The 56,711-nt window shown below is 71.4% G+C and carries 51 protein-coding genes and 1 riboswitch (1 of these 52 running past the window's edge); of the genes, 38 read left to right on the forward strand and 13 right to left on the reverse strand.

Annotated elements, in window-relative coordinates; all coding sequences use genetic code 11:
• Positions 1–320: 320 nt before the first annotated feature.
• The gene (locus ABD691_RS02850) at positions 321–1,292 is read left to right on the forward strand and encodes a DNA-processing protein DprA (RefSeq protein WP_344677754.1); all 972 of its coding nucleotides are present in this window, start codon (positions 321–323) and stop codon (positions 1,290–1,292) included.
• Complete coding sequence (locus ABD691_RS02855; RefSeq protein WP_344677755.1) at positions 1,270–2,094, forward strand: ComF family protein; 825 nt, start codon at positions 1,270–1,272, stop codon at positions 2,092–2,094. The genes ABD691_RS02850 and ABD691_RS02855 overlap by 23 nt, the downstream gene beginning before the upstream one ends.
• Here the strand turns inward: ABD691_RS02855 and ABD691_RS02860 are convergent.
• Positions 2,091–2,456 (reverse strand): winged helix-turn-helix transcriptional regulator, encoded by a 366-nt coding sequence (locus ABD691_RS02860; RefSeq protein WP_344677756.1) that lies wholly within the window; start codon positions 2,454–2,456, stop codon positions 2,091–2,093. The two genes, ABD691_RS02855 and ABD691_RS02860, sit on opposite strands and share 4 nt — an antisense overlap.
• An 86-nt stretch (positions 2,457–2,542) precedes the next feature.
• Between ABD691_RS02860 and ABD691_RS02865 the strand changes: the two genes are divergently transcribed.
• A complete protein-coding gene (locus ABD691_RS02865; protein WP_344677757.1) occupies positions 2,543–3,400 on the forward strand; it encodes an NAD(P)-dependent oxidoreductase in 858 nt (285 codons plus the stop codon).
• Between the two features lie 99 nt (positions 3,401–3,499).
• Here the strand turns inward: ABD691_RS02865 and ABD691_RS02870 are convergent, their stop codons facing one another.
• Together ABD691_RS02870 and ABD691_RS02875 are read right to left on the reverse strand one after the other, a co-directional pair.
• On the reverse strand, positions 3,500–4,645 hold the full coding sequence (locus ABD691_RS02870; RefSeq protein WP_344677758.1) for a DUF6777 domain-containing protein: 1,146 nt from the start codon (positions 4,643–4,645) through the stop codon (positions 3,500–3,502).
• A gap of 291 nt (positions 4,646–4,936) precedes the next feature.
• Positions 4,937–7,231 (reverse strand): FdhF/YdeP family oxidoreductase, encoded by a 2,295-nt coding sequence (locus ABD691_RS02875; RefSeq protein ID WP_344677759.1) that lies wholly within the window; start codon positions 7,229–7,231, stop codon positions 4,937–4,939.
• A 121-nt stretch (positions 7,232–7,352) separates the two neighbouring features.
• On the opposite strand from ABD691_RS02875, the gene ABD691_RS02880 reads away from it, so the two are divergent.
• The 3 genes from ABD691_RS02880 to ABD691_RS02890 all read left to right on the forward strand — a co-directional run bounded on the left by ABD691_RS02880 (position 7,353) and on the right by ABD691_RS02890 (position 11,960).
• Positions 7,353–9,986 (forward strand): valine--tRNA ligase, encoded by a 2,634-nt coding sequence (locus tag ABD691_RS02880; protein ID WP_344677760.1) that lies wholly within the window; start codon positions 7,353–7,355, stop codon positions 9,984–9,986.
• Positions 9,987–10,137: 151 nt separating this feature from the next.
• Positions 10,138–11,505, forward strand: a complete 1,368-nt coding sequence (folC, locus tag ABD691_RS02885) for a bifunctional tetrahydrofolate synthase/dihydrofolate synthase (RefSeq protein WP_344677761.1) — start codon at positions 10,138–10,140, stop codon at positions 11,503–11,505.
• Positions 11,502–11,960 carry a DUF4233 domain-containing protein gene (locus tag ABD691_RS02890; RefSeq protein ID WP_344677762.1) on the forward strand — a complete coding sequence of 153 codons (459 nt, stop codon included), beginning with the start codon at positions 11,502–11,504 and terminating at the stop codon, positions 11,958–11,960. The genes folC and ABD691_RS02890 overlap by 4 nt, the downstream gene beginning before the upstream one ends.
• A gap of 81 nt (positions 11,961–12,041) precedes the next feature.
• Here ABD691_RS02890 and ABD691_RS02895 read toward each other — a convergent pair whose 3' ends face one another.
• Positions 12,042–13,142, reverse strand: a complete 1,101-nt coding sequence (locus ABD691_RS02895; protein ID WP_344677763.1) for a zinc-binding dehydrogenase — start codon at positions 13,140–13,142, stop codon at positions 12,042–12,044.
• A 157-nt stretch (positions 13,143–13,299) separates the two neighbouring features.
• Between ABD691_RS02895 and ABD691_RS02900 the strand changes: the two genes are divergently transcribed.
• The 4 genes from ABD691_RS02900 to ABD691_RS02915 all read left to right on the forward strand — a co-directional run bounded on the left by ABD691_RS02900 (position 13,300) and on the right by ABD691_RS02915 (position 17,921).
• Positions 13,300–14,814 (forward strand): alkaline phosphatase D family protein, encoded by a 1,515-nt coding sequence (locus tag ABD691_RS02900; protein ID WP_344677764.1) that lies wholly within the window; start codon positions 13,300–13,302, stop codon positions 14,812–14,814.
• Between the two features lie 133 nt (positions 14,815–14,947).
• On the forward strand, positions 14,948–15,358 hold the full coding sequence (ndk, locus tag ABD691_RS02905; protein WP_344677765.1) for a nucleoside-diphosphate kinase: 411 nt from the start codon (positions 14,948–14,950) through the stop codon (positions 15,356–15,358).
• Positions 15,359–15,363: 5 nt separating this feature from the next.
• Positions 15,364–15,894, forward strand: a complete 531-nt coding sequence (locus tag ABD691_RS02910; protein WP_344677766.1) for a GNAT family N-acetyltransferase — start codon at positions 15,364–15,366, stop codon at positions 15,892–15,894.
• A gap of 71 nt (positions 15,895–15,965) precedes the next feature.
• Positions 15,966–17,921, forward strand: coding sequence for a TIGR03960 family B12-binding radical SAM protein (locus ABD691_RS02915; RefSeq protein WP_344677767.1), 1,956 nt, complete (start codon positions 15,966–15,968; stop codon positions 17,919–17,921).
• Between the two features lie 25 nt (positions 17,922–17,946).
• Here the strand turns inward: ABD691_RS02915 and ABD691_RS02920 are convergent, their stop codons facing one another.
• Positions 17,947–19,269: a S8 family peptidase gene (locus ABD691_RS02920; RefSeq protein WP_344677768.1), complete on the reverse strand. Its 1,323-nt coding sequence runs from the start codon at positions 19,267–19,269 to the stop codon at positions 17,947–17,949.
• A gap of 313 nt (positions 19,270–19,582) precedes the next feature.
• On the opposite strand from ABD691_RS02920, the gene ABD691_RS02925 reads away from it, so the two are divergent.
• The 4 genes from ABD691_RS02925 to ABD691_RS02940 all read left to right on the forward strand — a co-directional run bounded on the left by ABD691_RS02925 (position 19,583) and on the right by ABD691_RS02940 (position 25,506).
• On the forward strand, positions 19,583–20,377 hold the full coding sequence (locus tag ABD691_RS02925; protein ID WP_344677769.1) for a TIGR03936 family radical SAM-associated protein: 795 nt from the start codon (positions 19,583–19,585) through the stop codon (positions 20,375–20,377).
• A 171-nt stretch (positions 20,378–20,548) separates the two neighbouring features.
• A complete protein-coding gene (locus ABD691_RS02930) occupies positions 20,549–23,722 on the forward strand; it encodes a translation initiation factor IF-2 N-terminal domain-containing protein (RefSeq protein ID WP_344677770.1) in 3,174 nt (1,057 codons plus the stop codon).
• 62 nt (positions 23,723–23,784) lie between these two features.
• On the forward strand, positions 23,785–24,678 hold the full coding sequence (locus ABD691_RS02935; protein WP_344677771.1) for a hypothetical protein: 894 nt from the start codon (positions 23,785–23,787) through the stop codon (positions 24,676–24,678).
• Between the two features lie 60 nt (positions 24,679–24,738).
• Positions 24,739–25,506, forward strand: coding sequence for an alpha/beta fold hydrolase (locus tag ABD691_RS02940; protein WP_344677772.1), 768 nt, complete (start codon positions 24,739–24,741; stop codon positions 25,504–25,506).
• On the opposite strand, the gene ABD691_RS02945 is transcribed toward ABD691_RS02940, so the two are convergent.
• Positions 25,493–26,209 carry a helix-turn-helix domain-containing protein gene (locus ABD691_RS02945; RefSeq protein ID WP_344677773.1) on the reverse strand — a complete coding sequence of 239 codons (717 nt, stop codon included), beginning with the start codon at positions 26,207–26,209 and terminating at the stop codon, positions 25,493–25,495. The genes ABD691_RS02940 and ABD691_RS02945 overlap by 14 nt on opposite strands.
• 58 nt (positions 26,210–26,267) lie before the next feature.
• Between ABD691_RS02945 and ABD691_RS02950 the strand changes: the two genes are divergently transcribed.
• Genes ABD691_RS02950 through ABD691_RS02960 form a run of 3 tightly spaced genes read left to right on the forward strand, consistent with a single transcriptional unit; the run spans position 26,268 to position 28,932 of the window.
• Positions 26,268–26,858 carry a TetR/AcrR family transcriptional regulator gene (locus tag ABD691_RS02950; protein ID WP_344677774.1) on the forward strand — a complete coding sequence of 197 codons (591 nt, stop codon included), beginning with the start codon at positions 26,268–26,270 and terminating at the stop codon, positions 26,856–26,858.
• The gene (locus ABD691_RS02955) at positions 26,855–28,339 is read left to right on the forward strand and encodes a carboxylesterase/lipase family protein (RefSeq protein ID WP_344677775.1); all 1,485 of its coding nucleotides are present in this window, start codon (positions 26,855–26,857) and stop codon (positions 28,337–28,339) included. The genes ABD691_RS02950 and ABD691_RS02955 overlap by 4 nt, the downstream gene beginning before the upstream one ends.
• On the forward strand, positions 28,336–28,932 hold the full coding sequence (locus tag ABD691_RS02960; protein WP_344677776.1) for a VC0807 family protein: 597 nt from the start codon (positions 28,336–28,338) through the stop codon (positions 28,930–28,932). Before ABD691_RS02955 ends, ABD691_RS02960 begins: the two co-directional genes overlap by 4 nt.
• Here ABD691_RS02960 and ABD691_RS02965 read toward each other — a convergent pair.
• Together ABD691_RS02965 and ABD691_RS02970 are read right to left on the reverse strand one after the other, a co-directional pair.
• Complete coding sequence (locus tag ABD691_RS02965) at positions 28,913–29,878, reverse strand: glycosyltransferase family 2 protein (protein WP_344677777.1); 966 nt, start codon at positions 29,876–29,878, stop codon at positions 28,913–28,915. The genes ABD691_RS02960 and ABD691_RS02965 overlap by 20 nt on opposite strands.
• A complete protein-coding gene (locus ABD691_RS02970; protein WP_344677778.1) occupies positions 29,875–31,575 on the reverse strand; it encodes a hypothetical protein in 1,701 nt (566 codons plus the stop codon). Before ABD691_RS02970 ends, ABD691_RS02965 begins: the two co-directional genes overlap by 4 nt.
• A 537-nt stretch (positions 31,576–32,112) precedes the next feature.
• On the opposite strand from ABD691_RS02970, the gene rplU reads away from it, so the two are divergent.
• From rplU to ABD691_RS03000, 6 genes are all read left to right on the forward strand, one after another.
• Positions 32,113–32,421 carry a 50S ribosomal protein L21 gene (rplU, locus tag ABD691_RS02975; RefSeq protein WP_009947750.1) on the forward strand — a complete coding sequence of 103 codons (309 nt, stop codon included), beginning with the start codon at positions 32,113–32,115 and terminating at the stop codon, positions 32,419–32,421.
• Between the two features lie 14 nt (positions 32,422–32,435).
• Positions 32,436–32,693, forward strand: coding sequence for a 50S ribosomal protein L27 (gene rpmA / locus ABD691_RS02980; protein ID WP_344677779.1), 258 nt, complete (start codon positions 32,436–32,438; stop codon positions 32,691–32,693).
• An 80-nt stretch (positions 32,694–32,773) separates the two neighbouring features.
• Positions 32,774–34,249, forward strand: a complete 1,476-nt coding sequence (gene obgE, locus ABD691_RS02985) for a GTPase ObgE (RefSeq protein WP_344677780.1) — start codon at positions 32,774–32,776, stop codon at positions 34,247–34,249.
• Positions 34,242–35,363: a glutamate 5-kinase gene (gene proB, locus ABD691_RS02990; RefSeq protein WP_344677781.1), complete on the forward strand. Its 1,122-nt coding sequence runs from the start codon at positions 34,242–34,244 to the stop codon at positions 35,361–35,363. Before obgE ends, proB begins: the two co-directional genes overlap by 8 nt.
• 21 nt (positions 35,364–35,384) lie before the next feature.
• A complete protein-coding gene (locus ABD691_RS02995) occupies positions 35,385–36,293 on the forward strand; it encodes an RNA polymerase sigma-70 factor (RefSeq protein ID WP_344677782.1) in 909 nt (302 codons plus the stop codon).
• Positions 36,294–36,364: 71 nt separating this feature from the next.
• Positions 36,365–37,528 (forward strand): NAD(P)/FAD-dependent oxidoreductase, encoded by a 1,164-nt coding sequence (locus tag ABD691_RS03000; protein ID WP_344677783.1) that lies wholly within the window; start codon positions 36,365–36,367, stop codon positions 37,526–37,528.
• Between the two features lie 171 nt (positions 37,529–37,699).
• Here ABD691_RS03000 and ABD691_RS03005 read toward each other — a convergent pair whose 3' ends face one another.
• Both ABD691_RS03005 and ABD691_RS03010 read right to left on the reverse strand, forming a co-directional pair.
• A complete protein-coding gene (locus ABD691_RS03005) occupies positions 37,700–38,980 on the reverse strand; it encodes an MFS transporter (protein WP_344677785.1) in 1,281 nt (426 codons plus the stop codon).
• A gap of 157 nt (positions 38,981–39,137) precedes the next feature.
• Positions 39,138–39,344, reverse strand: coding sequence for an HC3 family zinc finger protein (locus ABD691_RS03010; RefSeq protein ID WP_344677786.1), 207 nt, complete (start codon positions 39,342–39,344; stop codon positions 39,138–39,140).
• Positions 39,345–39,546: 202 nt separating this feature from the next.
• Here ABD691_RS03010 and ABD691_RS03015 point away from each other — a divergent pair, with 202 nt between their 5' ends.
• Together ABD691_RS03015 and ABD691_RS03020 are read left to right on the forward strand one after the other, a co-directional pair.
• Entirely contained in the window at positions 39,547–40,398 is an 852-nt protein-coding gene (locus tag ABD691_RS03015; RefSeq protein ID WP_344677787.1) for a helix-turn-helix domain-containing protein, read from the forward strand.
• Complete coding sequence (locus ABD691_RS03020; protein ID WP_344677788.1) at positions 40,395–40,589, forward strand: DUF397 domain-containing protein; 195 nt, start codon at positions 40,395–40,397, stop codon at positions 40,587–40,589. The genes ABD691_RS03015 and ABD691_RS03020 overlap by 4 nt, the downstream gene beginning before the upstream one ends.
• A gap of 148 nt (positions 40,590–40,737) precedes the next feature.
• Here the strand turns inward: ABD691_RS03020 and ABD691_RS03025 are convergent, their stop codons facing one another.
• Positions 40,738–42,861, reverse strand: coding sequence for a RecQ family ATP-dependent DNA helicase (locus ABD691_RS03025; RefSeq protein ID WP_344677789.1), 2,124 nt, complete (start codon positions 42,859–42,861; stop codon positions 40,738–40,740).
• Positions 42,862–42,938: 77 nt separating this feature from the next.
• Between ABD691_RS03025 and ABD691_RS03030 the strand changes: the two genes are divergently transcribed.
• From ABD691_RS03030 to ABD691_RS03075, 10 genes are all read left to right on the forward strand, one after another.
• A complete protein-coding gene (locus ABD691_RS03030) occupies positions 42,939–44,273 on the forward strand; it encodes a glutamate-5-semialdehyde dehydrogenase (RefSeq protein ID WP_344677790.1) in 1,335 nt (444 codons plus the stop codon).
• A 9-nt stretch (positions 44,274–44,282) separates the two neighbouring features.
• Positions 44,283–44,840, forward strand: a complete 558-nt coding sequence (locus tag ABD691_RS03035) for a TetR/AcrR family transcriptional regulator (protein WP_344677791.1) — start codon at positions 44,283–44,285, stop codon at positions 44,838–44,840.
• A gap of 93 nt (positions 44,841–44,933) precedes the next feature.
• Positions 44,934–46,139, forward strand: coding sequence for a cytochrome P450 (locus ABD691_RS03040; protein WP_344677792.1), 1,206 nt, complete (start codon positions 44,934–44,936; stop codon positions 46,137–46,139).
• 66 nt (positions 46,140–46,205) lie between these two features.
• Positions 46,206–46,427 carry a ferredoxin gene (locus ABD691_RS03045; RefSeq protein ID WP_344677794.1) on the forward strand — a complete coding sequence of 74 codons (222 nt, stop codon included), beginning with the start codon at positions 46,206–46,208 and terminating at the stop codon, positions 46,425–46,427.
• Positions 46,428–46,491: 64 nt separating this feature from the next.
• A complete protein-coding gene (gene nadD / locus ABD691_RS03050) occupies positions 46,492–47,121 on the forward strand; it encodes a nicotinate-nucleotide adenylyltransferase (protein ID WP_344677795.1) in 630 nt (209 codons plus the stop codon).
• A 126-nt stretch (positions 47,122–47,247) separates the two neighbouring features.
• Complete coding sequence (gene rsfS / locus ABD691_RS03055; RefSeq protein WP_344677796.1) at positions 47,248–47,649, forward strand: ribosome silencing factor; 402 nt, start codon at positions 47,248–47,250, stop codon at positions 47,647–47,649.
• Positions 47,646–48,260 carry a histidine phosphatase family protein gene (locus ABD691_RS03060; protein ID WP_344677798.1) on the forward strand — a complete coding sequence of 205 codons (615 nt, stop codon included), beginning with the start codon at positions 47,646–47,648 and terminating at the stop codon, positions 48,258–48,260. The genes rsfS and ABD691_RS03060 overlap by 4 nt, the downstream gene beginning before the upstream one ends.
• 40 nt (positions 48,261–48,300) lie before the next feature.
• Entirely contained in the window at positions 48,301–49,158 is an 858-nt protein-coding gene (locus ABD691_RS03065; RefSeq protein ID WP_344677799.1) for a DegV family protein, read from the forward strand.
• Between the two features lie 176 nt (positions 49,159–49,334).
• On the forward strand, positions 49,335–50,129 hold the full coding sequence (locus tag ABD691_RS03070; RefSeq protein WP_344677800.1) for a ComEA family DNA-binding protein: 795 nt from the start codon (positions 49,335–49,337) through the stop codon (positions 50,127–50,129).
• A complete protein-coding gene (locus ABD691_RS03075) occupies positions 50,126–52,501 on the forward strand; it encodes a ComEC/Rec2 family competence protein (protein WP_344677801.1) in 2,376 nt (791 codons plus the stop codon). Before ABD691_RS03070 ends, ABD691_RS03075 begins: the two co-directional genes overlap by 4 nt.
• A 140-nt stretch (positions 52,502–52,641) precedes the next feature.
• On the opposite strand, the gene thrC is transcribed toward ABD691_RS03075, so the two are convergent.
• Positions 52,642–53,910: a threonine synthase gene (gene thrC / locus ABD691_RS03080; protein WP_344677802.1), complete on the reverse strand. Its 1,269-nt coding sequence runs from the start codon at positions 53,908–53,910 to the stop codon at positions 52,642–52,644.
• 12 nt (positions 53,911–53,922) lie between these two features.
• A riboswitch (SAM riboswitch) is annotated at positions 53,923–54,052 on the reverse strand.
• 96 nt (positions 54,053–54,148) lie between these two features.
• On the opposite strand from thrC, the gene holA reads away from it, so the two are divergent.
• Complete coding sequence (holA, locus tag ABD691_RS03085; protein WP_344677803.1) at positions 54,149–55,132, forward strand: DNA polymerase III subunit delta; 984 nt, start codon at positions 54,149–54,151, stop codon at positions 55,130–55,132.
• 60 nt (positions 55,133–55,192) lie between these two features.
• On the opposite strand, the gene rpsT is transcribed toward holA, so the two are convergent.
• Positions 55,193–55,453, reverse strand: a complete 261-nt coding sequence (rpsT, locus tag ABD691_RS03090) for a 30S ribosomal protein S20 (RefSeq protein ID WP_344677804.1) — start codon at positions 55,451–55,453, stop codon at positions 55,193–55,195.
• Positions 55,454–55,668: 215 nt separating this feature from the next.
• Between rpsT and ABD691_RS03095 the strand changes: the two genes are divergently transcribed.
• Both ABD691_RS03095 and ABD691_RS03100 read left to right on the forward strand, forming a co-directional pair.
• The gene (locus ABD691_RS03095) at positions 55,669–56,475 is read left to right on the forward strand and encodes a sulfite exporter TauE/SafE family protein (protein WP_344677805.1); all 807 of its coding nucleotides are present in this window, start codon (positions 55,669–55,671) and stop codon (positions 56,473–56,475) included.
• Between the two features lie 209 nt (positions 56,476–56,684).
• Positions 56,685–56,711, forward strand: the start of a protein-coding gene (locus ABD691_RS03100; RefSeq protein WP_344677806.1) for a cold-shock protein. Its footprint extends 177 nt past the window's final position; the window shows 27 of its 204 coding nt (coding positions 1–27); the start codon lies at positions 56,685–56,687; its stop codon lies beyond the right edge, outside the window.

Below are 56,711 nucleotides of genomic sequence, written 5' to 3' on the forward strand. Positions count from 1 at the left end.
CGTAGCTGCCCTCACTCCACCCGAAGCACGGACCGAGCCTCGCCGAGAGGCACGATCTGAGCGCTGAGCGTGCGCGAGATGGAGTTCGGAAGATCCGCCCGGTTGCGGGCGCCTGCCCGCAACCGACCCACTCGTACGGCCTGGGCGACAGAGGCGACTGCTGGCAGCTCCCGTTCCGGCGAGCCCAGGCCGTCGTAGAGGTGTGAGTGGACGCTGATGTCAGGGCCATCTGGGACTCTCTGGGACGACCCCTGTCGTGGTGTTCGGAGCGTGACAGGATGTTGGACGGAACAGGACACGTTCGTGGGGAGGTGACCAGGTTGAAAGCCATTTTCGGCACCACTGGCTCCGCAGGAGGTACTGATCGCCCGTGGGATGACGTGGAACGGGCCGCATTGGTCGCGCTGCTCCGCACTCGTCCTGAACGGATGACCTGGCAGGAGATCGCGGCGGAGGTCAGTGCGGAAGGCCGCGCGACTGCTGTGTGGGAGAAGCTCGTTCCGTCCTCTCTTTTCGGTGCGGAGGAGTCTCCCCGAGAGCAGGCTATGTCCGATATCGAGTCATGGCGGGTGCAGGGGATAGGATTTCTGACCTTCCTCGATCCGGATTATCCGACCGGGCTCCGGGAAATTCATGAAATGCCGCCGGTTCTCTTCTACCGTGGTTCTCTTCGGCGAGGCGAGCGAGCGGTCTCCGTGGTCGGGTCGCGCGCAGCCTCCGACAAGGGTTTGAAGATTGCAGCGACGGTCTCGCGTAACCTGGTCCAGCGTGACATCACAGTGCTTTCGGGGCTGGCGAAGGGAATTGACACCGCTGCGCACACTGCGGCGCTGGAAGCTGGCGGCAGAACTGTCGCCTGTATCGGTACTGGTATCTCCCGGTGCTATCCCGCCGCCAACAGTGCTCTGCAGGAGCAGATCGCACAAGATGGCCTCGTCCTTTCGCAGTTCTGGCCGGACGCCCCTCCGAGGCAGCAGAACTTCCCCATGCGCAACGCCGTCATGTCGGGATACGGCCATGTCACCATCATCGTGGAAGCGGGGGAGAAGAGCGGCGCGCGAATCCAGGCGCGCCAGGCCGTCGCGCACGGGAGGCAGGTCGTTCTCACCGACTTCGTCGTGGATGGCAACGAATGGGCCAGGAAGCTGGTCGGTCGTCCGGGTGTGCACGTCGCCGAGAGCACCAAGAAGATCATGGAGGTTGTCGAGCATGTGGTGTTCTCTGAGCGCAGCACCGGCGACCTGCTCGACCAGCTCATTTCTCTGAGGGGTGGACTCGGCCATCGACAATGATGAAGGTCTGGGGGACTTCATCCTGGAAATTTCCAGGGTGGTCGGCGCAGGTTTTCTGCGCAATGCTGTTCGGGAAAGCGGAGTGACGTGTCGCGTCTGCGCAACGCCGTTGGAATTGAACCGAAACTACGTCGAATGCTTCGGATGTCGCGAGGTCCGGCTCGCGGCCAAACGTCAGGGTGCGGGGTTGGCGGACCTGGTCGTTCCGTTGTTCTACGCCCTGAAAGGGGCGCAGTCGGGCCATCTCATGCATTCCTACAAGACCGCGGCTGTGACGAAGGCAGGTGTGGATCAGCTCGGCCTCCTGCTCTCCACCGCACTGAACTTGCACGAACCGTGCATCGTGTCCGCGGTTGGACGACCGCTGTCGGCATGGGCCAGTGTGCCTTCCACCCGTACTCCGGGTCGTGATCATCCGATCCGGCGGATCGCAGCGAGGAGCCTGAAGTACACTGGTCTCCCCGAAATCGTGATGTTTCCTGGGCCCGGGTTCACCCGGACGCCTCGCGAATTCCTGCCGCAGCTGTGGATGGTGGCTGATCAGGACCTGACTGGGCACCATGTGCTGTTGATCGACGATACCTGGACGACTGGTTCTCACGCGCAAAGCGCGAGCGCCGCACTCCGGTCCGCAGGTGCGACTGCCGTGACTGTTCTGGTTCTGGCCCGGTGGCTGACAACGACGTGGAGTCCGACCCAGCGGTTTGTGCGGGAACGGCTGAACGAGGACTACGACATTCTGAGTTGTCCGGTCTCCGGAACCAGATGCGCCCTTCCGGGCATCTCAGACGCACCGTTCTAGCCGGGTTCTGCCTGGCCCGCCGTCTCGTGCCGGTACGAGGTCCCGAGGACGTTCTTGCGGCCCCAGGCGCCGAGCGGAGCCAGCGCGGTGTTGAGCTCCGCGCCGAGCGCCGTCAGCGAGTACTCGACGCGGGGCGGCACCTCGTCGTGGGTCTCGCGGTGCACGATCCCGTCGTTCTCCAGCTCGCGCAGGTGCGAGGTGAGCACCTTCTCCGTCACGCCGGGCAGCTCGCGGCGCAGTTCCCCGAACCGGTGCGGCCGTTCGTCCAGCGCCCAGAGGATCAGCACCTTCCACTTGCCGCCGATGACGTCCATCGCCGCGTCGATGCCGCAGACGAAGGATCCCGGCCTGCGCGCCACCATCCTGACCTCCTCGCTTCCCCCGGAGTAACCACCCACTCCGAAGTGCGTACTTGTCGGTTTCCGGGGGTGCGGCAAGCCTAATCGGCATGAACGACAAAGCTCCGCTCTCGGTCCTCGGCCTCGGCGCGATGGGCACCGCGCTCGCCCGTGCCTGGGAGGCGGCCGGGCACCCGGTCACCGTCTGGAACCGCACGCCCGCGCGCGCCGAGGGCTTCTCCACCGCGGCGGGCAGCGCCGCCGAGGCGGTGGCCGCGAGCCGCCTCGTGGTCGTCTGCCTGCTCGACGACGCGTCGGTCGGGGAGGCCCTGGCCGACACCGACCTGACCGGCAAGGACCTGGTCGACCTCACCACCGGCACCCCGGACCAGGCGCGCGAGCGCGCCGAGTGGGCGCGGGCGCGCGGGGCCCGCTTCCTCGACGGCGGCATCATGGCGATTCCGCCGATGATCGGCGTTCCGGAGTCGGGCGGGTACGTGTTCTACAGCGGTTCCCGCGAGCTGTTCGACGAGCACCGGGAGACCCTGGCCGTTCCCGCGGGCACCAACTACGTCGGCACCGACGCCGGGTACGCCGCGCTCCACGACGTCGCGCTGCTCAGCGCCATGTACGGGATGTTCGCCGGGGTCTCGCACGCGTTCGCGTTGGTGCGCAAGGAAAACATCGATCCGGAGGCGTTCGCCCCGCTGCTGTCCGGCTGGCTCGGCGCGATGCTGCCCTTCGTGCAGCGGACCGCCGAGCAGCTGGCGAGCGGCGACTACACGACCGGAGTCGTCTCCAACCTCGCCATGCAGGCGGCGGGCAACGCCACGATGCTGCGCACCGCCGAGGAGCAGGGGGTCAGCCCCGAGCTGCTGACCCCGTACCTGGATCTGATGGCGCGCCACGTCGCCGACGGCCACGGCGACGAGGACGGCACCGGGATGATCGACGCGCTCCGGAAATGACAGGCGTGCCCAGGAAATGACGGGCGTGCTCCGGAAATGACAGCGGTGGGCGGTGCTGCCCGCAAGCAGCACCGCCCACCGTGGATCGCCGATCGGGGATCACTGCCCCGCAGAGCCTGACTGCCCTGCAGAGCCCGACTGTCCGGCAGAGCCTGACGGCGAAGTCTTGGACCCCTGGTCCTGACCGGTGTCCGTGCCCTCGTCGACCGGTTCGGGCGACTCGGATGTCTCCGTCTCCTCGACCTGTTCCTCGACGAGCTTCTTCGGCTCCTCGCCCTTCTTCCCGGGCTCCTTCTCCGGCTCCTTCTTGGGCTCTTCCGGCGGCTCGTAGGTCGTGCCGCTCTTGTCCTCGTAAAGGTCCTTGGCGTAGTTGAACTTCTTCTGCGCGTCGTCGAACTTCTTCTGGGAGGACACGACCTTCTTGTCGGCCTCCTTGGCCGCCGCGGTCTTCTTCTCCAACTTCTCCCTGGCCGCCTTGATCTCTGCGGGAGATGCGCCCGCGGCGATGAGCTTGTCCAGTTCGTCCTTGGCCGCCTGGGCCTCGCTCCACGCCTTGGCGGACACCTCCATGGCGGCGTGGAGCTCCGCCCTGGCCTTGCCCATCGCCTGGTACGCGGAGTCGGCCGCGGCCCTGAGCTCGTCGACGGTCGGCGGCTTGACCGAGCCACCACCGCCGCCGGAACCACCGGAACCGCCGGAGGACCGGCTGCCCGCGACTTCGCCGGGCTGGGAGGCGGTGCCGCCGGGTGCGCCCTGCTCGCTCTCGCTCGCGGTGAGCGGATTCCCGTTGAGGCACTTGACCGCCGGTTCGCCCTTGGCATTGGCGAACACCGCCGTCCCCGCCTCAAGCACGGTCGGCCGCGCGACGAACTCGCCGTCCCGGTAGCCGTGGCTGGTCACCGGGGTGTCCGCGTCGATCCGGTCCGGCGTCAGGCCGCTGACGAAGTCCGGGATCTGCTCCGGGGTCATCCCGAACACCTGCGCCCAGGCCCGTGACCTGTCCGGGTCCAGCTGGAGGCCGGAGACCAGCTCCACGGCGTCGCAGCCGGACTCGTCGGCCGCCTTGTCGCCCACCGGCACCAGGAACGGGTCCGTCCCCGCCGAGGTGCTGGACTCCGCGGCCACCTGCCGGACGGAGGTCTGGCCGGGAGCGAGCGACCACGCCGCGCCACCGGCGAGTCCGACGACCACGGTCGCGGCGAGGGTTGTGGTGAGCGTGGAACGGGCGGTTCTGCGATGGGTCATCGATCGGTCTCCTCGGTGTCGTGAAAGCCCGATTTGGGCGATACGAGGAGACTGGCAGCGGCGCGGGATAGCGGGCGATGGTGCGGACCCCCGGCCCGGAGGCGCCGGGCCCCGGGCCGCGCTGGGGCGTCCCCCAGCGCCCAGCGGCGTTGCCCCGCGCTCAGCGGTGCGTCCGCGCTGAGCGGGGTGGCCCGGCGCCGAGCGGCGCGGCCCGGCGCTTGGCGGTGCGGCCCGCTTAGCGGCATCCCCCAGCTCTCAGCGTCCCCCCAGTTCTCAGCGGCGGCCCAGCCCTCAGCGGCGTTCCAGCCGGACCACGATCGCCTTCGACACCGGTGTGTTGGACCTCTCCGCCACCGATCCCAGCGGCACCAGGGCGTTCGCCTCCGGGTAGTAGGCCGCGGCGCAGTCCCGGGCGGTCGGGTAGGCGACGATGCGGAACCGCTCCGCCCGGCGCTCCTCGGTCGTCCCGTCCTGGCCCCACTCCGAGACCAGGTCGACGACGTCGCCGTCGGCGAAGCCCAGCGCCTCGACGTCGGCGGGGTTGACCATCACCACCCGGCGCGCGTCCTCGATGCCCCGGTAGCGGTCGGACAGGCCGTAGATCGTGGTGTTGTACTGGTCGTGGCTGCGCAGCGTCTGGAGCAGCAGGCGGCCCTCGGGCAGCTCCAGCGGTGCGGCTTCGTTGACCGTGAAGTTCGCCTTCCCCGTCGCGGTGCGGAAAGTGCGGCTGTCGCGCGGCGGGTGCGGCAGTACGAAGCCGTCGGGCTCGCGGACCCTGCGGTTGTAGTCCTCGCAGCCCGGAACGACGTTGGCGATGTGGTCGCGGACGGCGTCGTAGTCGGTCTCGAAGACCTCCCACCGCACCGGGTGCCCGTTGCCGAGCAGCCTGCGGGCCAGCCGGGAGACGATCGCGACCTCCGACAGCAGGTGCTCCGAGGCGGGTTCGAGCCGCCCGCGCGAGCGGTGCACCACCGACATCGAGTCCTCGACGGTGACGAACTGCTCGCCGCCGGCCTGCACGTCCTTCTCGGTGCGCCCGAGCGTCGGCAGGATCAGCGCGGTCCGCCCGGCCACCGCGTGCGAGCGGTTGAGCTTGGTCGAGATCTGCACGGTCAGCTCGCAGTCGCGCAACGCCTGCTCGGTGGCCTCGGTGTCCGGGGTCGCCGCGACGAAGTTGCCGCCCATGCCGACGAAGGCCCTGACCCGGCCGTCCCGCATCGCGCGCAGCGAGTCCACCGTGTCCAGCCCGTGGCGGCGGGGGACCGGCACGCCGAACTCCGCCTCCAGCGCGTCCAGGAACGCCTTGGGCATCTTCTCCCAGATGCCCATCGTCCGATCGCCCTGGACGTTGGAGTGCCCGCGCACCGGGCACACGCCCGCGCCCGGCTTGCCGATCATCCCGCGCAGCAACAGCAGGTTCACGACCTCGCGGATGGTCGCCACCGCCGCCTTCTGCTGGGTCAGCCCCATCGCCCAGCACGCCACCGTGCGCTCCGAGGCGATGACCATCCCGGCGATGCGCTCGATCTGCGCCCGCTCCAGCCCGGTCGCCTCCTCGGTCGCCGCCCAGTCGATCTCGGCGGCCTGCGCGGCGAACTCCTCGAAGCCGTGGGTGTGGGCGTCGACGAACTCCCGGTCCACCGCGCCCGCTTCGAGCACCAGCCCGTTGATCGCGCGGAAGAGGGCCAGGTCACCGCCGATGCGGATCTGGGCGAACTCGTCGGCCAGCGGGGTGCCGCCGCCGATCACGCCGCGCACGTTCTGCGGGTTCTTGAACCGCATCAGCCCGGTCTCCGGCAGCGGGTTCACCGCGATGATCCGCCCGCCGCGCCGCTTGACCTTCTCCAGCGACGACAGCATCCGGGGGTGGTTGGTGCCCGGGTTCTGCCCGACCACCAGAACCAGGTCGGCCTGCTCGACGTCGGCCAGCGACACCGACCCCTTGCCGATGCCGATGGTCTCGGTCAGCGCCGAGCCGGACGACTCGTGGCACATGTTCGAGCAGTCCGGCAGGTTGTTGGTGCCGAAGCCGCGGACCATCAGCTGGTACAGGAACGCGGCTTCGTTGCTGGTGCGCCCGGAGGTGTAGAAGACGGCCTCGTCCGGGCTGTCCAGCCCGTTGAGCCGCTCGGCGATCAGGTCGAAGGCGTCGGCCCACCCGATCGGCCGGTAGTGCTCGTCCCCGTCGAGCCGGACCATCGGCTGCGTCAGCCGCCCCTGCTGGCCCAGCCAGTAGTCGGTCTTGCCCGCGAGCTCGGCGATCGGGTGGCGGGCGAAGAACTCCGGGCCGACCCGCCGGGTGGTCGCCTCCTCGGCGACGGCCTTGGCGCCGTTCTCGCAGAACTCGGCGAGCTTGCGCCGGTCGCCGTCCTCCTCGCGCGGGTCCGGCCACGCGCAGCCCGGGCAGTCGAAGCCGGACCGCTGGTTGAGCAGCGGCAGGGTCTTCAGCGTCCGGCCCGCGCCCATCTGCTCCCAGCTGCGCTGGAGCGATACCAGCACGCCCTTCACGCCGGCCGCCGCGCGCTTGGGGCTGCCGACCTCCAGCGCGGATTCGTCGATGTCCTGTTCCGGGGCTCCACGCACCATGTGCCCAGAGTGCGCCTCGATCAACAGCCCGGCACCGTGCTGTGACGTGGCTCACATTGATCCGCAAGCAGTAGCCGGGACGGATGTCAAGGTGAACCTGGCAGCTTCGTACACTCTGCGTGTGACACAGACCCAAGCCGCACAGCCCCGTGAACTTCCGTCGACCTGGAATCCGGCCGACGTAGAGGCCGAGCTGTACCAGCGCTGGGTAGCCGCCGGATACTTCACCGCCGACCCGGCCAGTGACAAGCCCCCGTTCTCGATCGTCATCCCGCCGCCGAACGTCACCGGCAGCCTGCACATCGGCCACGCCTTCGAGCACACCCTGATGGACGTGCTCACCCGGCGCCGCCGGATGCAGGGCTACGACGCCCTGTGGCTGCCGGGCATGGACCACGCCAGCATCGCGGTGCACGCGCTGGTGGAAAAGCAGCTCCGCGACGAGGGGATCGACCACCGCGAGCTCGGGCGCGAGGGCTTCCTGGACCGCGTCTGGCAGTGGAAGGAGAAGCACGGCGGGGCGATCCTGTCGCAGATGCGCCGGCTCGGCGACTCCGTCGACTGGTCCCGCGAGCGCTTCACCATGGACGACGGTCTCTCCCGCGCCGTCCGGACGATCTTCAAGAAGCTCTACGACGACGGCCTGATCTACCGCGCGGAGCGGCTGGTCAACTGGTCGCCGGACATGCGGTCGGCCATCTCCGACATCGAGGTGGAGCACAAGGAGGTCGAGGGCGAGCTGGTCTCCATGCGCTACGGCGACGGCGAGAACTCGATCGTCGTGGCCACCACCCGCGTCGAGACGATGCTCGGTGACACCGCCGTGGCGGTCCACCCCGACGACGAGCGCTACCGGCACCTGGTCGGCACCGAGATCGAGCTCCCGCTGACCGGCCGCCGGATCCCGGTCGTCGCCGACACCCACGTCGATCCCGAGTTCGGCACCGGCGCGGTGAAGGTGACCCCGGCGCACGACCCGAACGACTTCGAGATCGGCCAGCGCCACGACCTGCCGATGCTCACGATCATGGACGAGCAGGGCCGGATCGCCCACACCGGAACCGAGTTCGACGGCATGGACCGCTTCGAAGCCCGGGTCGCGGTGCGCGAGCGCCTGCGCGAGCAGGACCGGATCGTCGCCGAGAAGCGGCCGTACCTGCACAGCGTCGGGCACAGCTCGCGGTCCAAGGAGCCGATCGAGCCGCGCCTGTCGTTGCAGTGGTACGTCCGGGTCGGCCCGCTGGCCAAGGCGGCGGGCGACGCGGTGCGCGACGGCCGGGTCGAGGTGCACCCGCCGGAGATGGCCAAGCGCTACTTCGACTGGGTCGACAACCTGCACGACTGGAACATCTCGCGGCAGCTGTGGTGGGGCCACCGGATCCCGATCTGGTACGGCCCGAACGGCGAGGTCGTCTGCGTCGGGCCGGACGAGGAGCCGCCGACCGGCGACGGCTGGCACCAGGACGAGGACGTCCTGGACACCTGGTTCTCCTCGGGCCTGTGGCCGTTCTCGACCATGGGCTGGCCGGACGACACCGCCGATCTGCGCAGGTACTACCCGACCAGCGTGCTGGTCACCGGCTACGACATCCTCTTCTTCTGGGTCATCCGGATGATGCTGATGGGCCTGTACGCGATGGACGGCGAGCCGCCCTTCAGGACCATCGCGCTGCACGGCATGGTCCGCGACGCGCACGGCAAGAAGATGTCGAAGTCGGCTGGCAACACGGTCGACCCGCTGGAGTGGATGAACTCCTACGGCACCGACGCGCTGCGCTTCACGCTGGCCCGCGGCGCCAACCCGGGCGCGGACTCGCCGATCAGCGAGGAGTGGGTCGCCGGTTCCCGCAGCTTCTGCACGAAGCTGTTCAACGCCACCAAGTTCGCGATGATGAACGGGGCCCGGGTGCCGGACGCGCTGCCCGCGCGGTCCGGCCTGACCGACGCCGACCGGTGGATCCTGGACCGGCTCGACCAGCTCGTGTCCGAAGTGGACGAGCTGCTGGAGGACTTCCAGTTCGCCAAGGCCACCGAGGCGCTCTACCACTTCACCTGGGACGAGTTCTGCGACTGGTACCTGGAGCTGTCGAAGGTCCAGCTGGATGCCCACACTGAACGCGCCGAGAGCACCCGGGAGGTCCTCGGGTACGTGCTCGACGTGCTGCTGCGCCTGCTGCACCCGACGATCCCGTACCTCACCGAGACGCTGTGGACGACCCTGACCGGTCGCGAGTCCGTCGTGATCGCCGACTGGCCCGCGCCCTCGGGCGAGCAGGCCGACCCCGGCGCGGCCGAGCGGATCGCCGCGGTGCAGAAGCTGATCACCGAGATCCGGCGGTTCCGGTCCGACCAGGGCCTCAAGCCGGGGCAGCGGGTCGCCGCCCGCCTCGGCGGGATCGCCGAGCTCGGGCTCGACGGGCACGTGGCCGCGGTGCGGTCGCTGGCCCGGGTCACCGAGCCCGCGGACGGCTTCACCTCGTCGGCCTCCATCGAGGTCGGCCTGACCGGCGGCACCGTCGCGGTGGAGCTGGACCTGTCCGGCGCGGTCGACGTCGAGGCCGAGCGCAAGCGGCTGGCCAAGGACCTCGCGGCGGCCGAGAAGGAGCTGTCGGGCGCGGACAAGAAGCTCGGCAACCCGGCCTTCACCGGCAAGGCCCCGGCCGAGGTGGTCGACAAGATCAGGGTCCGCCGGGAGACCGCGCTGGCCGACATCGAGCGGATCAACGCCCGCCTGGCGGCGCTGCCGCAGGGCTGAGCGCGCACGACCGCGGGAGCGGGCCGTCCCAGGTGGGGCGGCCCGCTTCGTCGTGGGTGCGGGTGCGCGACCGCCGCCGGACGGTCCGCCGGAGCCGCGACGTAGACTTTGACCTCGACATTCGCCGTCGGGGCACAGGAGAGTGAAGGACTTGTCCGACACCGATCCAGGCGCGTTGCAGGAACTGCGCGTGGTGGAGGCCGAACTCAACGAGCGCTGGCCGGAGACCAAGATCGAGCCGTCGCTCGACCGCATCCGGGCGCTGACCGACCTGCTGGCCGAGCCGCAGCGCAGCTATCCGGTGGTGCACATCGCGGGCACCAACGGCAAGTCGTCCACGTCCCGGATGATCGACGCGCTGCTCGGCCGGATCGGCCTGCGGGTCGGCCGCTACACCAGCCCGCACCTCCAGCTCGCCACCGAGCGGATCAGCATCGACGGCGCCCCGATCAGCCCGGCCGCCTACGTCGAGGCCTACCGCGACATCGCGCCGTACGTGTCCATCGTGGATTCCCGCGGCGAGATCGCGATGAGCAAGTTCGAGGTGCTGACCGGGATGGCGTTCGCCGCGTTCGCCGACGCGCCGGTCGAGGCCGCGGTGCTGGAGGTCGGGCTCGGCGGCAGCTGGGACGCCACCAACGTCGCCGACGCCAAGATCGCGGTGATCTGCCCGGTCGCGCTGGACCACGCCGAGTACCTGGGCAGCGACCTCGGCGGGATCGCCAAGGAGAAGGCCGGGATCATCAAGCCCGGCTCGGTCGTGGTGCTGGCCGCGCAGCCCGCCGAGGCGCAGCAGCCGATCATGGACCGGATCGCCGAGGTCGACGCCACCGTGGCCCGCGAGGGGCACGAGTTCGGCGTGCTCTCGCGCACGGTCGCCGTCGGCGGCCAGATGCTGCGGTTGCAGGGGCTCGGCGGCGTCTACGACGAGGTGTTCCTGCCCCTGCACGGCGAGCACCAGGCGCGCAACGCCTCCCTCGCGCTCGCCGCGGTCGAAGCGTTCTTCGGCGCGGGCGCCCAGCACCAGCTCGACGTGGACGCGGTCCGCGAAGCCTTCGCGAGCGTCATCACCCCCGGCCGCCTGGAGCGGGTGCGCTCGGCGCCGTCGGTGCTGGTCGACGCCGCGCACAACCCGCACGGCGCGCGGGCGCTGGCGGACGCGCTGAGCTCGGAGTTCTCCTTCCGGCGGCTGATCGCGGTGATCAGCGTGCTCGGCGACAAGGACGTGCGCGGCATCCTCGCCGAGCTGGAACCGGTGGTCGAGGAGGTCGTGCTGACCAGGAACTCCTCGCCGCGCGCGATGGACCCCGACGAGCTAGCCGGCATCGCCAAGGACGTCTTCGGCCCGGACCGGATCGTGGTCGAACCCCGCATGGACAACGCGGTCGAGACCGCGATCCAGATGGCCGAGGAGACCTCCGACCCGGGCGAGTCGGTGTCCGGCGGGGGTGTGGTGATCACCGGATCCGTGGTGACCGCGGGCGAGGCGCGGGCGCTGTTCGGCAAGGAGCCCGCGTGAGCCAGGAACCCAACACCCCGTCCGGCGACGACGAGTACGGCCTGCCGATCCCGCCGGAAGGCGTGCGCGACCCGTGGAAGGGCCTGCGCGGGATCATGGCGGCCACGCTGATCCTGGAGTTCATCGTCTTCGGCCTGGCGCTGCCGGTGGTCTGGCAGTTCGCCGGGGGAGTGTCGAGCGTCGGATTCGGCGTCGTCGTGGCGCTGTCGGTGCTGCTGCTGGCCGCCGCGTTCGTGCAGCGCCGCCGGTGGGGCCTGTGGTTCGCGCTCGCGTTGCAGGCGGCGCTCGTGCTGTGCGTCTTCGTGCACCCGGCGATCGGGATCATGGGCGTGGTGTTCGCCGTGGTGTGGGGCTACATCGTGTACCTGCGCCGCGACGTCGCCAAGCGGATGCGCGAGGGGCGGCTCTACGACCAGCTCGGGCATCCGCCGGGGTATCCGCCCGAGAAGCAGTGAGCTGACCGGCGTCTCGTCGAGCGCGAACGGGGTGAACGGCACGGCTTCGCGCAGCGCGGCGACGCCAGGTCGGGCCGGGCGTCAGCCGATGTCGACGATGGCGCGACCGACGATCTCGCCGCGGTTGAGGGAGTCGTAGGCGTCCTGGACCCGGTCGAACGGGTAGCGGCGGCTGATCGCGTCCTGCGGGCGGAGCAGGCCGCGGGCGACCAGGTCGAGCAGCACCGGCATGTCCCGGCGGGGCTTGGCGCCGTAGGAACCCTTGATCTGCAGCTTGCGGCGGGCGATGGTCGCCAGGTCGAACTCGCCGACCGTGCCCCTGGGCGCGATGCCGACGATCACGACCTGCCCGCCCTCGACCACCGAGTCGCGAGCCACCTCGAAGGTCGCCACCCGGCCCAGCGCTTCGAACGCGACGTCCACGCCGCGGCCACCGGTGATCTCCCGGATCGCCTGCGGCGCGTCGGCCTCGGCCGAGTTCACGGTGTGGGTCGCGCCGAGCTCGCGCGCCGCGGCCAGCTTCTCCTCGCTGATGTCCACGGCGACGATCACCGAGGCGCCGAAGGTCGCGGCGAGCTGGATCAGCGCGGAGCCGACCCCGCCCGCGGCGACCACCGCGACGGTGTCGCCGACCCGGACGTCGGCGGCGTGCCGGAGCGCGCCGTAGGCGGTCATCGTCGAGCAGCCCACCGAGGAGACGTCGGCGAGCTCGACCCCGTCGGGCACCTTGAACACCGAGGACGCCGTGGTCACCGAGCGCTCGGCCAGCCCGCCCTGCGAGTACATCCACACCGGCTCGCCGCCTGCCCGGAACAGCCGGGTGCCGCCGTCGTAGAGCTGGCCCTTCGCGCGGTTGTAGGCGAAGAACCGCTCGCAGATCTCCTCGTCGCCGCGCGCGCAGTTGCGGCACCGGCCGCACGGCATGATGAAGCTGGTGACCACCCGGTCCCCCACGGCCAGCTCCGAGACCTCGGGCCCGACTTCCGAGACCACCCCGGCGACCTCGTGCCCGAGCACCGACGGGGTCGGGAACGGCAGTTCCCCCTTGAGCACGTGCAGGTCCGAGTGGCACGCCCCGCAGGAGGTCACGTCGATGGCGACCTCGCCGGCGAGCGGCCGGGGGTCGGCGAGTTCTTCGATCCGCATCGGTTCGTTCACGGCGGTGTGCACGGCGGCGCGCATCCGGGACCTCCAGCTCGGACCGTCCAGTCGGTATGACCGGGATCGAAGCTAACCCGGTGCGGCCGCTCGCACCAGAGCCCGAACCCGGCACGGCCGGTTCAACTGCGCGTCGGCTGATCGTGGCCACCCGGACGTCGCACTGGATTACAACGTCCGCATGAACCTCGGACGCCGCACCCTGCTCACCGGCACCGGCGCGCTCGCCGCCGGACTGCTCCTGCCTTCCGGCCCGGCCTTCGCCCGCCCCGACCGCCCGCGCCTGACCCACGGGGTCCAGCTCGGCGACCCGCGCCCCGACGGCGCCGTCGTCTGGACCCGGGCCGACCGCCTGTCCCGGATGTTCGTCGAGATCAGCACCCGCCCCGACTTCCGGGACGCCCGGCGCGTCCCCGGCCCGTGGCTCACGCCCGAGACCGACGGCACCGGCGAGGTGCGGATCGACGGGCTGGCGCCGGGGCGCGAGGCGTTCTACCGCGTCGTCGCCCAGGACCCGGACGGCCGGGTCGACAGCGAGCCGCTGACCGGCAGCTTCCGCACGGTCCCCAACGGGCCGCGGGACATCCGCTTCCTGTGGTCCGGTGACGTCGTCGGTCAGGGCTTCGGCATCAACCCCGACCTCGGCGGCATGACCATCTACTCCGCCATGGCCGACCGGAACCCGGACTTCTTCCTGCACAGCGGCGACACCGTCTACGCCGACGGGCCGCTGAAGGAGACCGTGACCCTGCCCGACGGCCGGGTGTGGCGCAACGTCGTGACCCCGGAGAAGTCGAAGGTCGCCGAGACCCTGGCCGAGTACCGGGGCCAGTTCGCCTACAACCTGCTCGACGACAACTTCCGCGCGTTCGCCGCGAAGGTCCCGCAGCTGGTGCAGTGGGACGACCACGAGGTGACCAACAACTGGTACCCCGGCGAGATCCTGGACCGGCCCGAGTACACCGAGAAGCGCGTCGACGTCCTGGCCCAGCGCGGGTTCCAGGCGTTCCACGAGTGGCAGCCGGTGCGGCACCAGGACGCCGTCGACGGCCGGGTGTACCGCAAGGTCTCGCACGGTCCGCTGCTCGACGTCTTCGTGCTCGACATGCGCAGCTACCGCGACCCGAACTCGGCGGGCACCAAGCCCGAGCGGATCCTGGGCGAGCGGCAGGCGCGCTGGCTGGTCGAGGAGCTGTCCAGCTCGCGCGCGACCTGGAAGGTGATCGCCTCGGACATGCCGATCGGCATCGTCGTGCCGGACGGCGACAAGATCGAGGGCGTCGCCAACGGGCAGCCGGGCGCGCCGAACGGCCGAGAGGCCGAGCTGGCGTGGGTGCTCCAGGAGATCAGCCGCCGCGGGATCGCCAACACCGTGTGGCTCACCGCCGACGTGCACTACACCGCCGCGGTCCACTACTCGCCGGAGCGCGCCGCCTTCGACGGCTTCGACCCGTTCTGGGAGTTCGTGTCCGGCCCGCTCAACGCGGGCGCGTACCAGCCGAACAAGCTCGACCCGACCTTCGGGCCCGAGTACGTCTTCGCCTCCACGCCCAACCGGCTCGGCGCCTCGCCGATGGAGGGCTTCCAGCACTTCGGCGAGGTCAACATCGAGGCCGGTACCGGTGTGCTGCGCGTCGACCTGCGCGACATGACGGGCAAGTCGCTGTGGAGCAAGGCGCTCGATCCGCGGCGCTGACCGGGCGGCCCGCGCTCGCCGCGCCACGGGGCGTCGGCCTGCCGACGCCCCGTGAGGGCGGTCGCACCTGCGCCGATACCCTGGCGGGCAAATCGGGCGCGGGGTGAGCGCCCAGGCACAGAAGGAGACAATCGTGAGTGAGCGCACGCTCGTCCTGATCAAGCCCGACGGCGTCGAGCGCGGCCTGGTCGGCGAGGTCATCAACCGGATCGAGCGCAAGGGGCTGAAGCTGGTGGCGCTGGAGCTGCGCCAGGTCGAGCAGCAGCTCGCCGAGCAGCACTACGCCGAGCACGACGGCAAGCCGTTCTTCGGCAGCCTGCTGGAGTTCATCACCTCCGGCCCGGTCGTGGCCGCGGTCGTCGAGGGCCCGCGGGCGATCTCGGCGTTCCGCCAGCTCGCGGGCGGCACCGACCCGGTCGACAAGGCCGCGCCGGGCAGCATCCGCGGCGACTTCGGCCTGGAGGTCCAGTTCAACCTCGTGCACGGCTCGGACTCGGCCGAATCCGCGGCCCGCGAGATCAAGCTCTGGTTCCCGGAGCTCTGAGCGCGGTGACCGGCGACGAGTTCGTGACCGGCCCGCACCGGGTCGACACCCCGCACCCCGGCCTGGTCCACGCGCTGGCCGACCTGTGGGGTCAGGTCACGATCGCGGGCGGCGGGGTCGGTTTCGGCCCGGCCGACCCGGTCGAGGAGGTGCGCGCGGCGGCGAGCTCGGTGATCGACGACGTCGCAGCCAGGCGCGCCCACCTGATCACCATCGGCCGCAGCCACGAGCTGGTCGGCGCGGCGGTGCTGGTGCCCGGCCGGTACCCGGTGTCGCGGCACACCGCCGAGCTGTCGCTGCTCATGGTCCACCCGGACCTGTGGGGCAGGGGCTGGGGCAGGCAGCTGGTCGAAGCCGCGGTCTCGCAGGCGCGGGCGATCGGTGTGGAAAAGCTCGAACTCGTCGCCCGCAGCGGCGCCGGCCTTGAGGAGTTCTACACCGCGCTGGGCTGGGTGGAGAGCGGTCGCTGGCCCGGCTCGGTCCGCGTCGCCGAAGGCGACGACCGGGACCGCGTCTGGTTCACCCGCGATGTCTGAGCCCGCGGTGGGGGAGTGCGGCACCGGCACCGCACTCCCGGCTCGCTCCGGGCGCCACGTACGCTGAAACGGTGAGTGCGGAGTCCGTTTTCGACCGCTTGGAGCCGTTGCTGCCGCGCGTCTCCAAGCCCGTGCAGTACGTCGGCGGAGAGCTGAACTCGACCGTCAAGGACTGGGACGAGACCACCGTCCGGTGGTGCCTGATGTATCCCGACGCCTACGAGGTCGGTCTGCCGAACCAGGGCGTCATGATCCTCTACGAGATCCTCAACGAGTTGCCCGACGTGCTCGCCGAGCGCACCTACGCGGTGTGGCCGGATCTCGAAGCCCTGATGCGCGAGCACGGCATCCCGCAGTTCACCGTCGACAACCACCGCCCGGTCGGCGCCTTCGACGTCCTCGGCGTCAGCTTCGCCACCGAGCTCGGCTACACCAACCTGCTCGCCGCGCTGGACCTCGCGGGCATCCCGCTGCACGCCGTCGACCGCACCGACGACCACCCGATCGTGCTGGCGGGTGGGCACGCGGCGTTCAACCCCGAGCCGATCGCCGACTTCCTCGACGCCGCCGTGCTCGGCGATGGCGAGGAAGCCGTCCTGGAGATCACCGAGGCGATCCGCGCCTGGAAGGCCGAGGGCGAGCCGGGCGGCCGGGACGAGCTGCTGCTGCGGCTGGCCGAGAGCGGCGGCGTGTACGTGCCGAAGTTCTACGACGTCTCCTACGGCGAGGACGGCGCGATCGCGTCGGTCGTGCCCAACCACGAGCGCGTGCCGTACCGGGTGTTCAAGCGCACCACGATGGAGCTCGACGACTGGCCGTACCCGAAGAAGCCGCTGGTCCCGCTGGCCGAGAGCGTGCACGAGCGGATGAGCGTGGAGATCTTCCGCGGCTGCACCCGCGGCTGCCGGTTCTGCCAGGCGGGGATGATCACCCGGCCGGTCCGCGAGCGGTCCATCGAGGGCATCGGCGAGATGGTGCAGCGGGGGCTGGAGGCGACCGGGTTCGAGGAGGTCGGGCTGCTGTCGCTGAGCTCGGCCGACCACTCCGAGATCGCCGACATCACCAAGGGCCTGGCCGACCGCTACGAGGGCACCAACACCGGGCTGTCGCTGCCGTCGACCCGGGTCGACGCGTTCAACATCGACCTGGCCAACGAGCTGTCCCGCAACGGCCGCCGGTCCGGGCTGACCTTCGCGCCGGAGGGCGGCAGCGAGCGGATCCGCCGCGTGATCAACAAGATGGTGTCGGAGGAGGACCTGATCCGCACCGTCTCGGCGGCCTTCGCCAACGGCTGGCGGCAGGTCAAGCTGTACTTCATGTGCGGTCTGCCGACCGAGACCGACGAGGACGTCCTGCAGATCGCCGAGATGGCCAAGGAGGTCATCCGGGCGGGCCGCCAGGCGGCGGGGCGCAAGGACATCCGGTGCACCATCTCCATCGGCGGTTTCGTGCCCAAGCCGCACACGCCGTTCCAGTGGGCGTCGCAGTGCGACCCGGACACCGTCGACGAGCGGCTGCGCAAGCTGCGGCAGGCGATCAACTCCGACCGCGGCCTCGGCCGCAACATCGGCATGCGCTACCACGACGGCAAGCCCTCGCTGGTCGAAGGACTGCTGTCCCGGGGCGACCGCCGCATCGGGCGCGTGATCGAGCGGGTCTGGCGCGAGGGCGGCAAGTTCGACGGCTGGAACGAGCACTTCTCCTACGACCGCTGGGTGGAGTGCGCGCAGGCCGAGCTGGAACCGCTCGGGGTGGACCTGGACTGGTTCACCACCAGGGAGCGCGGCGAGGGCGAGGTCCTGCCCTGGGACCACCTCGACTCGGGCCTGGACAAGGAATGGCTGTGGGCCGACTGGCAGGACGCCCTCGACGCCCGCGAGCAGGACGACTGCCGCTGGACCCCGTGCTTCGACTGCGGGGTGTGCCCGACCATGGGCACCGACATCGAGGTCGGTCCGACCGGCCGCAAGCTGCTGCCGATCTCGCCGGTCGGGCAGGGCTCCCCGATCGGCAATTCGTCCTTGTAGGGATTCCCGAGGAGATCGCCGGACCTCAGCCGGTGGCGGCTCGGTAGGCGTCGACCAGGCCGTGGCCGTAGAAGCCGTTGTAGGTCGCGAAGCCGCGGCAGAGCGCGTCCTGCGAGGTGTCGGCGTTGAGGTCGTAGTCGGCCGGGCAGCCCAGCGGCTTCGCCTGCTGCGCCAGCAGCTCCGCGAGTTCCCGCGGCCCGGCCGAGGGGTGCCGCGACGCCAGCAGCGCGGCCACCCCGGAGGCGTGCGGCGCCGCCATCGACGTGCCGCAGGCGGTGTCGTACCCGCCGCCGGGCACCGTCGACAGCACGCACCCGGTCCGGACGTCCCCGCCGGGCGCGGCGACGTCGACCACGCCGAGGCCGTACGAGCTGTACCCCGCCTTGACCTGGTCGGGGCTCACCGCCGACACGCCGATCACGTCCTCCAGACCGGCGGGCACCGTGGCGCAGTTCGGCCGCCGCCCGGCGGCGAGGTCGAGCTGGTCGTTCCCGGCGGCGGCGACGGTCAGCACGCCCTCGCCGGTGGCGTGGCCGACTGCCCGGCGCAGCGCCTCGCGCGGCACCGGCGACCCGCTCCCGGTGCAGCCCTGCTGGGCGGACTCGACCAGGAAGCTGCTGTTGACCACGCGGATGCCGTGGTCGGCGGCCCACATGAACCCGCACACCGCGTACTCGGGATGCACGTAACCCTCTTCGTCGACCACCCGCACCGACGCCACCCGCACGCCGGGCGCGATCCCGGTGCTGCCAAGCCCGTCGTCGGCGGCGGCGATGATGCCCGCCACGTGCGTCCCGTGGGCGGCTCCGCGGGTGCGCGGGGTCCAGGCAGGCTGTTCGGGCGTGAGGCAGTCGGCCGAGCGAGCGGGGTCGAAGGCAGCGGCGAGTTCCGGGTGCTCGTGGTCGACCGCCGAATCCAGCACACCCACCACGACGTCCGGGCTGCCCCGGGTGACCGCGCGGGCCTCCGGCGCGCGCACCGCCTCGGCGTTCCACTGCGGATCGGCCGCGAGCTCGCCACCGAACCCGGAGGCACCGCCGTCCTCCCGCACCGCGCCTTCCGCGCTGTAGGCGCGCTCGCCGCCGATCAGCTGCGCGAACCGGGGATCGGCGGAATCGACCACGCCGACCCCGATCGGCTGGTAGTAGGCCGCGAGCGTTCCGCACCGGTCCGAGGTCTCCGCACCGGCGTCGGCACCGCTGGTCTCGGGCGCGAACAGCACCACGTAGCGCAGGTTCGGTCCGCTGCCGGTGCAGGACGGCTCACCCGCGGCGACGGGCCCGAGCAGAGCGGCCAGCACCGCGAGGACGATCACCAGGCACAGGCGCCGGAGACGTGCGACCCCCATCAGTGCTCCTATAACCCCGGGCTCCCATCAACCCTGGGCTCCCATGACTAACCCCGGGCTCCCGTGTAACTCTGGGCTCCCGTGACGCTGCCGGTGCGCGAACCCCCGGACGTTAACCAGCTCGCGGTCGCCCGAACAAGTGCTGTCCGCCAAGTGCCGTCCGCTCCCGGCACCTTCCTGGCCGCACCGGGGGAGCCCTTGTCACACTTGCGGTTGTAGCGGCAAGGATCGGCGACGGCCGGCAGGGCGTCGACGACACGTGCGGGAGGGCATTCTGAGTCGGCAAGATCAACCCAACCCCTCGGCGCCTCCGGTGCAGAAGCTGCGGCTGCGCTACGCCAAGCGCGGCCGGCTGCGCTTCACCTCGCACCGGGATCTGGCCCGTGCGTTCGAACGCGCGCTGCGGCGCGCGGGCGTTCCGATGGCCTACTCGCAGGGCTTCAGCCCGCATCCGAAGGTGTCGTGGTCGGGCGCGGTGCCGACCGGTGTGTCCAGCGAGGCCGAGTACGTCGAGCTCCAGCTGGTCCGCCGGGTCGAACCGGAGGTGCTTCGCCGCGAGCTGGACGCGGCGCTGCCGGAGGGCGTCGACCTGCTGGAGGCGGTCGAGGCCGGGCCCGGTTCGCTGGCCGAGCGCCTGCAGGTCAGCCGGTGGCGGATGGAGATCCCCGGCGTGAGCACCGACGACCTGCGCGATGCCGTCGCCAAGCTGCTCGCGGCCGACAGCGTCGAGGTGGAGCGGATGACCAAGGACGGCCGCCGCAGCATCGACGCGCGGGCCGCGCTGGTCGACGCCGAGGTTCTCGACGGTCCCGATCCGACTGCGCTGAGTGACCGGATTCGCTCCGTCACCGCCCAGGTGGACGATTGGCCGAGGGAGCCCGAACCGTATGGGATACTTGTAACGGTCGTGCGGCAGACAACACCGGTCGTACGGCCCGACGACGTACTGAGCGCCCTCCAGGTCGTCGCCGGTCTGGCGCCGTCGGCCGCTCTGCGAGCGACCCGGCTGGCGCAAGGCAGGCTCGACGACTCCGGAGGGCTTGCCGACCCGTTGGCCCAGGACTCAGGCGGCGGCCGGAGTCCGGCGGGGGTGCCCGCGGCTGGATGACGGGCGGCGCGGACGTCGTCGGACCCACCGTGTGACTTCCCGGATCACCACGAACCGGGGCGGAGGGGACACAAGAGAATTGCCGTCGCCGCGCCGGCGACGGAGACCGAAGAACGCACATGCCTCTGTGCGGCTCGCGTCCAAGGACGCGCCCGGGGGCGGAGGAGCTGGATGTTGAACACGGATACGCCCGCTGGAAGCGCCAGCGGGCCATCGACCACACCTACCCGGGAAGACCAGGGGACGTTCGAACTGCCCGCCAAGCTGCGCGTGCACGCGCTGGCCAAGCTGCTGGGCTCCAGCAGCCGGGAGATCATCACGACGCTGGAGTCGCTGGGCGAGTCGGTGCGCAGCGCGCAGTCGAACATCACCCGCGAAGTCGCGATGCAGGTCGTGCGGACCCTGCACCCGGAGCAGATCGAGGAGGCCGGGCAGAAGGAGGCGCCCGCCGCCGAGGAGGCTCCCGCCGAGCAGGCACCGGCCGAGGCCGCGCAGCCGAAGGCGGGGCAGACGGCCGCTGAGACCGAGCAGTCGAAGGCCGCGCAGGCACCGACCAGGACCGAGCAGGCATCGGCCAAGCCTGAGCAGGCGCCCGCCAGGACTGAGCAGGCGTCGGCCAAGCCTGAGCAGGCACCTGCCAAGACCGAGCAGGCGCCCGCCGAGAGCAAGCAGCCCAAGGCGGAGGAAGCGCCCGCCGCGGCTGAGCAGCCCGAGCAGCCGAAGGCCGATGAGGTGCCCGCCGCGCCCGCGCCCGCCGGTTTCCTCGCCGCGCAGGAGCCCGAGCAGCAGGCAGCACCGGGCCTGACCCCGGTCTTCGCCCCGCCGCAGGCGATGTTCCTGGCACCGGAGCCGCAGGCCGCCCCGGCGAAGCCGGAACCGGCCGCTCAGCCGGAGCCGAAGGCGGCCGAGCCGGAGGCGCAGCCCGCGCCGGAGGCGGAGTCGGCCGAGGCAGGCGAGGAGGATGCCGAGCAGGGCGGCAGGCGCCGCCGCAGGCGGGGACGCCGGGGTCGCGGCCGGGGCCGCGGCGCCGAGGGCGAGCAGAGCGAGCCGTCGGCCGAGGAGCCGGAGGCGAAGGAGACCGCGGAGCAGGGCGGCAAGGACGAGCAGGCCGAGCCCGCCGAGGAGGCGGAGCCTGCCGAGGCCGGTGGCGAGGAGGAGTCCTCCGAGGGCAGCCGCCGCCGTCGCCGCCGGAGGCGGCGCAAGGGCTCGTCCGACGACGACAGCGGCGCCCGCGAGGACGACCCGCCGAACACCGTCGTCCACGTCCGCGACGGCCAGCCGGAGGGCCGCCAGGACAGCAGCGACGACGAGGTCCGCGCGGTCAAGGGCTCGACCCGCCTGGAGGCCAAGCGCCAGCGCCGCCGCGACGGCCGGGAGGCCGGACGCCGCCGCGCCCCGGTGCTGTCGGAGGCGGAGTTCCTGGCCCGCCGCGAGTCGGTGGACCGCCGGATGGTCGTCCGGGAGAACGGCGACCAGACCCAGATCGCGGTGCTGGAGGACAACGTCCTCGTCGAGAACTTCGTGACCTCCGCGGGCACCGGCTCGCTGGTCGGCAACGTCTACCTGGGCCGCGTGCAGAACGTGCTGCCCAGCATGGAGGCCGCGTTCGTCGACATCGGCCGCGGCCGCAACGCGGTGCTCTACGCCGGTGAGGTCGACTGGGACGCGGCCGGCCTGGCGGGCAAGGCGCGCCGGATCGAGCAGGCGCTGTCCACCGGTGACAGCGTGCTGGTGCAGGTCACCAAGGACCCGGTCGGCCACAAGGGCGCCCGGCTGACCACCCAGATCAGCCTGCCCGGCCGGTTCCTGGTCTACGTGCCCGGCGGCGGCGCGACCGGCATCAGCCGCAAGCTGCCGGACAACGAGCGCAAGCGGCTCAAGGAGATCCTCAAGCGGATCGTCCCGGAGAACGCGGGCGTGATCATCCGGACCGCGTCGGAGGGCACCAGCGAGGAAGCGCTGGACCGCGACGTGCGGCGGCTGCAGGCGCAGTGGGAGGTCATCAAGGAGAAGGCCGACACGCCGAAGGCCCAGGCCCCGCAGCTGCTCTACGAGGAGCCGGACCTGCTGATCAAGGTCGTGCGCGACCTGTTCACCGAGGACTTCTCGGCGCTGACCGTCCAGGGCAACGACGCCTGGGACACCATCGACGCCTACGTCAAGCACGTCGCCCCGGACCTGGCCAGTCGGCTGACCAAGCACGTCGGCAAGAACGACGTGTTCACCGAGCAGCGGATCAACGAGCAGATCGCCAAGGCGCTGGACCGCAAGGTCTGGCTGCCCTCGGGCGGCTACCTGGTCATCGACCGCACCGAGGCGATGACGGTGATCGACGTCAACACCGGCAAGTTCACCGGCTCCGGGGGCAACCTGGAGGAGACGGTCACCCGCAACAACCTGGAGGCGGCCGAGGAGATCGTGCGCCAGCTCCGGCTGCGCGACATCGGCGGCATCATCGTCATCGACTTCATCGACATGGTGCTGGAGTCCAACCGCGACCTGGTGCTGCGGCGGCTCACCGAGTGCCTGGGCCGGGACCGCACCCGCCACCAGGTCGCCGAGGTGACCTCGCTGGGCCTGGTGCAGATGACCCGCAAGCGGGTCGGCACCGGCCTGCTGGAGGCCTACAGCAGCACCTGCGAGCACTGCCGTGGCCGGGGCCTGCTGGTCTCGACGGACCCGGTCGTGCACACCCACACCAACGGCAACGGCGGTGGCGGCAACGGCGGTGGTGGCGGTGGCCGCAAGCGGCACCGCGGCAAGCAGCAGGAGGCGGAGGCTCCCGCCGCCGAGGCCCCGCAGGTCAAGGCGGAGCCGGTCGCCGCGCCGGAGCCGGTCGCCGCGGCTGAACCCGCGGTGAAGGCTGAACCGGCGGCGAAGGCCGAGCCCGTCGCGGCGGAGCCGGAGGCGAAGCCCGCTGCCAAGGCGGAGCCGGTCGCTGAGGCGAAGCCTGTTGCTGAGGCGAAGCCCGCTGCGGAGACGAAGTCGGCTGGTGAGGCGAAGCCGGTTGCGGAGCCGGTCGTCGAGGCGAAGCCCGCTGCCGCGGCGGAGCCGGTCGCGCCGGTGGAGCAGCCGAAGGCGGCGGAGCCCGAGCGGCCGAAGGCCGAGCAGCCGAAGGCCGAGGAGCCGGAGGCGAACGGCCGTCCGCGACGGCGGAAGGTGAGCCGCCCCGCGGGCAGCGCGGGCGCACCGGCCGCGCCGGTGGTGCTCGCCGTCCCGGCGAAGCCGGCGGAGCCGGCCGACAACGGCGCCCCGGCGCCGGAGCCGGCGATCGCGGCAGTGTCGCGCCGCTCGCGGCGCTCCGCGTCGCGCCCGGCGGGGCCGCCGGTCGACGGCGGGAACTGACACGAGGCGCGATGGCCGATTCGTTCAAGAGCGGATCGGCCATCGCGCTCTACGGTCGGCGCATGACTCGCTTCACCGCTGACCGCCTGGCCGCTGCCGAAGACCTGGTGTGGCTGACCGCCCGAGTGCTCGAACAGCGCCGCTTCGAATTCCTCTTCTCCCATGGCGACGCCGATGCCGTCGTCGCGGCGCTGGAGCCGTACCGCTGCGCCGACGGCGGGTTCGGCTACGGCCTGGAGCCCGACTCGCGCGGCCCGGTCAGCCAGCCGCTGCACACGTTCACGGCGCTGTCGATCCTCGCCGAGGTCTCGCGGCCGGTTCCCGCCGGAGTCCTCGAACACCTGACCTCGATCACCACGCCGGACGGTGGCGTTCCGGGCGTTCTCCCGAGCCTCGCGCGGTACCCGCACGCCCCGTGGATGCCGGTCGACGACGATCCGCCAGGTGCCCTGCTCACCACCGCGCTGCTCGCCGGGGTCCTGCACGGGCACGGCGTCGAGCATCCGTGGCTGACCCGCGCCTCGGAGTTCTGCTGGAACCGGATCGACGCGCTGGACGAGACCCACCCCTACGAGGTCCAGGCGGCGCTGACCTTCCTCGACCACGTGCCCGACCGGTCCCGCGCGGAGTCGGCGGCCGGGCGGCTCGGCGAACTCGTGCGGGACCAGCGGCTCGCCGTGCTCGACCCGGCACGCCCCGAGGACGCGCGGCTCGCGCCCGGGTACGCCCCCGGCGAGCTGCACCACGTCTACGACTACGCCAAGACGCCGACCAGCCTGGGCTGCTCGTGGTTCTCCGGTGCCGAACTGGCCCGCAGCCTCGACCACCTCGCTCAAGCGCAGGAGGAGGACGGCGGCTGGCCGGTCCGCTGGCGCCGGTGGTCGCCGGGGGCCCACCTCGAATCCCGCCCGGTGGTGACCATCGAAGCCCTCTCGATCCTGCGCGCGCACGACTGACTTGCCCGGCCTCGCCCGCCGGTGTTGGGTGAACCGCAGCGGCGAGGAGGGGCGGCGCAGATGACGAAGGTGACTTCCCGGGACGGCACCACCATCGCCTACGAGCGGACCGGCAGCGGCCCCGCGCTGGTCCTGGTGGCGCCCGCACTGCAGAACCGCTCGGCCGCGGTCGTCCTGGCGGAGCTGCTGTCGGAGCGGTTCACCGTCTACAACTACGACCGCCGCGGCCGGGGCGAGAGCGGTGACACCGCGCCGTACGCGGTCGAGCGCGAGATCGAGGACCTGGACGCGGTGATCGCCGAAGCCGGCGGCTCCGCCTGCGTCTACGGCAGTTCCTCAGGTGCGGTCCTCGCCTTCCGCGCGGCGACGGCCGGATCGCGCATCACGCGACTGGCGATGTTCGAACCGCCGTTCGTCGGCAGCTCGTCGGGCATGGTGCGGCGCTACGCCGACCTGATCGAGGCCGGTGACCGCGAGGGCGCGCTGGAGCACCTGCACCGGGCGATCGGGGTGCCGGAGGGGATCGTGCGCAGGCTGCCCGACTCGCCGACGTGGCCGGTGATGAAGGCGATGGCGCACACGATGCTCTACGACTTCGCGATCACCAGCGACGACGACGGCGCGGTCCCGGTGCAGCGGCTCGCCGCGATCATCACCCCGACCCTGGTGCTGGCCAGCGAGGGCAGCTCCGACCTGCTGCGCGACGCGGCCTCGGCGACCGCAGAAGCCCTGCCCGCCGGCACCTACCGCTGCCTGCCCGGCCAGTGGCACGGGGTGCCCGAGGAGGCGCTGGCCGCGGAGCTGGCGGACTTCTTCACCACGAGCTGAGCAGGGCGGCGGGCGGCAGCCCGGCGAGCCTGCGGAACTCGCGGGTCATGTGCGCCTGGTCGGCGTAGCCCGCGGCGGCGGCGAGGTCGGCGAGGCCGCCTCCGGCGCCGAGCCGCAGCGCTCGCCGGAGGCGGAGCACGGCGGCGAGGGTTTTGGGGCCGTAGCCGACGGCGGCGGTGAAGCGGCGGCGGAGCTGCCGTTCGGAGAGGCCGAGCGCGTCCGCGAGGCCGGGGACCGGAGGCGGCCGGAGGCCGGCGAGGGCGGCGACCGCCGCGTCGATGGCGGGGTCGCGCGCGAAGCGCGGGAGCAGCCGGAGGGCGAGGTCTTCGAGGACCAGGGCGGACTCGGGCGCGGTGGTGGTGGCGTGGAGCCGGTCCAGCAGTCCGGTCGCGCGGGAGCCCCACACTTCGGGCAGCGGGACCTGGTCGTCGAGGAGTTCCGAGGTCGGTGTCGCGCCGAGCAGCAGGCCGGCCGCTCCCGGGCGCATCCGGACGCCGCCGGCCGCCGTGCCGGGTGGGAGGTCGACGAGCCGGGGCCCGCTGTCCGGGCCGGCCAGTTCCAGCCGCCCGCCGATCCAGATCAGGTCGACGCAGCCGTCCGGGATGATCCGCTGCTCGTGCCCGGAGGCGGACTCGTGGGTCCACACGCAGGTGACCGGACCCGCGAGCTCGGGTCGGGGAGCGCGTTCCTGGTACCTGGCCACAGCGGCGATTGTGCCCCATCGACGAGACAAGTTTGCTCAACTGTGCTAATTTTTGCTCATGCGAGCAAAGTCGTTCACGGAGGAGCGCCGCCGGGCGCAGATCGTCGAGGCCGCGATCGACACGATCGCCGAGCTCGGCTACGCCCGGACCTCCTTCGGGCAGATCGCCAAGCGCGCCGGGCTGAGCAGCACCGGGATGATCTCCTACCACTTCCGGAACAAGGCCGAGCTGATGAACCAGGTCGTCAGCGACGTCTACGCGGTGGCCACCGGGATCGTCGGCGCGCGGATCGACGAGGCACCCACGCCGGGCGGGCAGCTCCGCGCGTTCATCGAGGCGAGCGTGCGCTTCTACCGCACGCACCACCGGCACATGCGCGCGCTGACCGAGATCTGGCTGGCCGAGCGCTCGGAGGAGCGCGCGGTCCCGCACCAGCAGGAGCTCCAGGCGCTGCAAGGGATCTTCCGCGCGGGCCAGCGGTCCGGGGAGTTCCGCGACTTCTCGCCGGAGGTGATGGCCGTCGCCCTGCGCCACGCGCTCGACGGCGTCGCGCTGCACCTCGGTGCCGATCCCGACGCCGACCCGGACCGCTACGCCGACGAGCTCGTGACCCTGTTCGACCTGGCCACCAGGAAGGAACCGCGATGACTCCGGAGAGCATCGTGACCGTCGACTCCGGCCGCCTGCGCGGTCTGGTCCGCGACGACCACCGGCTGTTCCAGGGGATCCCCTACGCCGCGCCGCCGGTCGGCGAGCTGCGCTGGCGCTCCCCGCAACCGCCGCAGCCCTGGGCGGACGTCCGCGACGCCACCGAGCCGGGCAGCCCGTGCCCGCAGACGGCGCAGGTCTTCGCCGGCATCTCCAGCCTCGACGAGGACTGCCTCAGCCTGAACGTGACCACCCCGAACACCCCCGGCCGCAAGCCGGTCATGGTGTGGCTGCACGGAGGCGGCGGCGCCAACGGCGAGGGCGCGATCTTCGACGCGCGGCGGCTCGCCGTGCGCGAGGACGTCGTCGTGGTGACGCCGAACTCGCGGCTGGGCATCTTCGGCTACTTCGGCTGGCCCGGGCTGGAGGGTGGCGGCGGCTTCGGGCTGGAGGACCAGCAGGCCGCGCTGCGCTGGGTCCGGCGCAACATCGCCGCGTTCGGCGGAGATCCGTCCAACGTGACCTTGTTCGGCGAGTCCTACGGCGGTTTCAACGTCTGCGCGCATCTCGTGTCGCCGTCGGCGGCGGGGCTGTTCGACCGCGCGATCGTGCAGAGCGGGTTCGCGCTCATGGACGCCCCGGCCAACACGTGGATGCCCGGTCAGCCCCCGATGCCGACGATGTGGACGTCCGCCGAGGAACTGCACGGGCTCGCCGAGCACGTCGTGGGCCAGGCCGGGTGGATCGACCCCGGTAGCGATCTGCCCGCGCTGGACCAGCTCCGCCGCGTCCCGGTCAGCGAACTCCTGGAGTACTCGGCGTACTTCAGCCGCCCCTCCTTCGGAAACGGGGTGCTCCCCGAACTGCCCGACGACGCGCTGCGGGCAGGTCGTTTCCACCGCGTGCCGATGATCGCGGGCGGTACCCGCGACGAAGCCCGCCTGTTCGTGGCGCTGTTCTTCGACGTCAACGCCGACAGCTACCGGCAGCTGCTCGCCGAGTCCTTCGGCGCCGATGCCGACCGGGTCGCCCTGGAGTACCCGCCGGGGGAGAACCCGGCACTGGCGTGGGCCGACATCACCGGCGACCGGGCCTGGGCGCTGTCCACATGGGACTTCGCGCACGCGCTCGCCCCGCGCGTTCCCACCTACTTCTACGAGTTCGCCGACCGCTCCGCCCCGCCGATCGTGCCGTTCCCGGAGGGCTTCCCGCCCGGCGCGCACCACTCCGCCGAAGTGGCCTACCAGTTCGACCTGCGGGAACCGGCCGATCTCGACGCCGAGCAGTGGCGGCTCGCCGAAGCGATGAACGCCTACTGGGCCACGTTCGCGCGCACCGGCGACCCGAACCGGCCGGACCTGCCGAGCTGGCCGCGCTTCGACCCCGCCGACCCGCACACCCAGCGGCTCGCGCCCGGCCGGATCGGCGGCACCGACTTCCCCGCCGGACACCGGCTCGCCTTCTGGGAGAAGCTGCGGTGATCCTCGCCCTGCTGCTCGACCTCGTCCTGCCGGTCGCGGTCTACTACGGGCTGCGGTCGGCGGGCGTCGGGGAGGTCCCGGCGCTGGTCACCAGCGCGGTCGTGCCCGTCGTGCGCATCGCCCACGAGCTCCTGGTCCACCGCCGGGCCGACCCGCTCGCGGTGTTCGCGCTGGTCATGATCGCGGTGAGCCTGCTGCTGTCCTACGTCGGGGGCAGTCCCCGGACCCTGCTGGCCAGGGACGGCTGGCTGATGGCGGCGTGCGGGGTCGCGGTCCTCGCGACGCTGCGGCGCAGGCCGGTCGTGTTCACCCTCGGCCGGATGCTGGTCGCCCGCGCCGGGCACGGCGTCGAGGACTGGGACCGCAGGTGGTCCGGGTCCGCGCCGTTCCGCCGGGTCTGGCGGGTCCTGACCGCGGCGTGGGGGATCGCGCTGCTCGGCGCGGCGGCGGTGAAGGTCCTGATGGCCTACTCGCTGCCGGTCGACGTCGTGCCCGCGCTGACCACCGCGATGTGGCTGGCCGTGGTGGTGCTGCTCAACGTCGCCAGCCGGCTCTACCTGCGGCTGCCCCGGATCAGGCGGATCGTGGGCTGACCTCGTCGGCGGTGCTGCCTGCCACCAGCACGGTGATGTCCCGGTCGCGGCCGGTGCGGTGCAGCACCAGCTCGGCCAGCAGCCCCACCGACACCATCTGCACCGCGAAGATCTCCAGGAGCATCCCCAGCGTCAGCAGCGGCCGGGTGCCGATCGACTGCTCGGTGAACACCCACACGCCGGTGAGGTACAGCAGGATCAGCGTGCCGATGGTGCCCGAGAGCAGGCCCAGCCCGCCGAACAGGTGCGCGGGCCTGCGGCCGTAGCGGGTCAGGGTGACGACGGTCAGCAGGTCCAGCGCGCCGCGCACGTACCGCTCGAAGCCGTACTTCGACTTCCCGTGCAGGCGGGGCCGGTGGTTGACCGCCAGCTCGCGGACCTGGTAGCCGAGCTGGTGGGCCAGCGCCGGGATGTAGCGGTGCAGCTCCCCGTACAGCGGCACCCGCCGGTAGACCTCGGTGCGGGCGGCCTTGAGCCCGCAGTTGTGGTCCGCCAGCCGCAGCCCGGTGATCAGCCCGGTCATCCGGTTGAACAGCTTCGACGGCAGCCGCTTGCCCAGCGGGTCCTTGCGGTCGGCCTTGTGCCCGCTGACCAGGTCGGCCCCGTCGTCGAGCTGGTCGAGCAGCCGCGGGATCTCGGCCGGGTCGTCCTGCAGGTCGGCGTCGATGGTCACCAGCAGCTCGCCGCGCACCTCGGCCACCCCGGCGGCCAGCGCGGCGGCCTTGCCGAAGTTGCGGCGCAACCGGATGCCGCGGAAGCGGGGGTCGGCGGCGGCCTGCTCGGTGATCACCCGCCAGCTGTCGTCGGTGCTGCCGTCGTCGACCACCACCAGCTCCCAGCCGCGGTGCTGGGACTGCATGGCCGCGCGGATCTCGGTGAACAGCCTGGGCAGGCTCTCGGCCTCGTTCTTGGCCGGGGCCAGCAACGAGACGACGGGTCCGTTCATGATCGTTGCGGGCTTTCCGTGAGGGGCCGGATCCACCAGCCGTCGGGGAACTGGAAGGCGACCCGCAGCGGGCCGAGCTGGGCCGGGGCGACCGCCCGGAAGCCGAGCCCGATCTCGATGCCGATCGTCTGCGACTCGGCGTCGGCGCGCGGGATGCCGACCACGCCGCCGCCGACCACGGTGCCGGTCCGGTCCAGCACCGCCACGCACCGCGCCCGCTCGATCCCGGAGATCGCCCAGCCCTTGAGCATCCGCGCGCCGCCGGTGAGCTGGTCGGTCTCGACGTTGAGGATCACGTCCCGGCCGTCCCTGCCCGGTTCGCGGAAGCTGCCGATGCTCGGCGTCCGCCAGGTCGAGGTGTCCACCCGGGAACCGATGTTCACGCCGTCGCAGCCCAGGGAGAACTCGGGGGAGAACGGGTAGTGGCCCAGCGCCCGGAGCCGGGGCAGCAGCCGGTCCGGTTCGGGGAACCGGTCGGTGAAGGCGTCCGGGTGGCCGATGCGGGCGGCCACGGCGAGCAGGTTCTGGTTGGGCACGTCGTCGCGGACGGCCTGCGCCATCGGCGCGCCGAGCGCCACCGTGGCCAGCACCGTGCCGAACACCGCGACCCGCCGAAGGGCCGGCCAGCGGCCCCACGCCACGACGATCACCAGGAACGCGATCCACAGCGCGGCGGTCATGCTGTTGTACCGGCTCTGCAACCCGGCCGACTCGCCGAACGCGGCACGCGAACCGGAGATCATCACCGCGCAGCCGACCGCGTACACCGCCAGGCCCCACCACGCCGCGCTGCTCTCCCGGTGTTCCTGGGCGACCCGCGCGTGCATCGCCAGCACCGCGAGCCCGGCCACCCCGGCGATCACCGCGACCGCCGGTTCGGTGCCGGTCCACACCATGCCGAGCATGCTCAGCCCGGCCAGCAGCGCCTGGGCCGGGTCGTCGGTCGGCGACCCGCCGCCACCGCCCTGCGGTCCGCGCAGCACCAGCCACGCCGCGACGACCACGACCCCCACGGCCATCGGCGTGATCACCCGGCTCCTGCGCTCCCCGCGCAGCCACGCCATCAGGGCCAGCGCCGGCCACACCGCGAACGACGTGCCGTAGCTGATCGAAGCCAGCAGTCCCGCGACGACCGCCAGGCTCAACCACCCGCGCTGCATCGCCAGCAGCGCGGCGAGCACGAGCATCAGCGCCAGGATCCAGGACGCGCCGCTCATGGAGCGCACGTAGTTGTGGATGCCGTGCGGGTTGAACACCAGGGTCGAGGTGGCCACCACCAGCCCGGCCCGCTGCCAGCGGCCCAGCGAGCGGGGCAGCATCGCCCACACCAGCAGCACGGACGCGACGCCGAAGGCGACGATCAGCAGTCCCAGCGGCTGGTTGAGCCCGTTGCCGTAGCGGGCGCTGAGCCAGAACAGCAGGCTCGGCAGCACGAACGGGTGCTCGTTGCGGAACCCGAACAGGGCCTCCGGGCGCAGCGTCCCGTCGTCGTTGGTCAGGTCGAGCAGGACCCACCAGTAGTCGAAGAAGTGCATCTGCGGGTACCGCAGCACCTCGCGCAGCATCATCAGCGGGGGCACCGCGGCGAGCAGCCCGAGGAGCACCGGTCCGGCCCGCCCAATGCGCAGTCGCTCGAACCTCGATCCGGATGCGGTCGTCTCCTGCCGCGCCGCGACGTCCGATGCGATGTCGGTCACGCTCTGTTCCCCATGCTTCTCGGATTTCCCCGTGTCCGTGGTGGCCGGGGGCCCGCGTCGAGTCGCGATCGCCCACCGGCGGCGACTCACAGTAGCAAGGGTGGGTAGGTGCCGATCGGTCTCGACGACCGATTGGCGAAAGATTTCCACAGTCGATCTCCGGGCGGTCGATTTGACCGCCCGAACCGGCCGAACGTAGCCTTCCCCGGCCCGTCGCCGACGGGCATCGCCCCCGCGCAGCGCGGGAATCATCCATCACCGCCCGGCGCGGAGCCCGATCCGCCGGTCTGTATGATGGGTGGGAACTTCTCGCCGCCCGAGGCAGGCTGTCATGGCTTGACTTGGTTCGGTGAGAGCAAACGCCCTGCTCAGCCGCGGACGACCTCGGTCGGAAGCGGCCCGCCCACGAGAGACCTCAGCTGGGGGACCGGGCGACGAAGCGGGAACCCACCGAGATCCGGCGCGCCGGACGGCAGGAACCGGCCTCGTCGGCGAGGGCGTCAACAGCGAAACCGAGCAGCAGGAGACTTCCGACTCATGTACGCGATCGTCAAGACCGGCGGCAAGCAGTACAAGGTGGCTGTCGGGGATGTCGTCGAGGTCGAGAAGCTCGAAGGCGAGCCGGGCTCCGAGGTCACCTTCCCGGCGCTTCTGCTCGTCGATGGCTCCGATGTCACCGCCGACGCCGACGCACTGGCCAAGGTCTCGGTGACCGGGAAGCTGGTCGAGCAGACCAAGGGCCCCAAGATCCGTATCCACAAGTTCAAGAACAAGACCGGCTACCACAAGCGGCAGGGTCACCGGCAGAAGCTGACCCGCGTCGAGGTCACCGGCATCACCAAGTGAGGACCTGACTAGTCATGGCACACAAGAAGGGCGCATCCAGCTCTCGGAACGGCCGCGACTCGAACCCGAAGTACCTCGGGGTCAAGCGGTTCGGTGGTGAGGTCGTCAAGGCCGGTGAGATCATCATCCGCCAGCGCGGCACCAAGTTCCACCCCGGCCTCAACGTCGGCCGCGGTGGCGACGACACGCTGTTCGCGCTGTCCGCGGGCACGGTCGAGTTCGGTCGTACGCGCAACCGCAAGACCGTGAGCATCGTGCCGGCCGAGGCCTGACCCGGCTCTCGGCGCACCAGTACTTCCCGACGAGGGGCGGGTCCGGCCTTGGCCGGTCCTGCCCCTCGTCTTTTCTTGTCTTGGAGGCATCCGTGTCGCGGTTCGTCGACCGCGTGACCATCCACGTCGCGGCAGGCGACGGGGGCAATGGCTGCGCCTCGGTACACCGGGAGAAGTTCAAGCCGCTGGGCGGTCCCGACGGTGGCAACGGCGGCCGGGGCGGTGACGTCCGGCTCGTGGTCGATCGCGGCGTGCACACGCTGCTCGACTTCCACCACCGGCCGCACGCGCGCGCCTCCAACGGCAAGCAGGGCCGGGGCAGCATGCGCAACGGCGCGATCGGCGAGGACCTGGTCCTGCCGGTGCCGGACGGCACGGTCGTGCTCACTCCGGACGGCGAGGTGCTGGCCGACCTGGTCGGCATCGGCACCACCTTCGTCGCCGCCGAGGGCGGTCGCGGCGGGCTGGGCAACGCGGCGCTGGCGTCGAAGGCCCGCAAGGCGCCGGGCTTCGCCCTGCTCGGTGAGCCGGGCGAGGAGTTCGAGCTGGTCCTGGAGCTCAAGTCGGTCGCCGACGCCGGGCTGCTCGGGTTCCCCTCGGCGGGCAAGTCCTCGCTGATCTCGGTGCTCTCGGCGGCCAAGCCGAAGATCGCCGACTACCCGTTCACCACCCTGGTGCCCAACCTCGGCGTGGTCACCGCGGGCGAGACCGTCTTCACCGTCGCCGACGTGCCCGGCCTGATCCCGGGCGCGAGCCAGGGCAAGGGCCTCGGCCTGGACTTCCTTCGCCACATCGAGCGCTGCGCGGTGCTGGTGCACGTCGTGGACTGCGCCACCCACGAGCCGGGGCGCGACCCGCTGTCGGACGTCGACGCGCTGGAGACCGAGCTCGCCGAGTACACCCCGGCGCTGGCCGAGCACGGCGCGGGCGACCTGGCGTCGCGCCCGCGGCTGGTGGTGCTGAACAAGGTGGACGTGCCGGAAGCGCGCGAGCTGGCCGAGATGGTCCGCCCCGACCTGGAGGCGCGCGGCTGGCCGGTGTTCGAGGTGTCCACCGCCAGCCACGAAGGACTCCGCGAGCTGAGCTTCGCGATGGCCGAGGCGGTGCGCGAGTACCGCGCCGAGCAGCCCGAGCCGGAGCCGGCCCGGGTGGTCGTCCGGCCCGCGGGGGTGGACGACAGCGGCTTCACCGTCGAAGCGGATCCGGAGTTCGACGACGCGTTCGTCGTTCGCGGCGAGAAGCCCGAGCGGTGGGTGCGCCAGACCAACTTCGACAACGACGAGGCCGTCGGCTTCCTCGCCGACCGGCTGGCGAAGCTGGGCGTGGAGGAGGCGCTGGCCAAAAACGGCGCCCAGCCCGGCAGCCAGGTCACCATCGGGCAGATGACCTTCGACTGGGAGCCCTCGACCCCGGCCGGTGTCGCGGGCGTGCTCAGCGGGCGCGGCACCGACCTGCGGCTGGAGCAGACCGACCGGGTGTCGGCGGCCGACCGCAAGGCGGCCAAGAAGGCCCGCCGCACGTCGCTCGACGAGGAGGGCGGCTACGCCGGTGAGTGAGCTGCTCTCGCCCACCCGGCGGGCGATCGCGGCGGCGCGGCGCGTCGTGGTCAAGGTCGGGTCGTCCTCGCTGACGACGACCGAGGGCGGGCTGGACACCGGCAGGCTGGCCGGGCTGGTCGACAGCGTGGCCGACCGGGTCGGCCGGGGGGACCAGGTGGTTCTGGTGTCCTCCGGCGCGATCGCCGCCGGCCTCGCCCCGCTGGGGCTGGACCGCCGCCCCCGCGACCTGGCGACCCAGCAGGCGGCGGCCAGCGTCGGGCAGCAGTCCCTGGCCCACGCCTACGCGGAGTCGTTCACCCGCTACCGGCTCACCGTCGGCCAGGTGCTGCTCACCGCCGACGACGTGGTCCGCCGCTCGCACTACCGCAACGCCCAGCGCACGCTGAACCGGCTGCTGACGCTCGGCGTGGTCCCGGTGGTCAACGAGAACGACACCGTCGCCACCCACGAGATCCGCTTCGGCGACAACGACCGCCTCGCGGCGCTGGTCTCGCACCTGGTCGGCGCCGACGCGCTGGTCCTGCTGTCCGATGTGGACGCCCTCTACGACGGCGATCCCCGCCGCGGCGGGGCGTCGGCGATCCGCGAGGTCAACGGCGCGGCGGACATGGAGGGCGTCGAGGCGGGCAGCACCGGGGCTTCCGGGCTGGGCACCGGCGGCATGGCCTCGAAGGTCGAAGCGGCACGGGTCGCCTCCTCCGCGGGCATCCCGGTCCTGCTGACCTCCGCCGCCGAAGCCGCCCGCGCCCTCGGCACCGCCGATGTCGGCACCGCCTTCGCCGCGACCGGTTCGCGCCTGTCGGCCCGCCGCTTCTGGCTCGCGCACGCAGCCGACGCCACCGGCAGGCTGTGGCTGGACGACGGCGCGGTCGCGGCCGTGGTCAAGCGGCGCCGGTCGCTGCTGGCGGCGGGCGTCACCGCGGTCGAGGGCGCGTTCGACGGCGGTGACGTGGTGGAGCTGGTGAACCCGTCGGGTGCGGTCGTTGCCAGGGGAGTCGTCGGCTACGACGCCGAGGAGCTGCCCGAGCTGATCGGCCGGTCCAGCCACCAGCTGCCGCCCGAGCAGCGCCGCGAGGTCGTGCACGCCGACGACCTCGTCCCGCTGCGCTAGGCGGTTCGTATCCTCGTCGGCGTGGCGAACGATCACGTCGACGAGTTCGAGGCGCAGCGGCCGAGGCTGTTCGCCCTCGCCTACCGGCTGCTCGGTTCGGCGGGCGAGGCCGAGGACGCCGTCCAGGAGACGTTCCTGCGCTGGGACGCGGCCGACCGCGACGAGATCCGCGTCCCGGTCGCCTGGCTGACCAAGGTCGTCACCAACCTGTGCCTCAACCGCCTGGACTCGGCCCGCGCCCGGCGGGAGAACTACGTCGGCGTGTGGCTGCCCGAACCGGTGCTGACCGACTCCGAGCCGGGACCGCTGGCCACCGCCGAGCGGCGGGAGTCGGTGTCGCTGGCGATGTTGCACCTGCTGGAACGGCTGACCCCGCCGGAACGGGCGGTCTTCGTGCTGCGCGAGGCGTTCTCCTACCCCCACCGCGAGATCGCCGAGATCCTCGACATCACCGAGTCCAGCTCCCAGCAGCTGCTGCACCGCGCGTCCCGGCATCTCCAGGGCCGCCCGAGGTTCGAGCCGTCCGCCGACGCGCGCCGCGAGGTCGTCGAGCGCTTCCTGGACGCCGCGCGCGGTGGCGACATCGCCGCGCTGGAGCGGTTGCTCGCCGACGAGGTGGTGGCCTACGCGGACGGTGGCGGCAAGGCCAAGGCCGGGCGGTACCCGGTGCTCGGTTCGAAGAAGGTGGCGCGCTACATGGCGGGCTGGCTCAGAGTGCCGCTGCCCGGCTTGGAAATCCGCTTTGCCGAGATCAACGGCCAGCCCGGGATCCTCGGTGTGGTCGACGACCGGCTGCTGATCGCGGTGCTCGTGTTCGACACCGACGGCGAGCGGATCCACGGCCTCCACACCGTCGCGAACCCGGACAAGCTCGCCCACCTCGGCGCGCAGCTGTCGCTGATCCCGCGGTCGTGGAACGCGATGCTCTAGATCTGTCATGGATTCCGGTGCTGTCCGGTTCAGGTGGTGAACATCGACAGGCACGGGAACGGAGACGAACCATGGCACATCGCATCGTGGTGCTCGGCGCGGGCTACGCGGGGCTGACGGCGGCCCGCAGGCTGGCCGACGGCTTCCGGCGAGGTGACGTGCGGATCACCCTGGTCAACGCGACGCCGGAGTTCGTGGAACGGGTCCGGCTGCACCAGACCGCCGCGGGCCAGCAGATCCGGCCGTGGCCGTTGCGGGATTCGCTGCGGGACACCGGAATCGAACTGCTCGTGGGCCGGGTGGTCGCGGTCGACCCGGTCGCCCGGGAGGTCCGGCTCGACGACGGCCGGACCACCGGTTACGACAAGCTGGTCTACGCCCTCGGCAGCACCGACGACGACAGCGTGCCCGGGGTCGCAGAGCACGCGCTGAAGGTCGCCGGGCACGGCGGGGCGGTTCTCGCGGGAGCGCGGATCGCGGAACTGGCCGCCGCGAAGGGAACCGTCGCCGTCGTCGGTGGCGGGGCGACCGGTATCGAGGCCGCGGCCGAACTCGCCGAAAGCCACCCGGACCTGCGGGTCCGGATGCTGGTCGGGCCGGAGCTCGGTGCGCAGTTCTCCCGGCGCGGGCGCGAGCACGTGCAGCGGGTCTTCGACCGGCTGGGCATCGAGGTCCGCGCGGGCGCGCAGGTCGGCGAGGTGCGTTCGGACCACCTCGTCCTCAGCGGCGGCGGGACGGTCGAGGCCGACGCGGCACTGTGGACGGCGGGTTTCCGGGTTTCCCCGCTGGCGGCCGAATCCGGTGTGGAGTGCGACGAGCGGGGGCGGATCGTCGTCGACCCCACCATGCGTTCGGTCTCGCATCCCGACGTGTACGCGATCGGCGACGCCGCGCGTGCCCGCTCGGGGAACGGCACGGAACTGCGGATGTCGTGCGCGACGGGCCTGCCGATGGCGATGCGCGCGGCGAAGTCGATCATCGCTGAGCTGGGCGGCGCAACCCCGGCGCCGATGTGGTTCCGCTATTTCAACCTCTGCGTGAGCCTCGGCAGGAGGGATGCGCTGATCCAATTCCTGAACGCCGACGACTCGCCGCGTCCCGCCGTTCTCACCGGCCGGACAGCCGTGCTTTACAAGGAGGCGATCGTGCGCGGCGCGGCCTGGGTTGTGCGGCGCAGCCCGAGGCTCTGGTCGCGGCAACGGGTGCCGGCCGCCGCGAGGTCGCATGCGGCTTAGCCTGCGTTCACGCCGGTTGCGAGGCAGTGGCGTGCACGCCGCGCAACCGGCTACGGACCGATCTCGGACCGCACCCGCTCCCAGCTGGGTGCGGCGCCTGGCCACCGGCGACCGCGGAACCGCCCTGCGCCACTACACCCACCTCGGCGAAGCGCTCATCTCCGGCAGCGGCTAACGCAGCTCGATGCCCCGCGTCTCCGGCAGGGTGAGGATCACCAGGAACGCGACCGCGGCGCCGGCCGCGATGTACCAGAAGAACAGCGTCGACGCGCCCGGTGCGGCGAACAGCTGGATCACCACCGGCGCGGTGCCACCGAACAGCGCCACCGTCAGGTTGTACCAGGCGCCGATGCCCAGCCCCCGCAGCTCGGTCGGGAACAGCTCGGACATGATCGCGGGCGCGATCGACGTCATCGCGGTGTAGAGCGCGATCCCGGTGCAGAACACCACCAGCAGCGAGCCGAGGCCGGGCCGCACCAGTGTGGACAGCGGCACGATCAGCACCGCGGTCGCAGCCGACCACACCAGCAGTTGCGGCTTGCGCCCGAACCGGTCCGACAGCACGCCCATCGGGTACTGGAGCGCGATGAACAGCACGGTGGCGACGGACAACGCGAGGAACACGTCGGTGTCGTCGGCGTGCCGGGTCTTGACCGCGAACGGCGTCAGGGCGCTGAAGAACGTGTAGTAGCACAGCGTCGACAGCATGCTGAAGCCCACGAGCTGGCCGACGGCCTTCGGGTGCTGGGTGAGCGTGAGCAGCAGCGGGAACCGCAGCGCCTTCGCCTTGGCACGGTTTTCCTCGAACTGCTCGGTCTCGTCGAGGGCGCGGCGCAGCCAGAGGCCGATCAGACCGAGCACGCCGCCGAGCACGAACGGGATGCGCCAGCCGAAATCGGTGAGCTGGTCCTTGGTCAGCACGCTGGTCAGCAGGAAACCCAGCAGGGACGCGGCGAGCAGCGCGCTGCCGGTGGAGATGTAGAAGAACGACGAGTACCGGCCGCGGCGGCTCGCGGGGGCGATCTCGGCCAGGTACGCCGAGGCGTTGGAGACCTCGCCGCCCAGCGACAGCCCCTGGCCGATCCGGGCCAGCACCAGCAGGATCGGCGCTGCCCAGCCGATGGTGTCGAAGGTCGGCAGCACTCCGATGATCAGCGAGCCGCCCGCCATCAGCGCGACCGTCACCAGCATCGCGGGCTTGCGCCCGCGCAGGTCTGCGAACCGGCCGAGCAGCCAGCCGCCCAGCGGGCGGAAGAAGAACGCGAGCGCGAAGGCCGCCAGCGTGTTGATCAGCGCCAGCTCACCGGGGAAGAACCGGCTGGCGAAGTACACGCTGAACGCCGTGTAGACGGTCCAGTCGTACCACTCGATCGCGTTGCCGATGCTCGCGGCGACCAGCTTGCGGACCGGAAGTCGGTGGACGGCTGTGGTGGTGGTCGCGGACTCGGGCATGGTGGCCTCCGAGTGCCGTCGCCGATCGGGCGACGATCATCGAACTAATGAGCGTCGCAACATTACGCAGCGGACCGGAAGAAGGGAAGACCGTCGCACCATCCGGATGGCCGGGGCGGACCCGGCGTCCGGGCCAGGTCCGATGTGGACGGATCGGCTAGCGGATGCCCGCCAGCACGTGCGCCACCTTGTTGCACTCCGGGCAGGTGGCCCACAGCCACGCCTGCGCCGAGTCGTCCACATTGATCGACGCCCCGCACAGGGTCTCGACCTGTGCCTCACCGGTGAACCCACCCCGTGGCCGCGTCTCGAGAGTGGCGTGGCGCAGACCGTCGCCGGGCTGCCAGTGGAACGGGTGGGGCACGCTCGATCACCGCCTGCACGCAAGCCGAGGCGGTCCGGGCAGAACTCCGCAGCCCGCGCTGCCGGCGGGCTGACCGAACTGAACGGACCGCGATTTCACCTTGTTCCGTGGAACGATTCTCACTGTGCCGTTCCGTGAAACAGGGGTCAATTACCGCTACGGGTGATGCCTTGGGAAGGGAGCCCTTCCTAAGATTCACCCCATGGTCAGAAGTGGCGCAGGCAGCCCCAAAGCCCGCGCACTGGGGGCTGAACTGCGCGAATGCCGTGACAAGGCCGGCATGACCGTGCGCGCGTTGGCCAGCAGGCTCGGAATCGCGCACGTGCGCATCGCCCGCTATGAGAGCGGTACCAGCGTCCCCGCCGCGGACGAGGTCGCGGGTTACCTCGCGGCGGCCGGAATCCTCGGCGACGAGCGCGAACGCATCCTGCGGCTGGCGCGCGAGGTCGGCGAGCCGAACTGGATCCCCTCCGGATACCCCGGTGCGCGCCCGGAGCTGACCACCCTGATCGAGTTCGAGCGCACCGCCACCGAGATCACCAACCTGTCCCCGATGCTGCTGCCCGGCCTGCTCCAGACGCCGGACTACGCCCGCGCGCTGATGACCGACCTGCCGCCGGGCGAGGTCGAGAAGCGGGTCGCGCTGCGCGTCGGCAGGCGGGAGGTGCTCACCCGCAGCGATTCCCCGCGCCTGACGGCCTACGTGCTCGAAGCCGCGCTGCACGAGTCGATCGGCGGTCCCCGGGTGATGGCCGAGCAGCTGCGCTTCGTCGCCGAGATGGCGCTCCGGCCCAACGTGGACGTGCGGATCCTGGCTTCGGGCGCGCGATCGCTGCACGCCGGGCACGCGGGTCCGTTCGTCCTCTTCGAATTCCCGAAAGCGGCCCCGATAGTCCATCTGGAGCACTACAGTTCCGCCGCTTTTCTCTATGGCGCCAGGGATGTGCAAGCCTATCTCCAAGCGCGCGATAACCTCCGCACCGTGGCGATCAGCCAAGCCGAGTCACTTCGGATGCTCGGTAGTTGTGCGGAGGAAATGGAGAGCTGCAAATGACGTTAAGCCCCACCGGTTGGCGGAAGTCCGCTCGCTCGGCCAGGCACACCGACTGTGTCGAGGTCGGCAGGGTCGGAGAAGGCGCCGCCGTGCGGGACTCGAAAGACCGTACTGCTGGATATTTCGACGTGTCCGCCGAGCAGTGGCGAAGCTTCGTCACAGCGCTGAAAGCGGGCAGGTTCGACGCCTGACCTGTTCTTGGAGTTCCGGAGTTCTCGACCGGCGCCGCGCGGCGTCGTCTGAAGAGTATTCGGAATCCGGACACGGAATTGTTTCCCGCCGGTAAAGTGGAATTGGTTTCGCGGTGGGCGTGTTCCGGGGAACGCGCCCACCGCGGAATCATCCGGTGGTGGCGAGGGTGAAAGGCAGCACTGCGGGCGCGCCCGCCTGGCGCAGCAACCGGCCGGCCACCGTCGCGGTCCACCCGGTGTCGGCGTAGTCGTCCATCAGCAGCACCGGTCCGTCCAGTGTGGACACCTTCGCGGCCAGCTCGTCGGAGAGCCGGAACTGCGTCCAGAGCGAAGCCACCCGCTGCGCGCTGTTGGTCGCCCGGCGGGGTGTCGTATTCGGGTTGGTGGCGACCTCGCCGAGCAGCGGCAGCCTGCCGATCCCGGCGATCCGCGAGGCGAGGCTGCGCACCAGCGTCGGCCGCGTCCGCGAGCCGAGCGCCACGACGCCGACCGGGCGCTGCTGCCAGTCCCACGCGGCCAGCACCTGCACGCACGCCTTGAACAGGTCCTCGGGGAGTTCCTGGTCCGGCGCGGAAGCCCCCAGCAGCTCCCGGAGCCGGTTCCCCCACCCGATGTCGGTGAGCCTGCCGACGGCGCGGCCGGGCATCGTCAGCTCGTCCGCGCGGAGCTTGCCCGACACCGGCAGGCCCAGCCCGTCCATCCCGGTCGGCCACATCTTGCGCGGGTTCAGCTCCACCCCGGGCCGCCGCAGCCGTTCCTCCGCCTGCTGCACCGCCTGCTCGTCGACGTCGGCGGAGTAACCGGAACCGGTGCAGTTGTCGCAGCGCCCGCACGGCTCGGCGTGCGGATCGTCGAGCTGCTTGCGCAGGAACTCCATGCGGCAGCCGCCGGTCCCCAGGTAGTCGAGCATCGCCTGCTGCTCGGACCGCCGTTCCTCGGCGATGCGCCCGTACCGCTCGGCGTCGTAGGTCCACTCCTGGCCGGTGGACTCCCAGCCGCCCTTGACCCGGCGGACCGCGCCGTCGACGTCGAGGACCTTGAGCACCATCTCCAGCCGGGTCCGCCCGAGCTCGACGCGGGGTTCCAGCGCGGCGGTGGACAACGTCCCGCCCGCTTCCTCCAGCGCGGCGAGGATCGCGCGCACCGTCGCCTCCGGCGGGAACGCGAGCGACGCGAAGTACGACCAGATGTCCTTGTCCTCCGGCCCCGGGAGCAGCAGCGCCTCGGCCCGCCGCACGCCGCGGCCCGCGCGGCCGATCTGCTGGTAGTAGGCGATCGGCGACGACGGAGCGCCCAGGTGCACGACGAAACCGAGATCGGGCTTGTCGAAACCCATCCCGAGCGCGGAGGTGGCCACCAGCGCCTTGACCCGGTTGCCGAGCAGGTCCTCCTCGGCCCGCTGCCGCTCGGCCGGATCGGTGCGGCCGGAGTAGGACGCGACCTCGTAGCCCTGGTCGCGCAGGTACCCGGCGACCTCGTCGGTGGCAGCGACGGTCAGCGTGTAGATGATCCCGGAACCGGGGAGCTCGTCGAGCTTGCTCGCCAGCCACCCGAGCCGCGCCTGCGCGGTGGGCAGCCGCACCACGCCGAGCCGCAGGCTCTCGCGGTCCAGCGTCCCGCGCAGCACGAGCGTTTCCTGCGGGTCGGAGAACTCGCCGCCGACCCCGAGCTGCTCGGAGACGTCCTTGACGACCCGGTCGTTGGCGGTCGCCGTGGTCGCCAGCACCGGCACTCCCTCGGGCAGTTCGGTGAGCAGCGTGCGCAGCCTGCGGTAGTCCGGGCGGAAGTCGTGGCCCCAGTCGGAGATGCAGTGGGCCTCGTCGACCACGAGCAGGCCCGCGCTCTGCGTCAGCTCCGGCAGCACGTTGTCGCGGAAGTCCGGGTTGTTCAGCCGTTCCGGGCTCACCAGCAGCACGTCGACGTCGCCGACGACGACCTGCTCCTCGATCGCGGCCCATTCCTCGGCGTTGGCGGAGTTGATCGTCGCGGCGTGCACCCCGGCGGCGGCAGCGGCCTCGACCTGGTTGCGCATCAGCGCCAGCAGCGGCGAGACGATCACCGTCGGTCCTTCGCCGAGCTCCCGCAGCAGGGCGGTGGCGATGAAGTACACCGCCGACTTGCCCCAGCCGGTGCGCTGCACGACCAGCGCCCGGCGGCGCTGCAGGACCAGGGCGCGGATCGCGCTCCACTGGTCTTCGCGCAGCGTGGCGTCCGGCCCCGCCAGGGCGCGGAGTCGTTCTTCGGCGAGTTCGCGGAGGGCGTTTTCGTCCACGCCCCGATTCCTACCGGACGCCTCCGACGCCGCTGCTCCGGGGCGTTCCCAGATGGCGGAAGGACTAGTCTGGACGCGTGACCACGAGCACGCAGAACCCCACTAAGGCCCAGGGTGACGAGCTGCGGGAGCAGGTCCTCGCCGCCGCGCGGCGCGCGCGGGAGGCAGCCGCCGAGCTGGCGCTGGCGACCCGCGACGCGAAGGACGCGCTACTGCACGCGATGGCTGACGCGCTGGTCCGGCGTGCTCCAGAGATCCTGGCGGCGAACGAGCGCGACGTCGCCGCCGCGCGTGAGTCGGGGATGGCCGAGGGACTGGTCGACCGGCTGAGCCTGAGCACCGACCGGATCGCCGCGATGGCCGACGGCCTGCGCACGGTGGCCGGGCTGCCGGACCCGGTCGGCGAGGTCGTCCGCGGCCAGGTGCTGCCCAACGGCCTCCAGCTCCAGCAGGTCCGGGTGCCGCTGGGCGTGGTCGGCATCGTCTACGAAGGCCGCCCGAACGTGACCGCCGACGCGGCGGGCCTGACGCTGAAGTCCGGAAACGCGGTGCTGCTGCGCGGTTCGTCGTCGGCGGAGAACTCCAACGCGGTCCTGGTGTCGATCCTGTCGGACGTCGTCGCCGAACACGGCCTGCCCGCCGACGCGGTGCAGCTGCTGCCGTGCCACGACCGCGCCTCGGTCAAGCACCTGATCACCGCGCGCGGGCTCGTCGACGTCGTGATCCCGCGCGGTGGTGCCGGGCTCATCTCGGCGGTGGTCGAGCAGGCGACCGTGCCCGCGATCGAGACCGGCGTCGGCAACTGCCACGTCTACGTCGACGCGCAGGCCGACGCGGACACCGCGTTGCGCATCCTGCTCAACTCCAAGGCGCGGCGGGTCAGCGTCTGCAACGCGGCCGAGAACCTGTTGGTGCACGCGGACATCGCCGACGAGTTCCTGCCGAAGGCGCTGGCGGAACTGAACTCCGCGGGCGTGACGGTGCACGGTGACGAGCGCGTCGTCGCGGTCGGCGGGCCGAACGTGGTGCCCGCGACGGAAGAGGACTGGGACACCGAGTACCTCTCGGCAGACATCGCGGTCGCGGTCGTGGAGTCGCTGCCCGCCGCGGTCGAGCACATCCGCACCCACGGCTCCGGCCACACCGAGGCGATCGTGACCAACGACGTCCGGGCCGCGCGTCGGTTCACCGCGCAGGTCGACGCCGCGGCGGTCATGGTCAACGCCTCGACGGCGTTCACCGACGGCGGGGAGTTCGGCATGGGCGCCGAGATCGGGATCTCCACGCAGAAGCTGCACGCCCGCGGCCCGATGGGGCTGCCGGAGCTGACCTCGACCAAGTGGCTGGCGTTCGGCGACGGTCACGTGCGCGGCGCCGGTGCGCCGGCTCCGACCTCGTGCCCGAACGCCTGAGGTAGCGGTGTGCCTGACAACCCGCGCCGGAAGCACGACTCCGCGGCGAGCAAGGAGGCGCTGCTGCGCGCGGCGGCCGAGCTGTTCGCCGAGCGCGGGTTCGAGCAGACCACGGTCCGCGAGGTAGCCGCCCGCGCCGGGGTGAACCAGGCCCTGCTGTTCCGCTACTTCGGCTCCAAGCAGGAGCTCTTCGCCGAGGTGCTCGGCATCGGCTCCGACAGCGTGCTGGAGGAATCCCCGGCCGACCTGCCCAGGCGGCTGGTCACCGAGGTCCTTTCGTTGCGGCAGACCGGAGGCGACCACCCGTTCGCGGTCATGCTCCGGTCGTTCAACGACGAGCGGGCCGCGCGGTTGCTGCGCGAGCGGGTCGGTGAGCGCTACATCGCGAAGCTGTGCGAGCTGACCGACGCGCCGGACGCGGAGTTGCGCGCGGGCTTGGTCCTGGCGTGCGTCCTCGGCCTCGGGCTCTCGCGTTCGGTGCTGCACAACGAAGCGCTCGCGGCGGCCGACCCCGAGGCCATTTCCGCGCACATGATGCGGGTGGTCGCGGCTCTCATGGAGGGCTGACCGCGTGCTTGGGCTATCGGTGTAATCGTCCGTGCGCCGAGAGCGTTCGCGGGAGTAGGTTGTAAGCACTCGCTTACATCACAGGGAGCCCGCATGCCGACGACAGCGCCGAGGCAGTACCCGTTCAGCGACGCGGACCGGTTGAACCTGGATCCCTTCTACGCCGAACTCCGGCGGCAGGAACCGGTCTCCCGGGTCCAGCTGCCCTATGGGGAGGCTGCCTGGCTGGTCACCAGGTACGAGGACGCGAAGGTGGTGCTCGCGGACCCGCGGTTCAGCCGCGCAGCGGTGCTCGACCGCGACGAACCGCGGATGAGTCCGTCCGTGCCGCCCCCGGGGATCCTGTCGATGGACCCGCCGGACCACACCCGGCTGCGCAGGCTCGTCGCCAAGGCGTTCACCCACCGCCGGGTCGAGCGGTTACGGCCGCGCGTCCAGGAGATCGCCGACGGCCTGGTCGACCGGATGATCGCCACCGGCGCGCCCGTCGACCTCGTCGAGGAGTTCGCCCTGCCGCTGCCGATCACGGTGATCTGCGAACTGCTCGGCGTGCCCTACGCGGACCGCGCCGACTTCCGCAGGTGGTCCGACGCGTTCCTGTCGACCACGAAGCTGACGCCCGACGAGGTCAGCGACTACATGGCCCGGATGCACGCCTACATGGCCGGGCTGGTCGAGACGCACCGGGCCGCTCCGGCCGACGACCTCATCTCCGCGCTGATCGAGGCCCGCGACGACCACGACAGGCTCTCCGAGGACGAGATGATCCGCCTCGCGATGGGAATCCTGGTCGCCGGGCACGAGACCACCGCCTCGCAGATCCCGAACTTCGCTTACGTGCTGTTCACCCACCCCGACCAGCTCGCGGCCCTGCGGGCGGACCTGGACAACGTGCCTGGCGCGGTCGAGGAGCTGATGCGGTTCGTCCCGCTGGGCGTCGGCGCCGCCTTCGCCCGCTACGCGCTCGAAGACGTCGAGCTGGGTGACGTGACGGTCCGAGCGGGCGAACCGGTGGTGGTCAACGGGGCCTCGGCCAACCGGGACGAGTCGGTCTTCGACAGCCCCGAAGAGCTCGACCTGGGCCGGGCGGGCGGTGGCCACCTGGGGTTCGGGCACGGCCCGCACCACTGCCTCGGCGCTCAGCTCGCGCGGCTGGAACTGCAGGTCGCCCTGCGCACGCTGCTGGAGCGGCTGCCCGGCCTGCGGTTCGCGGGCGGTCCCGACGACGTGGTGTGGAAGCAGGGCATGCTCGTGCGCGGTCCGTCCCTGCTGGAGGTCACCTGGGACCGGGATGAGTGAACGAGTGTCGCGGAGGCCTGCCGTGCGGGAGGATCTCGGCGGGCAGCGCTACCGGAGGGCAGCAGCATGGCGTGGTTGATCGATGTGGACTCCGACACCTGCATCGGGTCGGGCATGTGCGTCGGAACGGCTCCCGACCACTTCGAGCTGGTCGACGGCTTCGCCTGCCCGCGCAAAGCCGAGATCGAGCAGGCCGACGAGGTGATCGACGCGGCCGAGTCCTGCCCGGTCGAGGCGATCAGCGTGCGCGAGGCGGCGACCGGCGAACTGCTCGCGCCGGAGGAGTGATCGCGGCCACGATCGCGACCCGACCCGCGCGGACCCGGACGCGGACCTCGTAGGCTGTCCAACCATGTCTCGTCGGCGCCGGATCGGTGTCATGGGTGGCACCTTCGACCCCATTCATCACGGGCACCTGGTGGCCGCCAGTGAGGTGCAGGCCCAGTTCGGGCTGGAGCAGGTCGTCTTCGTGCCCACCGGGCAGCCGTGGCAGAAGACGCACGAGGTGGTCAGCCCGGCCGAGGACCGCTACCTGATGACGGTGGTGGCCACCGCCTCCAACCCGCGCTTCCAGGTCAGCAGGGTCGACATCGACCGCGCCGGCCCCACCTACACCGCCGACACCCTCAACGACCTGCGCCGGATCTACCCGGACGCCGAGCTGTACTTCATCACCGGTGCCGACGCGCTGGAGCAGATCCTTTCCTGGCACCGGGTGGAGGAGCTGTTCGAGCTCGCGCACTTCATCGGCGTCACCCGCCCCGGCTACCAGCTCGCGGGCGAGCACCTCCCGAAGGGCGCGGTGTCGCTGGTCGAGATCCCCGCCATGGCGATCTCGTCCACCGGGTGCCGCCAGCGGGTCCGGGCAGGTCTGCCGGTCTGGTACCTGGTGCCCGACGGGATCGTCCAGTACATCACCAAGCGCGGCCTGTACCGCGAGGACCAGGAGCCGGAATGGGGGCCGGGGTCCTCGGACGACTGACCCGCGGCGGCGAGATGCGTCACGCGGAGTCGTTCGCCGAGGTGAGGACCTGCCCTCCCGGGTGTTGCGGATGGCTATCCTCTACCCGGCGTGGGTCGCACCCGGTGCCCACCCGAGAGGAGTGACGTGGCAGCCACTGAAGACGCCCGCAGGCTGGCCCTGGTAGCGGCGCAGGCAGCGGCGGACAAGAAGGCCACCGACGTGGTCCTGCTGGATGTCTCCGAGCAGCTTGTCATCACCGACTGCTTCATGATCGCCTCCGCCGACAACGAGCGGCAGGTCGAGGCGATCGTGGACGCGGTCGAGGAGAAGATGCGCGCGGCGGGCACCAAGCCCGTCCGCCGGGAGGGCGCCCGCGAGGGGCGCTGGGTCCTGCTCGACTTCGTCGACGTCGTGGTGCACGTCCAGCACGCCGACGAGCGCGCCTTCTACGGCCTGGAGCGGCTGTGGAAGGACTGCCCCCGCATCGAGTTCACCGACCGCGACGCGCCGTCGGAGCCGGCGGCCGACGAGAGCGGTTCGGAGTGACGCTGGACCGGCTCCTGCTCTGGCGGCACGGCGAGACCGAGTACAACGCGTCGGGGCGGCTCCAGGGCCACCTCGACACCGCGCTGACCGAGACCGGCCGGACCCAGGCCGCGGCGGCAGCCCCGGTGGTCGCCGGGTTCCAGCCGGAGGTCGTGCTCAGCTCGGACCTGAACCGGGCCAGGTCGACGGCGGCGGCGTTCACCGAGGTCAGCGGCATGGAGCCGCGGCTGGACAAGCGGCTGCGCGAGACGCACCTGGGGGAGTGGCAGGGCCTGAGCGGAGCCGAGGTCGAGCACGGCTGGCCGGGCGCGATGAGCACCTGGCGGGCCACCCCGACCTGGGCTCCGCCGGGCGGCGAGTCCCGCGTCGAGGTCGCCGAGCGCGCCTCCGAAGTCGTCGACGAACTCGACCTCACCCACAGCGGCACCGCGCTGCTGTGCGCCCACGGCGGGCTGATCACCGGGCTGACCGCGAAGCTGCTGGGCCTCCCGCTGGAGTTGTGGCCGGGTCTGGGCGGCATCGCCAACTGCCACTGGGTGTTCCTCGCCCGCCGCAGCAGCAACGACCACCGCTGGCGCCTGGTCACGTACAACGGCGGCGTCCCAGGATGACCCTCCGGGCGTGCGCCGCGCCTGCGATTAGGGTTGGCGCGTGTCCATCGCAGTCGTCACCGACTCCACGGCCTACTTGCCGGAAGGCTTCGCCGAGCGCTACGGGGTCCGCAGTGTCGGCCTGCACGTCAGCGTGGACGGCGCAGCCGCGGTCGGTGAGGCGGACTTCGGCCCAGGGGAGCTGGCTCGCGCCTTCGACCGCAAGCACCGGGTGACGACCTCGGGAGCGACACCCGCGGAGCTGGCGAGGGCGTACCGGGCGGCGTTGGACGGCGGCGCGGAAGGCGTGGTCTCGATCCACCTGTCGCGACGCCTCTCGGGAACGTGGGACGCCGCCCGGCTCGCGGCCCGCGACGTCGATCCGCAGCGGGTGCGCGTGGTCGACTCCAGATCCACCGCGATGGGCCTGGGTTTCTCGGTGCTGGCGGCTGCGGCGACCGCGGAGACGGGAGCGGATCTTTCCGCTGTGGAAAGCAAAGCCGCGCTGACGGCCGAGCGCACCACCACCCTGTTCTCCGTGCAGACGCTGGAATATCTGCGCCGTGGCGGGCGGATCGGCACGGCCACGGCCGTTCTTGGCACCGCGCTGGCGATAAAGCCGCTGCTGCACGTCCACGAAGGCCGGATCGACGCCCTGGAGAAGGTCCGCACGACGTCCCGCGCGATGACCCGGCTGCTGGAGGTCTCGCTGCGAGCGGCGGGTTCGGGCCCGGTCGCGATCGCGGTGCACCACCTGGCCGCGCCCGAGCGGGCGGAGCAACTCGGCGCACGGCTTCGGGACCGCCTCCCGCACGCGGAGTGCGTCGTGTCCGAAGTCGGTGCCGTGATCGGCGCGCACATCGGGCCCGGAGCAGTGGGCGTGGTCGTCCTCCCAGGCGGCTGGAAGCCCTCGAACTGACACGCCCGGTCTGGCACCCGGGCGCGTGACCGACTCGCCCTGCAGCCTCGAACCGACACGTCCGGACGGCTCGCTTCGCTGGTTCCGGTGAGGAGTTATCCACAGGGACCTGGTTTGTCCACAGGTTCGGATTTTGGGTCTGTGCGGGGGTTTTCCGGCGCTCTACCGTCGGATTCATGTCGATCTTCTCACTTTTCCGCGCAACGTCCGACCCGGCAGACGAACCGACCGGCCCGCAGCAGCGGCTGGATTCGCTGCGAATGAGCGCGAGCCGGGACTCCGCCGAGGAACGTGCGGGGCCGGGCTACTCGGTGTCGCCGCCGACCCGCCGCAAACCGATGCACCGCATGGCGCGCCGCTGGCTGCCGCCATCGTGGCTGGAGTCCAGAGTGGACCCCGGTCGTGCCGGGCTGATCGCGCTCAGCGTGGCTGCCCTGGTGCTGCTCGGCGTCGTCGGCCTCACCGCATGGACCTCGCGGCCCGAGGCCGAACCCGTGCCGCAACCACCGGTCGCACCACCGGTCCTGTCGCCCACCTCCAGCTCCCCACCCGCGGAACTGGTGGTGAGCGTGGTCGGACGCGTCTCCCGGCCAGGGCTGGTCACGGTCCGCCCAGGCGACCGCGTCGCCGATGCGCTGGAGCAGGCCGGTGGAACCGAACCGGATGTCGACATCACCGCGCTCAACCTGGCGCGACGTCTCGCCGACGGGGAGCAGCTTTACGTCGGCGTGCCCGTGCCACCTGGCCAGCCCGGGAACTCGTCCGCAGGCCCGGCGGACAAAAGGCTCGATCTCAACACAGCGACAGAGGAGCAGCTCGATGAACTACCAGGCGTCGGCGAAGTCACGGCACAGCGAATCGTGCAGTGGCGCACGGAAAACGGCCGCTTCAACTCGGTGGACCAGCTCCGGGAGGTGGGTGGGATCGGTGACACGCGGTTCTCCCGGCTCCGCGACTTGGTCCGGACGTGAACAGCACCGCGGCGGACTCCCCGCAGCGGCGTCTCCTCGACCTGCGACTGGTCCCGGCAGCGCTGTCGGTGTGGGCGACGACCTTGGTCGGTCTGTACGCGGGGTGGCTGCCGACCGCGATCGTGGCCGCCGCAGTGGTGCTGCTGACCCCGGTGGTGGCGTTGGCCGGCCGATCGAGCCGGTGGGTTCGAGGAGTCCTCGCGGTCCTGATCCTCACCGGTGTCGCGGCTGCCGGGGTGTCCCTCCGCATGCACCAGATCGAGCGGCACCCCCTGCGGAGTGCGTCCGAACACGGCGAGCGCGCCACGGTTCAAGCGGTCATCGAAGACTCGCCGACCCCTGTGCAGGGCGCGTCCTACGGGGACCGGCGAGCGCAGGACAGAGCGTTCGTCCGTGCCAAGCTCCGGGTCGCCGAGGTCTCGAAGCACCGCATGCGCACGGGCGGATCGGTGGTGCTGCTGGTCCCCGCGCAGGGCTGGCAGGAGCTGGACGCCGGCCAGGAGGTCACCGCTCGCGGCAAGCTTGCGCCCCCGCGGCCGGGCGAGACGACGGTCGCGGTGTTTCGAGTCTTCGGACCTCCGGAAGCGGTGGCCGCCGCACCGGAATGGCAACGGCTTGCCGAGGACTTGCGCGACGGTCTCCGACGCGCGTCGAACGACGTACTCGACCCGGCCGCAGCGGGACTGCTGCCTGGGCTCGTCGTCGGCGACACCGATGCCCTCCCGCCCGAAGTCATGCAGAACTTCAACGACGCCGGACTTTCACACCTGGTCGCGGTATCAGGCGCGAACCTGGCGATCGTGTGCGGTGCGGTTCTCCTGCTGCTGCACGCGTTGGGCCTGGGACCGGTCCTGTCAGCGATCGGTGGCGGGCTCGCGATGGTCGGCTTCGTCGTGCTCGCGGGCCCGGAGCCGAGCGTCCTGCGCGCGGCGGTGATGGGAACCATCGCCCTGCTCGCGCTGATCCTCGGCCGGGAGCGTTCCGCGCTACCGGCGCTGGCCGCCAGCGTGATCGTCCTGCTGCTGGTCGCACCCGAGCTGGCGAGCACGGTCGGCTTCGCATTGTCGGTGGCGGCGACTGCGGGCCTGGTGCTGCTCGCCCCGCTGTGGTCGGCGGCGTTGCACGCCAGGGGAGTCCCGGTGGGCATCGCCGAGGCGGTGGCGGTTCCGGCGGCGGCCCACCTGACAACGGCACCTCTGGTCGCGGCGATCTCCGGCGAGGTCAGCGCGGTCGCGGTGGTCGCCAACCTGCTGGCCGGGCCGGTCATCGCACCCGCGACCGTGCTGGGAGTGGTGGCGACGATCTGCGCACCGCTGTCGTCGTGGCTGGCGGATGCGGCTGTGTGGCTCGCGGGACCGGAACTCCGGTGGACCATCGCGGTGGCCGAACACGCCGCGGCGGTGCCCGGTGCGGTGTTCGCGTGGCCATCGGGCAGCGCTGGTGGTCTGCTGCTGGCGGGCGTGGCTCTGGCGGTGCTGGTTCTCCTGCGCCACAAGAGAATTCGCTGGACCGCAGCTGCGCTGGTGCTGGTCGTCGGAGTGGTGCTGGTTCCGGTCCGGGTGCTCGATCCTGCCTGGCCCGCGAGGGGCTGGAGCATGATCGCCTGCGACGTGGGTCAGGGCGACGGGCTGGTGCTCGCGACCGGCCGCCCCTCCGAAGCGGTGGTGGTCGACACCGGGCCGGACCCGACGCTGAGCGCGGAATGCCTGCGGCGACTGGGAATCCGGCGCGTGCCGCTGCTGGTTCTGACCCACCTGCACGCCGATCACGTGAGTGGCCTCCGTGCCGTTCTCGTGCACAGCGCGGTCGGTGCGGTCGCGATGGGCGGCCTGCGCGAGCCCGCGTGGGCGATGACCGACATCCTCCGCGACACGCGGAGCCTCGGTGTTCCGGTCATCGAGCTCGCGGCCGGCCAGCAGGCGCGGTGGCCCGCGCTGGTTCTGGATGTCCTTGGACCGCGCGGAGAACTGGCCCGAACACGCTCGGCCGACGACGCCAACGACGCGTCGATCGTGCTGCGCGCGACCACCCCGGCCGGCCGGATCCTGCTCACCGGTGACATCGAGCTGTCCGGGCAGTCCCAGCTGCTCGGCTCGGGAACGGATCTCCGCGCCGACGTGCTCAAGATCCCGCACCACGGCTCGCGCTACACGACACCGCGCTTCCTGGCAGCGGTGCGCCCCCGGCTCGCGTTGATCAGCGTCGGCGCGGGCAACAGCTACGGACACCCGAGCCCGCTGATCCTCAGCGCGCTTGCCCAGACGGGTGCGGCGGTCGCACGCACCGACGAGAAAGGAGACATAGCCGTACTGCCGGGGCCGAACGGTCCACGGCTCGTGACCCGTGGGGATCCGCTCCGCCCCAAGCGATAGCAACTCGCTCTGCTCAGAACATCAAGCAGGAGGCCAACATGTCACCAAGATGAACGCGCTGTTGCGGCCCGGACGACGAAGGGCCCGGACCGCAACAGCATCGCTTCGCGACTCCCGGCGCATTACCGGGAACCAGGTCGTCAGAGGCCGAGCGCCGCGTTGACCGCGTCGGTGCTCGGAGCGACGGTCGCCTTCGGGCCGACCCGGTCCTGCACCGCGTCGAGCGTCTTCAGGCCGTCACCCGTGATCAGCAGGACCGTCTCCTGATCGGGGTCGATCTTGCCGGCCTCGATGAGCTTCTTCGCCGTCGCGACGGTCACGCCGCCCGCGGTCTCGGCGAAGATGCCTTCGGTGCGGGCCAGCAGCTGGATGCCTTCGATGACCTCTTCGTCGGTGACGTCCTCGATCGCACCGCCGGTGCGGCGCACGACGTCGAGCACGTACGGGCCGTCGGCCGGGGCGCCGATCGCCAGCGACCGCGCGATGGTGTCCGGGCGGACCGGCTGCACCACGTCGTGGTCCTGCTTGAACGCGCTCGCGACCGGGGAGCAGCCGGTGGCCTGCGCGCCGAAGATGCGGACCGGGCTCTCCTCGACGAGACCGACCTGGGCCAGCTCGCGGAAGCCCTTGTCGACCTTGGTCAGCTGGGAGCCGGAGGCGATCGGGACCACGATCTGCTCCGGGATCCGCCAGCCGAGCTGTTCGGCGACCTCGAAGGCCAGCGTCTTGGAGCCCTCCGAGTAGTACGGCCGGACGTTGACGTTGACGAACGCCCAGTCCTCGTGCTCGGCGGCCAGCTCGGTGGCGAGCCGGTTGACGTCGTCGTAGTTGCCGTCCACCGCGAGCAGCGAGCCGTCGTAGACGGCGCTCATCAGGATCTTGGCGCGCTCGAGCGTGGACGGGACCAGGACCACCGAGTCCCAGCCCGCGCGGGCCGCGGCAGCGGCGACGGCGTTGGCGAGGTTGCCGGTGGAGGGGCAGGCGAGGACCTTGAAGCCGAACTCGCGGGCGGCGGCCAGGGCCACCGCGACCACGCGGTCCTTGAACGAGTGGGTGGGGTTGCCGGTGTCGTCCTTGACCCAGATCCGCTTGACGCCGAGCGCCTTGGCGAGCCGGTCAGCACGCACCAGCCGGGTACAGCCCGGTTCGGTGTTCGGGTGCTCCTCCACATTGGACGGAACCGGGAGCAGCTGCTTGTACCGCCAGATCGACCGCGGCCCGGCTTCGATGTCCTCGCGGCGGATGCGGCCGAAGTCGTAGGCGACCTCAAGCGGGGAGAAGTCCTCGAGGGAGACGAACTCCGGAGCCAGCGGCTGCCGGTGACCCTCTTCCTTGGACACCAGTTCGACGGCGTTGCCGAGATCGAAGGTCTTCTTCGCGCCGGTCTGGACATGGGCGGCAGCGGTCATCGCGAGGTCCTTTCCTCATCTGTCCCGCGGACGGGTCGGAATTGGCACCTTTTTCGTCGGCGGCCTCGCGCTTCGCACACGATTCGCCGAGATGGTTGCCGGGGCTTCAACGGGCCGTTCCCTCTACCCCTCTGGATGAGCTATTCGGTTGTGGCGGTGACGTTACGGGACCGCGTCAGCATCTGGCCAGGGCGATCCAGCATCCGGGACGGTCGGCGGGGCGTGGGACGATCCCCCTATGAGCGCACCGGCAGTGGTCCCCGACTCGCTGTACCTCATCCTCGGCGAGGAAGAACTGCTGGTCGACCGAGCTTTGTGGGCCGCGGTGGGAGCGGCCAGGGCGGCCGATCCGGAGACCGAGCTGCGCCGGGTGAAGGTGAGCGAACTCACCCCTCCCGAGCTCGACGAAATGCTCAGTCCGTCGTTGTTCGCAGAGGTCCGCGTGGTCGCTCTGGAGGGGGCGCAGGAGGCGGGCAAGGAGATCGCCGAGGCGGTCCTGGCGCATGCCCGCCAGCCGGCCGAGGGAGTCATCCTCGTGGTCGTCCACTCCGGTGGCGGCCGGGGGAAGAACGCCAAGGAACTGCCCAACGCGCTCCGCAAGCTCGGAGCCAGGGTGACCGAGTGCAACAAGATCACCAAGTCCGCGGAGCGGGAGTCCTTCGTCCGCGACGAGGTGCGGCGCGCCGGTGGCAAGATCGATCCGGCCGGGGTGAGCGCGCTGATCGAGACCGTCGGTTCCGACCTCCGGGAGCTGTCGTCGGCTGCCTCGCAGCTGGTGGCCGACACCGGCGGCAAGGTCGATGACGCCGCGGTCCGGCGATACCACCGGGGCCGGGCCGAGGTGACCGGTTTCGCCGTCGCCGAGAAGGCGGTCACCGGCGACCGGACGGGCGCGCTCGAAGCTCTCCGCTGGGCGCTGCAGCTCGGGGTGCCGCACGTGCTGATCGCCGACGCGCTCGCCGACTCGGTCCGCACCATCGGGCGGGTGGCGTCGGTCGGCCGCAGCGACCCGTTCCGGCTGGCGGGGGAGCTGGGCATGCCCGCGTGGAAGGTCAAGAAGGCGCTGGCCCAGTCGCGCGGCTGGAACAGCGCGAGCCTCGCGGAGGCGCTGCGGACCGTCGCCGAGGTCAACGCCGGTGTGAAGGGGATCGCCGCCGACGCCGACTACGCGCTGGAGCGCGCGGTCCTGCGGCTGGTCGAGCTCCGTTCGAACCGGTCCTGAACAACCGAAGGGCCCCTCCTCCCGGCAGGAGAAGGGGCCCTTCGGAAAGCCCGACCAGGCTCAGAGCTGGTTGGCGCGCTTGGCCAGCGCCGACTTCTTGTTGGCGGCCTGGTTGGCGTGGATGACGCCCTTGCTCGCGGCCTTGTCCAGCGCGCGGCCGGCGGCCCGCTGCAGCTCGACGGCCTTGTCCTTGTCGCCGGCGTCAGCGGCCTCGCGGAACTTGCGGATCGCGGTCTTCAGCGAGGACTTCACGGCCTTGTTGCGCTGCCGGTTCTGCTCGTTGGTCTTGATCCGCTTCATCTGGGACTTGATGTTGGCCACTGGTACGCCTCTTTCTCGTCTACGTGATCAGCTGTGCCGCGCTGTAGTGGCGCTGCCGGGGCAGCTTTCCTCCTGGGCGGAATGCCGCACGGCACGGTCGACCATCTTAACAGCGGGCCGGTGGCCGCCCGGTCGCGGTGGCGGTGGCGCCGTGCCCTGCGAGGGCGCTCACATTCGGCGCTTCCGGCGATGATCGCGCCATAGGCTCGGACCTCGTGCTCACCGCGTTGGACTGGCCCGGATTCGCAGACCTCTCCCTCGCGGGGCTCCTCTTCCTCTGCGCGGCCGCGTTCCTCGCGGGCGCGGTCGACGCGATCGTCGGCGGGGGCGGGCTGATCCAGCTCCCGGCGATGCTGCTGCTGGTCCCCGGCGGCGAGGTGATCTACTCGCTGGCCACCAGCAAGGTCGCGGCGGTCGCGGGCACGACCGCGGCGGCCCGGACCTACGCCCGGACGACCCCGATCGACTGGCGCAGCGCGCTGCCGATGGCCCTGGTCGCGCTGCTCGGTTCGCTGGGCGGCGCGGTGTTCGCCGACCTGCTCCCGTCCGGCGTGCTCAACATCGTCGTGCTCGTCGCGCTCGTGCTGGTGGGCATCTACACCTGGCGCAAGCCCGAGCTCGGCACCGACCACCAGCCTCGGTACGGCAGGCGCGGGCAGATCGCGCTGATGATCGCCGGCGGCGCGGTGATCGGGTTCTGGGACGGCATCGCCGGACCGGGCACCGGCTCGTTCCTGGTGTTCCTGCTGGTCGGGATGATCGGCTACGCCTTCGTCACCGCCTCGGCCACCGCGAAGGTGGTCAACGTCGCGACCAACGTCGGCGCCCTGGCGTTCTTCATCCCCGCGGGCAAGATCCTCTGGGGACTCGCCCTGGCCATGGCCGCCAGCAACATGGCGGGCAGCGTGGTGGGGGCGACCCTGGCGGCGCGGCGCGGGTCGGGGTTCGTGCGCCGGGTGTTCCTCACCGTCGTGGTGGGCCTGGTGGTCAGCCTGGGCTGGAAGCTGGCGCTGGGCGGGTAGCCCGAAAAATCTCCGAGGCGGGGGAATGCGGGGGCCCGGGGTGTGGTTGGATATGGGTGGCCGAGTTTTGTGTTCGTGTTAGACACGCTCGCGAAAGTTGCGGGCGCGAATCTGTCCTCCTGCAAGCTGGAGAAGTTCGCCGTCTGGAATAGGCCCCGGCAGCAGCACGGTGCGGCTGCCGGTACCCGGCATCTGTTGAGGAGACAGACATGGCACAGGGCACTGTGAAGTGGTTC

Source organism: Saccharopolyspora taberi, from assembly GCF_039534165.1.
Taxonomy (GTDB): Bacteria; Actinomycetota; Actinomycetes; order Mycobacteriales; family Pseudonocardiaceae; genus Saccharopolyspora_D; species Saccharopolyspora_D taberi.

What these genes read in the sequence shown, in the direction of transcription:
- ABD691_RS02860 (WP_344677756.1), bottom strand. Translation starts at nt 2,456, where the DNA reads ATGGTGGCGCGCAGGCCGGGATCCTTCGTCTGCGGCATCGACGCGGCG.
- ABD691_RS02865 (WP_344677757.1), top strand. Translation starts at nt 2,543, where the DNA reads ATGAACGACAAAGCTCCGCTCTCGGTCCTCGGCCTCGGCGCGATGGGC.
- ABD691_RS02870 (WP_344677758.1), bottom strand. Translation starts at nt 4,645, where the DNA reads ATGACCCATCGCAGAACCGCCCGTTCCACGCTCACCACAACCCTCGCC.
- ABD691_RS02875 (WP_344677759.1), bottom strand. Translation starts at nt 7,231, where the DNA reads ATGGTGCGTGGAGCCCCGGAACAGGACATCGACGAATCCGCGCTGGAG.
- ABD691_RS02895 (WP_344677763.1), bottom strand. Translation starts at nt 13,142, where the DNA reads ATGCGCGCCGCCGTGCACACCGCCGTGAACGAACCGATGCGGATCGAA.
- ABD691_RS02900 (WP_344677764.1), top strand. Translation starts at nt 13,300, where the DNA reads ATGAACCTCGGACGCCGCACCCTGCTCACCGGCACCGGCGCGCTCGCC.
- ABD691_RS02920 (WP_344677768.1), bottom strand. Translation starts at nt 19,269, where the DNA reads ATGGGGGTCGCACGTCTCCGGCGCCTGTGCCTGGTGATCGTCCTCGCG.
- ABD691_RS02930 (WP_344677770.1), top strand. Translation starts at nt 20,549, where the DNA reads ATGTTGAACACGGATACGCCCGCTGGAAGCGCCAGCGGGCCATCGACC.
- ABD691_RS02935 (WP_344677771.1), top strand. Translation starts at nt 23,785, where the DNA reads ATGACTCGCTTCACCGCTGACCGCCTGGCCGCTGCCGAAGACCTGGTG.
- ABD691_RS02940 (WP_344677772.1), top strand. Translation starts at nt 24,739, where the DNA reads ATGACGAAGGTGACTTCCCGGGACGGCACCACCATCGCCTACGAGCGG.
- ABD691_RS02950 (WP_344677774.1), top strand. Translation starts at nt 26,268, where the DNA reads ATGCGAGCAAAGTCGTTCACGGAGGAGCGCCGCCGGGCGCAGATCGTC.
- ABD691_RS02955 (WP_344677775.1), top strand. Translation starts at nt 26,855, where the DNA reads ATGACTCCGGAGAGCATCGTGACCGTCGACTCCGGCCGCCTGCGCGGT.
- ABD691_RS02965 (WP_344677777.1), bottom strand. Translation starts at nt 29,878, where the DNA reads ATGAACGGACCCGTCGTCTCGTTGCTGGCCCCGGCCAAGAACGAGGCC.
- rplU (WP_009947750.1), top strand. Translation starts at nt 32,113, where the DNA reads ATGTACGCGATCGTCAAGACCGGCGGCAAGCAGTACAAGGTGGCTGTC.
- rpmA (WP_344677779.1), top strand. Translation starts at nt 32,436, where the DNA reads ATGGCACACAAGAAGGGCGCATCCAGCTCTCGGAACGGCCGCGACTCG.
- ABD691_RS03000 (WP_344677783.1), top strand. Translation starts at nt 36,365, where the DNA reads ATGGCACATCGCATCGTGGTGCTCGGCGCGGGCTACGCGGGGCTGACG.
- ABD691_RS03005 (WP_344677785.1), bottom strand. Translation starts at nt 38,980, where the DNA reads ATGCCCGAGTCCGCGACCACCACCACAGCCGTCCACCGACTTCCGGTC.
- ABD691_RS03015 (WP_344677787.1), top strand. Translation starts at nt 39,547, where the DNA reads ATGGTCAGAAGTGGCGCAGGCAGCCCCAAAGCCCGCGCACTGGGGGCT.
- ABD691_RS03020 (WP_344677788.1), top strand. Translation starts at nt 40,395, where the DNA reads ATGACGTTAAGCCCCACCGGTTGGCGGAAGTCCGCTCGCTCGGCCAGG.
- ABD691_RS03040 (WP_344677792.1), top strand. Translation starts at nt 44,934, where the DNA reads ATGCCGACGACAGCGCCGAGGCAGTACCCGTTCAGCGACGCGGACCGG.
- ABD691_RS03045 (WP_344677794.1), top strand. Translation starts at nt 46,206, where the DNA reads ATGGCGTGGTTGATCGATGTGGACTCCGACACCTGCATCGGGTCGGGC.
- nadD (WP_344677795.1), top strand. Translation starts at nt 46,492, where the DNA reads ATGTCTCGTCGGCGCCGGATCGGTGTCATGGGTGGCACCTTCGACCCC.
- ABD691_RS03070 (WP_344677800.1), top strand. Translation starts at nt 49,335, where the DNA reads ATGTCGATCTTCTCACTTTTCCGCGCAACGTCCGACCCGGCAGACGAA.
- thrC (WP_344677802.1), bottom strand. Translation starts at nt 53,910, where the DNA reads ATGACCGCTGCCGCCCATGTCCAGACCGGCGCGAAGAAGACCTTCGAT.
- holA (WP_344677803.1), top strand. Translation starts at nt 54,149, where the DNA reads ATGAGCGCACCGGCAGTGGTCCCCGACTCGCTGTACCTCATCCTCGGC.